The organism is Streptomyces sp. NPDC002994 (genome assembly GCF_040611155.1).
Taxonomy (GTDB): Bacteria; Actinomycetota; Actinomycetes; order Streptomycetales; family Streptomycetaceae; genus Streptomyces.
Genome location: NZ_JBEXNQ010000025.1, coordinates 1 through 56,018, shown reverse-complemented (window position 1 = coordinate 56,018; position 56,018 = coordinate 1). Strand labels below are relative to the sequence as shown.

At 71.3% G+C, this 56,018-nt stretch carries 53 protein-coding genes (1 of these 53 running past the window's edge); 25 read left to right on the top strand and 28 right to left on the bottom strand.

From position 1 onward, the window contains the following. The 4 genes from ABZX79_RS28605 to ABZX79_RS28590 form a co-directional block, all read left to right on the top strand. Positions 1-283: the final stretch of a (Fe-S)-binding protein gene (locus ABZX79_RS28605; protein WP_355263762.1), read on the top strand. Its footprint begins 500 nt before the window's first position; 283 of the gene's 783 nt are visible here — the last part of the coding sequence; the start codon falls outside the window, past its left edge; it ends in the stop codon at positions 281-283. Then, positions 280-1,743: a LutB/LldF family L-lactate oxidation iron-sulfur protein gene (locus ABZX79_RS28600; protein ID WP_355263759.1), complete on the top strand. Its 1,464-nt coding sequence runs from the start codon at positions 280-282 to the stop codon at positions 1,741-1,743. Before ABZX79_RS28605 ends, ABZX79_RS28600 begins: the two co-directional genes overlap by 4 nt. Then, a complete protein-coding gene (locus tag ABZX79_RS28595; RefSeq protein WP_355263756.1) occupies positions 1,740-2,402 on the top strand; it encodes an LUD domain-containing protein in 663 nt (220 codons plus the stop codon). The genes ABZX79_RS28600 and ABZX79_RS28595 overlap by 4 nt, the downstream gene beginning before the upstream one ends. Positions 2,403-2,472: 70 nt before the next feature. Continuing rightward, on the top strand, positions 2,473-3,369 hold the full coding sequence (locus ABZX79_RS28590) for an amidohydrolase family protein (protein WP_355263753.1): 897 nt from the start codon (positions 2,473-2,475) through the stop codon (positions 3,367-3,369). Here ABZX79_RS28590 and ABZX79_RS28585 read toward each other — a convergent pair. The 4 genes from ABZX79_RS28585 to ABZX79_RS28570 form a co-directional block, all read right to left on the bottom strand. Next, positions 3,344-4,768, bottom strand: coding sequence for an acyl-CoA synthetase (locus ABZX79_RS28585; protein ID WP_355263750.1), 1,425 nt, complete (start codon positions 4,766-4,768; stop codon positions 3,344-3,346). The two genes, ABZX79_RS28590 and ABZX79_RS28585, sit on opposite strands and share 26 nt — an antisense overlap. A 56-nt stretch (positions 4,769-4,824) precedes the next feature. Continuing rightward, complete coding sequence (locus ABZX79_RS28580; protein ID WP_355263747.1) at positions 4,825-6,366, bottom strand: GAF domain-containing protein; 1,542 nt, start codon at positions 6,364-6,366, stop codon at positions 4,825-4,827. Positions 6,367-6,393: 27 nt separating this feature from the next. After that, positions 6,394-7,431 (bottom strand): rod shape-determining protein, encoded by a 1,038-nt coding sequence (locus ABZX79_RS28575; protein ID WP_355263744.1) that lies wholly within the window; start codon positions 7,429-7,431, stop codon positions 6,394-6,396. A gap of 194 nt (positions 7,432-7,625) precedes the next feature. Next, positions 7,626-8,213 (bottom strand): hypothetical protein, encoded by a 588-nt coding sequence (locus ABZX79_RS28570; RefSeq protein WP_355263741.1) that lies wholly within the window; start codon positions 8,211-8,213, stop codon positions 7,626-7,628. Between the two features lie 112 nt (positions 8,214-8,325). On the opposite strand from ABZX79_RS28570, the gene ABZX79_RS28565 reads away from it, so the two are divergent. Next, positions 8,326-9,282 (top strand): hypothetical protein, encoded by a 957-nt coding sequence (locus ABZX79_RS28565; RefSeq protein ID WP_355263738.1) that lies wholly within the window; start codon positions 8,326-8,328, stop codon positions 9,280-9,282. Positions 9,283-9,375: 93 nt separating this feature from the next. Here the strand turns inward: ABZX79_RS28565 and ABZX79_RS28560 are convergent, their stop codons facing one another. After that, the gene (locus tag ABZX79_RS28560) at positions 9,376-9,798 is read right to left on the bottom strand and encodes a MarR family transcriptional regulator (protein WP_355263735.1); all 423 of its coding nucleotides are present in this window, start codon (positions 9,796-9,798) and stop codon (positions 9,376-9,378) included. A gap of 93 nt (positions 9,799-9,891) precedes the next feature. Here ABZX79_RS28560 and ABZX79_RS28555 point away from each other — a divergent pair, with 93 nt between their 5' ends. Both ABZX79_RS28555 and ABZX79_RS28550 read left to right on the top strand, forming a co-directional pair. Next, on the top strand, positions 9,892-10,911 hold the full coding sequence (locus tag ABZX79_RS28555) for an NADP-dependent oxidoreductase (protein ID WP_355263732.1): 1,020 nt from the start codon (positions 9,892-9,894) through the stop codon (positions 10,909-10,911). 67 nt (positions 10,912-10,978) lie between these two features. Next, positions 10,979-11,407 carry an organic hydroperoxide resistance protein gene (locus ABZX79_RS28550; RefSeq protein WP_355263729.1) on the top strand — a complete coding sequence of 143 codons (429 nt, stop codon included), beginning with the start codon at positions 10,979-10,981 and terminating at the stop codon, positions 11,405-11,407. Between the two features lie 382 nt (positions 11,408-11,789). Here ABZX79_RS28550 and ABZX79_RS28545 read toward each other — a convergent pair whose 3' ends face one another. Both ABZX79_RS28545 and ABZX79_RS28540 read right to left on the bottom strand, forming a co-directional pair. Continuing rightward, on the bottom strand, positions 11,790-12,968 hold the full coding sequence (locus ABZX79_RS28545) for a serine hydrolase domain-containing protein (protein WP_355263726.1): 1,179 nt from the start codon (positions 12,966-12,968) through the stop codon (positions 11,790-11,792). Between the two features lie 75 nt (positions 12,969-13,043). Next, positions 13,044-15,629, bottom strand: a complete 2,586-nt coding sequence (locus tag ABZX79_RS28540) for a M14 family zinc carboxypeptidase (RefSeq protein WP_355263723.1) — start codon at positions 15,627-15,629, stop codon at positions 13,044-13,046. A 220-nt stretch (positions 15,630-15,849) separates the two neighbouring features. Between ABZX79_RS28540 and ABZX79_RS28535 the strand changes: the two genes are divergently transcribed. Further along, positions 15,850-16,092, top strand: a complete 243-nt coding sequence (locus tag ABZX79_RS28535; protein ID WP_355263721.1) for a hypothetical protein — start codon at positions 15,850-15,852, stop codon at positions 16,090-16,092. Between the two features lie 92 nt (positions 16,093-16,184). Continuing rightward, positions 16,185-16,538, top strand: a complete 354-nt coding sequence (locus ABZX79_RS28530; protein ID WP_355263718.1) for a DNA-binding protein — start codon at positions 16,185-16,187, stop codon at positions 16,536-16,538. A 10-nt stretch (positions 16,539-16,548) separates the two neighbouring features. Here the strand turns inward: ABZX79_RS28530 and ABZX79_RS28525 are convergent, their stop codons facing one another. Beyond that, on the bottom strand, positions 16,549-17,322 hold the full coding sequence (locus ABZX79_RS28525) for an alpha/beta hydrolase (protein ID WP_355263918.1): 774 nt from the start codon (positions 17,320-17,322) through the stop codon (positions 16,549-16,551). 104 nt (positions 17,323-17,426) lie between these two features. Here ABZX79_RS28525 and ABZX79_RS28520 point away from each other — a divergent pair, with 104 nt between their 5' ends. After that, a complete protein-coding gene (locus ABZX79_RS28520; protein ID WP_355263715.1) occupies positions 17,427-17,918 on the top strand; it encodes a GNAT family N-acetyltransferase in 492 nt (163 codons plus the stop codon). 13 nt (positions 17,919-17,931) lie between these two features. Continuing rightward, complete coding sequence (locus ABZX79_RS28515) at positions 17,932-18,723, top strand: EI24 domain-containing protein (protein WP_355263712.1); 792 nt, start codon at positions 17,932-17,934, stop codon at positions 18,721-18,723. Here the strand turns inward: ABZX79_RS28515 and ABZX79_RS28510 are convergent. Then, the gene (locus ABZX79_RS28510; RefSeq protein ID WP_355263709.1) at positions 18,713-19,444 is read right to left on the bottom strand and encodes a carbon-nitrogen hydrolase family protein; all 732 of its coding nucleotides are present in this window, start codon (positions 19,442-19,444) and stop codon (positions 18,713-18,715) included. The two genes, ABZX79_RS28515 and ABZX79_RS28510, sit on opposite strands and share 11 nt — an antisense overlap. 58 nt (positions 19,445-19,502) lie before the next feature. Here ABZX79_RS28510 and ABZX79_RS28505 point away from each other — a divergent pair, with 58 nt between their 5' ends. Beyond that, on the top strand, positions 19,503-20,111 hold the full coding sequence (locus ABZX79_RS28505; protein WP_355263706.1) for a LysE family transporter: 609 nt from the start codon (positions 19,503-19,505) through the stop codon (positions 20,109-20,111). A gap of 46 nt (positions 20,112-20,157) precedes the next feature. On the opposite strand, the gene ABZX79_RS28500 is transcribed toward ABZX79_RS28505, so the two are convergent. Beyond that, positions 20,158-21,345: a pyroglutamyl peptidase gene (locus ABZX79_RS28500; protein WP_355263915.1), complete on the bottom strand. Its 1,188-nt coding sequence runs from the start codon at positions 21,343-21,345 to the stop codon at positions 20,158-20,160. A gap of 124 nt (positions 21,346-21,469) precedes the next feature. Next, positions 21,470-22,045: a TetR/AcrR family transcriptional regulator gene (locus tag ABZX79_RS28495; protein WP_355263703.1), complete on the bottom strand. Its 576-nt coding sequence runs from the start codon at positions 22,043-22,045 to the stop codon at positions 21,470-21,472. A gap of 189 nt (positions 22,046-22,234) precedes the next feature. Between ABZX79_RS28495 and ABZX79_RS28490 the strand changes: the two genes are divergently transcribed. Continuing rightward, complete coding sequence (locus tag ABZX79_RS28490; protein WP_355263913.1) at positions 22,235-24,673, top strand: glycoside hydrolase family 3 C-terminal domain-containing protein; 2,439 nt, start codon at positions 22,235-22,237, stop codon at positions 24,671-24,673. 130 nt (positions 24,674-24,803) lie between these two features. On the opposite strand, the gene ABZX79_RS28485 is transcribed toward ABZX79_RS28490, so the two are convergent. Together ABZX79_RS28485 and ABZX79_RS28480 are read right to left on the bottom strand one after the other, a co-directional pair. Beyond that, positions 24,804-25,754, bottom strand: coding sequence for an aldose epimerase family protein (locus ABZX79_RS28485; protein ID WP_355263700.1), 951 nt, complete (start codon positions 25,752-25,754; stop codon positions 24,804-24,806). A 19-nt stretch (positions 25,755-25,773) separates the two neighbouring features. After that, a complete protein-coding gene (locus ABZX79_RS28480; protein WP_355263697.1) occupies positions 25,774-26,700 on the bottom strand; it encodes an SGNH/GDSL hydrolase family protein in 927 nt (308 codons plus the stop codon). Between the two features lie 305 nt (positions 26,701-27,005). Between ABZX79_RS28480 and ABZX79_RS28475 the strand changes: the two genes are divergently transcribed. Continuing rightward, positions 27,006-27,500, top strand: a complete 495-nt coding sequence (locus ABZX79_RS28475; RefSeq protein ID WP_028811169.1) for a DUF3145 domain-containing protein — start codon at positions 27,006-27,008, stop codon at positions 27,498-27,500. Between the two features lie 97 nt (positions 27,501-27,597). Then, positions 27,598-29,082, top strand: coding sequence for a PQQ-binding-like beta-propeller repeat protein (locus tag ABZX79_RS28470; RefSeq protein WP_355263694.1), 1,485 nt, complete (start codon positions 27,598-27,600; stop codon positions 29,080-29,082). 222 nt (positions 29,083-29,304) lie between these two features. Here ABZX79_RS28470 and fabF read toward each other — a convergent pair whose 3' ends face one another. The 5 genes from fabF to ABZX79_RS28445 form a co-directional block, all read right to left on the bottom strand. Then, positions 29,305-30,567 (bottom strand): beta-ketoacyl-ACP synthase II, encoded by a 1,263-nt coding sequence (gene fabF / locus ABZX79_RS28465; RefSeq protein WP_355263691.1) that lies wholly within the window; start codon positions 30,565-30,567, stop codon positions 29,305-29,307. Positions 30,568-30,645: 78 nt separating this feature from the next. Further along, positions 30,646-30,894, bottom strand: a complete 249-nt coding sequence (locus tag ABZX79_RS28460; protein WP_138894777.1) for an acyl carrier protein — start codon at positions 30,892-30,894, stop codon at positions 30,646-30,648. Positions 30,895-30,964: 70 nt separating this feature from the next. After that, the gene (locus ABZX79_RS28455; RefSeq protein WP_355263687.1) at positions 30,965-31,969 is read right to left on the bottom strand and encodes a ketoacyl-ACP synthase III; all 1,005 of its coding nucleotides are present in this window, start codon (positions 31,967-31,969) and stop codon (positions 30,965-30,967) included. A 14-nt stretch (positions 31,970-31,983) separates the two neighbouring features. After that, positions 31,984-32,904 carry an ACP S-malonyltransferase gene (locus ABZX79_RS28450; RefSeq protein ID WP_355263684.1) on the bottom strand — a complete coding sequence of 307 codons (921 nt, stop codon included), beginning with the start codon at positions 32,902-32,904 and terminating at the stop codon, positions 31,984-31,986. An 89-nt stretch (positions 32,905-32,993) separates the two neighbouring features. Further along, positions 32,994-34,199 (bottom strand): helix-turn-helix domain-containing protein, encoded by a 1,206-nt coding sequence (locus tag ABZX79_RS28445; protein ID WP_355263681.1) that lies wholly within the window; start codon positions 34,197-34,199, stop codon positions 32,994-32,996. A 117-nt stretch (positions 34,200-34,316) separates the two neighbouring features. Here ABZX79_RS28445 and ABZX79_RS28440 point away from each other — a divergent pair, with 117 nt between their 5' ends. Then, entirely contained in the window at positions 34,317-34,976 is a 660-nt protein-coding gene (locus tag ABZX79_RS28440) for a pirin family protein (protein WP_355263678.1), read from the top strand. A gap of 4 nt (positions 34,977-34,980) precedes the next feature. On the opposite strand, the gene ABZX79_RS28435 is transcribed toward ABZX79_RS28440, so the two are convergent. Then, entirely contained in the window at positions 34,981-36,177 is a 1,197-nt protein-coding gene (locus ABZX79_RS28435; RefSeq protein WP_355263675.1) for an Ig-like domain-containing protein, read from the bottom strand. 197 nt (positions 36,178-36,374) lie between these two features. Between ABZX79_RS28435 and ABZX79_RS28430 the strand changes: the two genes are divergently transcribed. The 5 genes from ABZX79_RS28430 (at position 36,375) to ABZX79_RS28410 (ending at position 41,922) form a co-directional block, all read left to right on the top strand. Further along, positions 36,375-37,580, top strand: coding sequence for a peptidoglycan bridge formation glycyltransferase FemA/FemB family protein (locus ABZX79_RS28430; protein WP_355263672.1), 1,206 nt, complete (start codon positions 36,375-36,377; stop codon positions 37,578-37,580). Beyond that, complete coding sequence (gene murJ, locus ABZX79_RS28425) at positions 37,577-39,208, top strand: murein biosynthesis integral membrane protein MurJ (protein ID WP_355263669.1); 1,632 nt, start codon at positions 37,577-37,579, stop codon at positions 39,206-39,208. Before ABZX79_RS28430 ends, murJ begins: the two co-directional genes overlap by 4 nt. A gap of 61 nt (positions 39,209-39,269) precedes the next feature. Continuing rightward, a complete protein-coding gene (locus ABZX79_RS28420; protein WP_214976323.1) occupies positions 39,270-39,956 on the top strand; it encodes a response regulator transcription factor in 687 nt (228 codons plus the stop codon). Continuing rightward, complete coding sequence (locus ABZX79_RS28415; RefSeq protein ID WP_355263664.1) at positions 39,950-41,413, top strand: HAMP domain-containing sensor histidine kinase; 1,464 nt, start codon at positions 39,950-39,952, stop codon at positions 41,411-41,413. The genes ABZX79_RS28420 and ABZX79_RS28415 overlap by 7 nt, the downstream gene beginning before the upstream one ends. Then, entirely contained in the window at positions 41,410-41,922 is a 513-nt protein-coding gene (locus tag ABZX79_RS28410) for a hypothetical protein (protein WP_355263661.1), read from the top strand. Before ABZX79_RS28415 ends, ABZX79_RS28410 begins: the two co-directional genes overlap by 4 nt. Here ABZX79_RS28410 and ABZX79_RS28405 read toward each other — a convergent pair. After that, positions 41,919-42,764, bottom strand: coding sequence for a serine hydrolase domain-containing protein (locus ABZX79_RS28405; protein ID WP_355263658.1), 846 nt, complete (start codon positions 42,762-42,764; stop codon positions 41,919-41,921). The genes ABZX79_RS28410 and ABZX79_RS28405 overlap by 4 nt on opposite strands. A gap of 19 nt (positions 42,765-42,783) precedes the next feature. Next, positions 42,784-43,254 (bottom strand): GNAT family N-acetyltransferase, encoded by a 471-nt coding sequence (locus ABZX79_RS28400; RefSeq protein ID WP_355263655.1) that lies wholly within the window; start codon positions 43,252-43,254, stop codon positions 42,784-42,786. A gap of 86 nt (positions 43,255-43,340) precedes the next feature. Here ABZX79_RS28400 and ABZX79_RS28395 point away from each other — a divergent pair, with 86 nt between their 5' ends. Continuing rightward, positions 43,341-43,808, top strand: coding sequence for a MerR family transcriptional regulator (locus ABZX79_RS28395; RefSeq protein WP_355263652.1), 468 nt, complete (start codon positions 43,341-43,343; stop codon positions 43,806-43,808). Positions 43,809-43,821: 13 nt separating this feature from the next. Further along, positions 43,822-44,844, top strand: coding sequence for an aldo/keto reductase (locus ABZX79_RS28390; protein ID WP_355263649.1), 1,023 nt, complete (start codon positions 43,822-43,824; stop codon positions 44,842-44,844). A gap of 542 nt (positions 44,845-45,386) precedes the next feature. Here the strand turns inward: ABZX79_RS28390 and ABZX79_RS28385 are convergent. The 7 genes from ABZX79_RS28385 to ABZX79_RS28355 form a co-directional block, all read right to left on the bottom strand. Further along, positions 45,387-46,595 (bottom strand): acyltransferase, encoded by a 1,209-nt coding sequence (locus ABZX79_RS28385; RefSeq protein WP_355263646.1) that lies wholly within the window; start codon positions 46,593-46,595, stop codon positions 45,387-45,389. Then, the gene (locus tag ABZX79_RS28380) at positions 46,595-47,614 is read right to left on the bottom strand and encodes an alpha/beta hydrolase (protein WP_355263643.1); all 1,020 of its coding nucleotides are present in this window, start codon (positions 47,612-47,614) and stop codon (positions 46,595-46,597) included. The genes ABZX79_RS28385 and ABZX79_RS28380 overlap by 1 nt, the downstream gene beginning before the upstream one ends. A gap of 306 nt (positions 47,615-47,920) precedes the next feature. Continuing rightward, positions 47,921-48,595, bottom strand: coding sequence for a response regulator transcription factor (locus ABZX79_RS28375; RefSeq protein ID WP_214979938.1), 675 nt, complete (start codon positions 48,593-48,595; stop codon positions 47,921-47,923). Then, complete coding sequence (locus ABZX79_RS28370; RefSeq protein WP_355263639.1) at positions 48,592-49,932, bottom strand: sensor histidine kinase; 1,341 nt, start codon at positions 49,930-49,932, stop codon at positions 48,592-48,594. The genes ABZX79_RS28375 and ABZX79_RS28370 overlap by 4 nt, the downstream gene beginning before the upstream one ends. A gap of 652 nt (positions 49,933-50,584) precedes the next feature. Beyond that, complete coding sequence (locus tag ABZX79_RS28365) at positions 50,585-51,517, bottom strand: DUF4429 domain-containing protein (RefSeq protein ID WP_355263636.1); 933 nt, start codon at positions 51,515-51,517, stop codon at positions 50,585-50,587. Positions 51,518-51,659: 142 nt separating this feature from the next. Beyond that, positions 51,660-52,871 (bottom strand): alpha/beta hydrolase, encoded by a 1,212-nt coding sequence (locus ABZX79_RS28360; protein ID WP_355263633.1) that lies wholly within the window; start codon positions 52,869-52,871, stop codon positions 51,660-51,662. A gap of 60 nt (positions 52,872-52,931) precedes the next feature. After that, the gene (locus ABZX79_RS28355; protein ID WP_355263630.1) at positions 52,932-53,639 is read right to left on the bottom strand and encodes a TetR family transcriptional regulator; all 708 of its coding nucleotides are present in this window, start codon (positions 53,637-53,639) and stop codon (positions 52,932-52,934) included. A gap of 118 nt (positions 53,640-53,757) precedes the next feature. On the opposite strand from ABZX79_RS28355, the gene ABZX79_RS28350 reads away from it, so the two are divergent. Beyond that, on the top strand, positions 53,758-55,359 hold the full coding sequence (locus ABZX79_RS28350) for an MFS transporter (protein WP_355263627.1): 1,602 nt from the start codon (positions 53,758-53,760) through the stop codon (positions 55,357-55,359). A gap of 153 nt (positions 55,360-55,512) precedes the next feature. Beyond that, on the top strand, positions 55,513-55,875 hold the full coding sequence (locus tag ABZX79_RS28345; RefSeq protein ID WP_355263910.1) for a peptidase inhibitor family I36 protein: 363 nt from the start codon (positions 55,513-55,515) through the stop codon (positions 55,873-55,875). Positions 55,876-56,018: the final 143 nt, after the last annotated feature.

Sequence of the window (56,018 nt, the reverse complement as noted above, 5' to 3'; positions counted from 1 at the left end):
GGAGCTGCCGGCGGCCGACAGCTGCTGCGGCTTCGGCGGTACGTTCGCCCTCAAGAACCCCGACACCTCGAACGCGATGCTCGCCGACAAGATGCGCGCCGTCCTCGACACCCGCGCCGACGTCCTGACCGCCGGCGACAACTCCTGCCTCATGCACATCGGAGGCGGCTTGAACCGGCTGCGCACCGGCGTCGGTACCCGCCACCTCGCCGAAATCCTCGCCTCGACGGAAGACCCGACGGAAGACCCGACGGAAGACCCGACGGAAGTGACTGGACGATGAACGCCAACAACAACGTCGTCTGGCTCGGCGCGCCCTCCTTCCCGGAAGCCGCCCGCAAAGCCGTCGCCGACACGCAGCTGCGCACCAACCTGCGCAAGGCGACCGGCACCATCCGCGACAAGCGCCTCGCCGTCACCGCGGAACTCGACGACTGGGAGGAGCTGCGCACCGCCGGTGAGGCCCTGAAACGACGCACCCTCCGCCACCTCGACACGCATCTCGTACGGCTCGAACAGTCGGTGACCAAGGCCGGTGGCACGGTCCACTGGGCGGCCGACGCCGCCGAAGCGAACCGCATCGTCATCGACCTCGTGAAGGCGACGGGCGAGCCGGAAGTCGTCAAGGTCAAGTCCATGGCCACCCAGGAGATCGCCCTCAACGAAGCCCTCGCCGAGCAGGGCATCCGCGCGTACGAGACCGATCTCGCCGAGCTCATCGTGCAGCTGGGCGACGACCGCCCCTCCCACATCCTCGTCCCCGCCATCCACCGCAACCGGGCCGAGATCCGCGAGATCTTCCGGCGCGAGATGGGGAAATGGGGCCGCCCCGCCCCCGAAGGCCTCACCGACCGCCCGAGCGACCTCGCCGACGCCGCGCGCCTGCATCTGCGCGAGAAGTTCCTGCGCGCCAAGGTCGCCGTCTCCGGCGCCAACTTCGCCGCTGCCGACACCGGGACGGTCGGCGTCGTCGAGTCCGAGGGAAACGGCAGGATGTGCCTCACCCTCCCCGAGACCCTGATCACGGTGATGGGGATCGAGAAAGTGCTGCCGTCCTTCGAGGACCTGGAGGTCTTTCTCCAGTTGCTGCCGCGCTCCTCGACGGGCGAGCGCATGAATCCGTACACCAGCATGTGGACCGGCACGACCCAGGGCGACGGGCCGCAGGACTTCCACCTCGTCCTGCTCGACAACGGCCGGACGGCGACGCTGAAGGACACCGTCGGCCGCCAGGCGCTGGCCTGCATCCGCTGCTCGGCGTGCCTCAATGTCTGCCCGGTGTACGAGCGGACGGGCGGCCACGCGTACGGCTCGGTCTACCCGGGCCCGATCGGCGCCGTACTCACTCCGCAGCTCGTCGGGGTGGAGCACGCGGAGTCGCTGCCGTTCGCCTCGACGCTCTGCGGGGCCTGCTACGACGCCTGCCCGGTGAAGATCAACATTCCGGAGGTGCTGGTCCATCTGCGGGCCGAGGTCGTCGAGTCCAAGCGCGCCAAGAGCCGCGTACCGACGCCGGAGGCCCTGGTCATGAAGGCCGCCGCGGCCGTACTTTCGTCCCCCGGCAAACTGTCCGCCGTCCAGCGCCTCGCGCACCCCGCCGCCCGGCTCGTCTCCCGGCGCGGAAGCATCGGCAACCTGCCGGGACCGCTCGGCCGCTGGACCCGGACCCGCGACACGGCGGTGCCGCCGAAGGAATCCCTGCGGGCGTGGTGGCGCAGGACACGAGAGGGAGGCGTCAAGTGACGACGACACGTGACACTGTGCTGGGCCGGATCAGGGCGGCCCTCGCCGACGTACCGGCGACCGAGGGGCCGGACGATGTACCCGTCCCGCGCGACTACCGCCGTTCGCACGCCGAGCCCGACGCGACCGCGCAGTTCGCCGAGCGCGTCGCCGACTACCGGGCCACGGTCACCCGTACGACGCCGGACCGCGCCCGCGATGCCGTCGCGGCGCGCCTCGCCGCGCGGGGGTTGCGCACGCTTGTCGTGCCGGGCGGCTTCCCGGCCGAACTGCTCCCAGGGGACGGCCAGTGGACCGTCCTGCGCGACGAGCCGCCGTTGTCCGTCACCGACCTGGACGCCGCCGACGGTGTGCTGACGACCGCGGCCCTCGGCATCGCGGTCACCGGCACGATCGTGCTCGACGCGGGCCCCGGCCAGGGCCGCAGGGCGCTCACGCTCCTCCCCGACTACCACCTGTGCGTCGTACGGGAGGACCAGATCGCCGGCGACATCCCCGAGGCGCTGACCCGCCTCGACGCGACCGCGCCCCTGACGTGGATCTCGGGGCCCTCCGCCACCAGCGACATCGAACTCGACCGGGTGGAGGGCGTGCACGGCCCGCGCACGCTGGACGTCATCGTCGTCGCCACCACCGAATCCGGGGAGCAGCCGTCGTGAGAGTCGCCCGGTTCGCGCACGACTACGCGGCGGAGGGCGCGGGGGCGGGCCTTCCTGCCGTGTGGGACCTGTGACCGCCGTGCGCCGCCTCGTGGACGCCCACCACCACGTCTGGGACCTGTCCGTACGCGACCAGGACTGGATCGCCGGGCCGGAACTCGCCCCCATTCGCCGGAACTTCCTCCTCGACGACCTGCTCCCGGAGGCCGCCGCCTCGGGCGTCGAAGCGACCGTGCTCGTCCAGACGATCACCATGCCCGAGGAAACCCCGGAGCTCCTGGCCCTCGCCGCCACGAGCGACCTGATCGCGGGCGTCGTCGGCTGGACCGACCTCACCGCGCCGGGCGTCGCCGACACGATCGCGGAACTCCGCGAACTCCCCGGCGGCGACCGCCTGGTCGGCATCCGCCACCAGGTGCAGGGCGAGCCGGATCCGGAGTGGCTGCTGCGGCCCGACGTGCACCGCGGCCTCGCGGCGGTGGCCGACGCGGGGCTCGTGTACGACCTGGTGGTCCTGCCGGGGCAGCTGGGCGCCGCCGCGAAGGCCGCGGCGGCGCACCCGGGCCTCGGCTTCGTCCTGGACCACCTGGGCAAGCCGCCGGTCGCGTCCGGCGAGCTGGAGCCGTGGGCTTGCGACGTACGCCGTCTCGCCTCGCTGCCCAACACCGTGTGCAAGCTGTCGGGACTGGTCACCGAGGCGGACCGGGCGACGTGGACGGTGGCGGACCTGCGCCCGTACAGCGACACGGCACTCGACGCGTTCGGACCGTCCCGGCTGATGTTCGGCTCGGACTGGCCGGTGTGCGGGCTGGCGTCGTCGTACGCCGGAGTGCTCGCGGCGGCGCGGGAGTTGACGGCGGGCCTCGGCGAGGGCGAGCGGGCCGATGTCTTCGCGGGGACGGCCGACCGGACGTACGGCCTGGACCTTTCGGGTCCGGAAGTCAGGCCCGCAGGGCTCCCTTCATGATCTTGCCCATGTCGTTGCGGGGCAGCGAGTCCAGCAGCCGGACGGCACGCGGACGCTTGTGCGGAGCCAGCAGGCCCGCCACGTGGTCGGCAAGCTCCGCCTCCGACGGCGGCGACAGCGGGTCCGCCGGCACGATCCACGCCACGATCCGCTCGCCCAGATCTTCGTCGGGCTCGCCCGTGACCGCGGCCTCCTCTACCCGGGGATGCTCCAGCAGCGCGTTCTCGATCTCGCCCGCGCCGATCTTGTAGCCGCCACTCTTGATGAGGTCGGTGGTCTTGCGGCCGACGATCCGTACGTAGCCGTCGGCGTCCAGCGTCGCCATGTCGCCCGTACGGAACCAGGGCCCGTCGAACGCGGCGGCGGTCGCTTCCGGCCGGTTCAAGTACTCCGTGAAGAGGTTCGGCCCGCGCACCTGGAGCTCGCCGATGCCGTCCGCCTCGTCCACCAGCCGCAGTTCCACACCGGGCAGCGGCAGCCCGACCGTGCCGGGGCGGGCCTCGCCGTCGGCCCGTACCGACGTGTTCATCAGCGTCTCGGTCATGCCGTACCGCTCGATCACCGCACGCCCCGTCGCCGCGGTGATCCGCCGGTGGTCGCGCACCGGCAGGGCCGCCGACCCCGACACCAGCAGCCGCGCCCCCGCCAGGGCCTTGGCCAGCTCCTGGTCGGTCTCGAGCGCTTCGGCCAGCCGGTGGTACATCGTCGGTACGCCGAAGAGCATCGTCGCGCCCGCCGACAGCTCCCGCGTGACGCCCCGTACGTCGAACCTGCCCAGGTGCCGCACCTCGCCCCCGCGCCGCAATGGGCCGAGGATGCCGAGGATCAGCCCGTGCACGTGGAAGAGCGGCAGCGCGTGCACCAGCACGTCGTCGGCCGTCCACTCCCATGCCTCCTCCAGCGCGTCCAGCGTCGCGGCGATCGCGCGGCGGGGGAGGACCGCGCCCTTGGGCGGTCCGGTCGTACCCGAGGTGTAGACGATCAGCGCGGGGGAGCCGGGCGACGGCTCGGCGGGCAGAGCGGACGCCGGTCCCTCGCCCGTAACCATGACATCGATACGTTCCAACTCGCCCAGTGCCGAGGGCAGTTCCTCGCCCGCTGCCGCCAGCACCAACGTCGGCCCGCTGTCCGCCACGATGTGCCCCAGCTCCCGCTCCCCGGTCTTCGGGTTGAGCGGCACAGCGGGCACCCCCGCCAGCAGCGCCGCGACCACCCCGACCGCCGTCTCCGGACTCGGAGTGGCCCAGACGGCCACCCGCCCGGCGCCCGCGATCCTGGCGGCCAGTCCACCGGCGGCGGAGGCGAGAGCGGCGTACGTCAGGGTCCGGTCGCCGAACCGCAGTGCGGGCCGGTCGGAGTGTAGGTGGAGTGAGGGAAAGAGCGCGGAGGAGGCAGCCATGGGGCCGACCCTACGACTCCCTGTTCTGTGACCGCATCCCCGTTCGAGGGCCCGCGTCAGATCGGCGCCTGCCGGCTCACCGTCGTTCCGCCCCCGCCCCCGCTGCCGTCCTCGGCCGCCCCGTCGTCCGTCACCGTCAGCCGTACGCCGTCCCGCCCGTCCGGCAGCTTCGCCTTCGCGTCGATCTCCACCCTGACCGCCGTGATCCCCGACCGCCGGTGCGCCGCCGCCAGCGCGCCGCGCAGCTCGGCCAGCAGCTGCCGGCCCACCGGTTCCGGCACCAGGGCATCCACCGGGCCCGTGAAGTGCACCGACGGCTGGAAGCCCAGCAGCGAGGCCGCGCCGGCGGTCTCGCGCAGGACCCGGCCCCGGAAGGTGGCGGGCGCGTCCGCCGGGGGCTGTTGCAGCGCGAAGATCGTCGTCCGTACCTCCTGGATGGTGGAGTCGAGCTCATCGACGGCCGCGCCGAGCAGCTCGTCGAGGTCCAGGTCCGCAGCAGCAGCAGCCCGCCGCCGGGTGGACTCCAGCATCATCTCGGTGGCGAACAGCCGCTGTACGACCAGATCGTGCAGGTCACGCGCGATCCGGTCGCGGTCCTCGAACACCGCCAGCCGCTCCCGGTCCTGCCTGCTGTCCGCCAGGACGAGCGCCAGCGCCGCCTGCGATGCGAACTGCGAGGCGAGCAGCCGGTCGACCGCCGTGTAAGGCGGACCGCCGCGCCGCCTCGGCAGGGCGAGTGTGCCGATCAGCTTGCCGCCGCTCTGGAGCGGCAGCATCATGCTCGGCCCGAAACGGGCCCGTACGTGCGTGGTCATCCGCTCGTCGGTCGCCGAGTCCTCGACGAACACCGGCTCCCCGCCGAGCAGTTGCTCCAGGACCGAACTGCCGGCCTCGATGACCGTACCCATCAGATCGGCGGGGTCGTCGAGGGTCGAAGCGGCGACGATCTCCATGCCGCCCCCGGCGGTGGGCTGGAGGACCACGCCCGCCGAGGCGTCGGCGAGGATACGGGCCTGCTCGGCCACGGTCATCAGCGCGTCCTCGCCGCTCTCGCCGCTCTCGCCGGTCAGGAGGGCGGTGGTACACGCGGCGGCGCCCTGGATCCAGCGCTCCCGTCGGCGGGCCGTCTCGTACAGCCGCGCATTGCCGATCGCGATGCCCGCCTGCGAAGCGAGCACCCGCAGCAGCGCCAGGTCGTCCGCGGTGAAACGGGACGTCGCCGCCCCTTCCGGGCTCCGCTTCTCGGTCAGGCAGAGCGTGCCGAAGGCCTCGGCGTGGACCCGGATCGGGACGCCGGCGAAGGACAGCGGGCGCGGCTCCTGGAGGAGGTGGCCGATCAGGCCCGTGCGGCCGTCGGGCAGCCGGCCGATGCGCTCCCGGGTCTCGTCGTCGATCCCCGAGGTGAACAGCTCGGTGATGGTGCCGCGCTCGGGATCGACGACCCCGAGCGCGCCGTACCTGGCGTCGGCCAGTTCGGTGGCGGTGTCCACGATGTGCTGGAGGGTGGCGTGCAGTTCGAGTTCGGAGCCGACGTTCAGCACGGCCTCCAGCAGCATCGGAAGCCGGGGCGCCACGCTTGCCCCGCTCTCCGGGTTCATGCGGTCGCTCCGTGCGCGCCGTGGTGCTCAGTGGTTGATCGGCTCGAGGACCATCGGAGCGATCTTGCCCTCCAGCATCGCTCCGAGCCCGAGTACGGAGCAGACGTCGGGGCGCTCCGCGATGTGTACCGGCATGCCCGTCGCGTCGCGCAGCATCTGGTCGAGGCCCGGCAGCAGCGCGCTGCCGCCGACCATCATGATCCCGCGGTCCGCGAGGTCGGCGACCAGGTCGGGCGGGCAGTCGCGCAACACCTTCCCGATGCCGTCGAGCACGGCGGTGAGTGGCGTGTGGATGGCCTGGCGCACGGCGGCGGTGTCGACGTGGACGGAGCGGGCGAGGCCGGTGGCCACGTCCCGGCCGTGGATCTCGGTGGAGGCCGGGCCCTCTGCGGTCAGGCCGTTGCCCCTGAGTGCCAGCTGGAGGGGGCGTACGGACTGGCTCGGCAGCATCAGCTCGTGCTGGTGGCGCAAGTACTGGATCACGGCGTGGTCGATGGCGTTGCCGCCGACCGGGATGCGCTGGGCGGTGACGATCGAGCCGAGCGAGAGCACCGCCACCTGGGTGGTGGCCGCCCCGCACACCATGATCATGGTGGCCGACGGCTGTTCCACCGGCAGCCCGCAGCCGACGGCCGCGGCGATGAGGGTGTCGACGAGTTCGACGCGGCGCGCGCCGAGTCCGATGAGCGTTTCGACGGCCGCGCGCTGGGCGAGCGGGTCGCTGTCGTGGGGCGTGCAGGCGGCGGCGCGCAGCCGTGGCTTGCGGCGGAGCTGGCGCCGGAGCTTCTCCCCGATGAGGTGGCGCAGCATGCGCTGGGCCATTTCGATGTCTACGACGGTGCCGCCGGAGACGGGGCGTACGACACGGATGTAGTCGGGCGTACGGCCGGTCATCTGTTCGGCGAAGGCACCGACGGCGATGAGCGCGCCGGTGCGGGTATTGACGGCGGCCACACTCGGCTCGTCGACGACGAGCCCCACACCCTTCACGAAAACCCGGGTCCTGGCGGCCCCGAGATCGACGGCGATATGGCAACGGCGCAACTGCTCAAGACTGACGGTCACGGCAGGTTCTCCCGAGAGCGCTGACGGACCGGCGGGTGCCGGTCCTGCTTCGCATCGTGCGGGGGCCGGTGGCCGGGCGCGCGCTGAGTGAGCCGGTCGGGCGTACGAGCTGACACCGCGCCAGGAGCGGGTGGCGCCTGTCGGAGGCTTGTCGGAGGCCTGTCTGAGGCCTGTCCGTGCCGGTCCGGCCGAGGTTATGGGCCGTCAGGAAAGCCCACGCGTTGCAGCAGACCCCAGGTGAACTCCGCGACGCACGGTTTACCGTCGGGCAGCGTCAGCCCGAGCCGCCACCGGGTCGGCGCCGTTCCCTCCATCGGGCGCGCGGGCGGGAAGGCGCGGGCCACCTCGTCGACGGTGCACGACCACGGGCGGAGGTCACCGGCCGTACGCAGCTCGGGGGCCGGGGTGCCGGGGGCACGGACCAGCCATTCGTTCCATACGGCGCCACCCGGCGCGGTGAGCACCTCGAAGCGCAGGCCGGGCCAGAGCGGCACCGGCCACGCCAGGGCGTCGCACTCCAGGTCGCCGATCCGGCGGCGTACGGAAGTCTCGGGCGGCCCGAGCACCGAGCGGTAGCGCGCCACCGAGCCGCGCGCCCGCGGCGAACGCACCATGGCCTGCCAGCGGCGATTGGCCTCGCGCAGGTCCGCCGGCGTCACGCCGAGCTCGCGGCGGGCGTCCTCGACCAGGTCGGGCTGGTGGTCGGCCATCCGGCGCAACAGCACCAGCTGGAAGTCGAGAGGCCCGAAGGGATGTGTGCCCGGATGCGTGCCCGTATGCATACGTCCATCCTGCCCTGCCCTGCTGACACGCCGTGGAATACACGCTTCCACACAAGATCCTCACAGGACCGGTTCCCGATGTTGACCGTGGGACGCATAACCTGCGGGCGCCATGGACTACTGCTACTCCTGCCGCAGGCACCTCAACGGCGCTCTGGCCTGCGCCGGATGCGGAGCCCCCGTCGGTGACCTCGGCCACGCCGCCCCCGAGGTGCCCTCGGGACACGACGCCCGTCACGGTGACGACGTACACGGGTCGCACAGTGGTGGCTACGACCGTGACGAGGGTTATGGCAACGGTCATGGTTACGGCGACGGCCATGCGTACGACCACGACGCCGGTTATGGCCACGACGACCGTTACGACAGCGGTGACCACTACGACGGTGACGATGGTGACTACGGTCACGAAGAAGCTGCCGCCGCGCCCGCTGATTCCGACCCGGCCGCCGCCCCCGTCGGTCCCGGCCGCGCCGCCCGGCGTACGAAACGTGCCCGCAGGGCGCACCGCCGCCGGGGCCGCAAGATGGTCCTCGTCTGCATGGGCCTGGTGCTGGCCGGCGGCGCGCTGAGCCTGGCCGAGCTCGCCACGGAGTCCGGGGGCGAGGGGTGGGTGTCCGGCGCCATGGACGGTGAGGACGAAGCCGAAGGCGAAGGCGAGGGTGCCGAGAGCCGGCCGACCGCGACCGGTGCCGGGGGGACCGCCGGCGTCGGCGGGGCCGGGAACGCGGAGGTGGATCCGTCGGCGTCGGCGCGTTCCGCCTCGGCCTCGGCCTCGGCCTCCGCCTCCGCGTCGGACAGCAGCTCGCCGTCCGCCAAGGCTTCGAAGTCCGCGTCGGCGAAGGCCGCGGACGCCACCACCGCCGCCGCCACCGCGTCGGATCCGCAGTCGGCGCCCGGTGGCGCGCCGCCGGAGCCCGGGGGCGGCGCGTCGTCCGAGCCCGAGCCCGCGCCGCCGCCCCCACCGCCGCCGGCGTCGTCCGAGGACCCGGGGCCCGCACCTGATCCGACACCGCCGCAGCCCGCGCCGACGGAGACCTGCGACCGGTTCCTGTGGTGGTGCACCTGAGCGGGAACCGGTCCGGCTGACCCGGGGGATCCGGCCGACCCGGGGCCCTGACCCGGGGGTCCGACTGACCCGGGGGTCCGACTGACCCGGGGGTCAGTGCCCGAGCATCCGTTTCAGCAGGTCACGCAGGGCGGTGCGCTCGTCGTCCGACAGCTCGCCCAGTGGTTCTCGCGCGAAGTTCAGCGATTCGCGCAGCCTGGCCGCCGTCCGCCGCCCGTCCTCGGTGGCGGCGGCGAGTTTGACGCGCCGGTCGGCCGGGTCCGGCTGCCGCTCGACCAGCCCGCGCGCTTCGAGCCGGTCGACGATGCCGGTGACGTTCGACGGCTCGCACTTCAATTTCCTGGCTATGCGCCGCATGGGCATCGCCTCGATGGAGAGCAGACCCAGCACGCGCGCCTGGGCGCCGGTGAGTGCGTGCTCGGCCGCGGCCTCGTCGTACTCCTCGTGGTAGCGGGACACGACCTCGCCGATGAGCTCGACGACTTCGAGGGTCAGAGGGTCTGTACGAGGGGCCATGCGCCCCATCCTACCCATTTACTTGACAATCTTAAATATCCAGGAGCATGGTTGTTTCAGTACCTGAAGCTTTTCCAAGGAGGTCGCACGCCCATGACCGCACTGCCCACGACCGGCCGCTCCTGGCACCTCGTCGCCCGCCCGCACGGCTGGCCCAAGCCCGAGGACTTCGCGCTGCGGGAGACCCCCGTGACGGAGCCGGCCGAGGGCCGCATCCTGGTCCGCAACCTCCACTTCTCGGTCGACCCCTATATGCGCGGCCGTATGAACGACGTGAAGTCGTACGTCCCGCCCTTCAAGCTGGACCAGCCGATGGACGGCGGCGCGGTCGGCGAGGTCATAGCCTCCGCCGACGAGCGTTTCGCCGTCGGTGACCACGTCCTGCACGGTCTCGGGTGGCGGGAGTACGCCGACGTACCCGCCAAGCACGCGACCAAGGTCGACGCCGCGCTCGCGCCGCTCTCGGCCTACCTGGGCGTCCTGGGCATGACGGGCCTCACCGCCTACGCGGGCCTCTTCGAGGTCGCCTCCTTCAAGGAGGGGGACGCCGTCTTCGTCTCCGGCGCCGCCGGTGCCGTAGGCAGCCAGGTCGGCCAGATGGCGAAGCTGCGGGGCGCCTCGCGCGTCATCGGCTCGGCGGGCTCCGACGAGAAGGTCAAGCACCTCGTCGAGGACCTCGGCTTCGACGCCGCCTTCAACTACAAGAACGGGCCGGTCGCGGAGCAACTGCGTGAGGCCGCGCCGGACGGCATCGACGTCTACTTCGACAACGTCGGCGGCGACCACCTCGAAGCGGCCATCGGCTCGCTGAACGTGCACGGCCGCGCCACCATCTGCGGCATGATCGCGCAGTACAACAACACGGAGTCCACGCCGGGTCCGCGCAACATGGCGCTGATCATCGGCAAGCGGCTGCGGCTCCAGGGCGTTCTGGTCGGCGACCACACCGCGCTCCAGCCGCAGTTCGTCGAGGATGTCTCCGGCTGGATCCGCTCCGGTGAGCTCAAGTACAGCGAGACGGTCGTCGAGGGCATCGGGAACGGCTACGACGCGTTCGTCGGTCTGCTCCGTGGCGACAACACCGGCAAGATGATCGTTTCGCTCACCCGATAAGCTCACCACCAGCCGTCGCGGTCGTGGGCGCGAGTCGCGGCGTACAAAGCAGGAGGAATGCCTCAGCATGACCATTCTCGACATAGACGTGAAGTACACCGCTGTCGCCACCGCCGAGAACGGCCGTGACGGCCGCGTCGCGACGGACGACGGCAAGCTGGACGTTGTCGTCAACCCGCCGAAGGAGATGGGCGGCAGTGGCGCCGGCACGAACCCGGAGCAGCTTTTCGCCGCCGGTTACAGCGCCTGCTTCCAGGGTGCGCTGGGTGTTGTCGCGCGCAAGGAGAAGGCGGACATCTCGGGCTCGACCGTGACCGCGAAGGTCGGGATCGGCTCGAACACGAACGGTGGCTTCGGCCTTGAGGTCGCGATCACCGCGACCATTCCGAACGTGGACGAGGCGACCGCGCGGGATCTGCTGGAGAAGGCGCACCAGGTGTGCCCGTACTCGAGCGCGACCCGCGGGAACATCAAGGTCGAGCTGGCCCTCGCCTGACGTCCGGGCGCATCGCGTCGCGTGACCTGAAAGGCCGCACCCCCGTACACGGGAGTGCGGCCTTTCGCCGTGCCCTGCGGGGCTTTTCTCGTACCCGCCCCTTCTCGTTGTGACATTTGCGGCTCCGCAGCGTGGGGGGCAAGCCCCAGCCCCCAGACCGCACAGACGCCCTACGGGCGTGTCCTCAAACGCCGGACGGGCTGGATTTGCCGGCGCGAGTCGGATTTGCCGCTCAGCGGCACATCCCCGCTCAGCGGCGCTATCCAGCCCCTCCGGCGTTTGAGGAGCGGGGTCTGGGGCGGAGCCCCTCACGCGGCGGAGCCGCAAAGTGTCACAGCGGGAAGGGGCGGGGTGGGGAAAAGTCCCGCAGGGGCAGCAACGCCTAGCCCGCGCTGCCTGCGGCGGCAGCCGCCGTCGCCGCCCGCAGGACCGCCGCCCCCAGCCGCACATTCTCCGGCGCCGGCCCGCCCGGGAACGCGAACCTGCGGCGCGCGTAGCCGTACGCCACACCGCTGCGCGGATCGGCGAACGCCTCGGACCCCGCCGCCCCCGCGTGCCCGAACGCCCCCGCGCCGAGGAAGGGATAGAGGTCGCCGTACGTCTCGAATCCGAGACCGAAGGGATGGCGCCGGCGCACCACCAGGTCGTAGCCGTCCGAATGGATCTGCCCGAACTCCGCGATCGTGTCCGGCTTCAGCAGCGCCGCCCGCCCGTCCACCTCACTGATGGCCGCCGCGTACATCTTCGCGAGCCCCGTCGCCGTAGCCACGCCGCCGAAAGAAGCCGGGCTCTTCGCGCGCGTCGGCCGACTGTTGACCAACGCCACCAGGTCGGTGGGCCGCTCCCCGCTGAGGTTGAACGCGATGCCGGTCACGCTCTGCGGCGACACCGCACCGGCGACCAGCTCCGCCTGCTGCTCCGGCGTCGGATCCATCGGCAGGATGTCCAGTACCCGCGGCTCCAGCTCCTCGGGCAGGCCGAGGTAGAAGTCCAGGTCGTACGGGGCGCGTACGCGCTCCTCGAAGACCTCCTGGATCGTCCGCCCGGTTGCCCGCCGCACCACCTCACCGGTCAGCGCGCCAATGCTCAGCGCGTGATAGCCGAAGGCCGTCCCCGGCCGCCAGTACGGCTTCTGCGCCGCCAGCCGCTCCGCTATGACGCGGTCGTCGGTCAGCTCCTCGTCCGAGAAACCGGTGTCCGCGCCGACGACCCCCGCCCGGTGGGCCAGCAGATCCCGCAGCGTCAGCGCGCCCTTGCCCTCGGCCGCGAACTCCGGCCAGTAGTGCGCCACTTCCCTGTCCAGGTCCAGTACGCCCTCCTGCACCAGTAGCGCCACGACAAGGTGCGCCGCGCCCTTGGTGGAGGAGAAGACGCTGGTCAGCGTGGTGCCGGTGATCTCGTCGCCACCCCACAGGTCCACCACCTGCCGGCCGCCCGCGAAGACGGCCAGCTGGGCGTCGGCGTGGCCCGGCCGCTCCTCGGCGAGTACGGCGGCGAATTCCTCCCGTACGCCCTCGAACCCCTCGGCGACCGTGCCCTGCACAGCGTTCTTCGTCGACATCGAATGCTCCCCCTTCACGTATGTGACAGAGGATCAAGCAACCGTTGCCGAGGGGTTATTCCGGGGACTCCGGGATCAGCGCGCCGAGTTGATCAAAGCCCGCCCGACCTGCGCGAAAGCGCCCTTCGGGTGCGCCCGGAACAGCGGCTCCGTACCGAACAGCACGACACCCGCGCCGCCCTTCGCCGACGTGCCGCTGACGACAGCCGCCTTGCCGGCCGCGTCCGCCGGGCCGCCGCTGCCGTCCGCCGCGGCCCTCCAGTGGCCGGACACCAGGGGATTGCCCGCGCCGTACGACTGGTCGACGCGCACGCCCGGACCCAGGTCGGTGAACCACATCGGTGAGTAGACGAAGGTGTGTTCCGGCGCGCCGCCCGTCACCGGACCGCCCGCGTTGACGACCCGGACGACGCCGTTCGCGTCCCCGTTGCCCTCGACCGGCTTTGCCGCCAGCAGCCCGGCTTCGGCGTTGAGCGCCGCCCCCGACGAGCCACGCCCGACCACGCCGCCACCCTCGGCGACGAACGCGTCGAACGCGCCGCGCGCGGCCGCGTCGAGCTTCCCGTACTCCAGCCCGGACGACACGAACAGCACGTCCGCCGCCGACCAGTCGAAGGAGCCCGCGTTGAGCGCGCCCGTCGAGACCGGCAGCACCTCGAAGCCCATCTCGCGCAGCGCGAACAGCTCGCCGGGTGTGACCGCCGCCGCGACCCGCGTGCGGTGCATCGGGGCCACGCCCTTGGCCTTGGTGGCGTGGAAAGCGACGCCGTACCGGCCGGCAAGAGCCGCCGCCTTCTTGCGGGCCGACGCGGGCACGAGCGCGCTGCCGTCGGCCGTACGCCGCACCTGGACACCGTTCCGCAGGAGGGAGTTGAGCGCTGCCAGCTCCTTGGGGTCGTCGAGCCGCAGCCGGAGGTCGCCGCGCGGAGCGACGTAACCGGTCGGCGACGCGGCATGGACCGTACGGCCGGGAACATCAACCCCACCCGCGGCCTTCTGCACCTTCTCGACGCTCGCGCCCCACAGCAGACCGAGGCTCCAGCCCGAGATGTCGTACATCGTCGAGACGTCCGCGCTGATGTCCCGGCCCTCGTACAGGATCACATTGGCCAGACCGCGCTTGGGCTGGCGCATGTCGACGACGTACGAACCGGCCTCGTACGACCGTCCGCCGAGCCGGAAGTCCCGGCGCGCGCGCTCGACGCGCACGTCATTGGCGACCAGGTGGTCGACGAGCCGGGCCGCTGCCGTCGCGGAGCGCTGGCCGCGCCCCGCCGGGACGACGTACGCCCGCGGGAAGTCCGTCGTGTAGACGTCCTCGGGGCCGATCCCGGGCACACCCGGAACCGTCTCCTGCGACACCGGCACCTGCGCGGCACCCACCGCCCCGCGCCGGAACGTCTCGATCTGGTCGGCCACGACCGAAGACCGCTTCTGGGCCGTGTAGTCGAGGGTCGCACGCATCGCGGCGCCCGCTATGTCCGTATTGATGGCGGCCCTGCGGCGCAGCTCAGCCACCGGCAGCGTGTCGTACGACCGGTTGTTGACCTGCATCGGGAACTCGATCGTGTGCGCCGCCACCGCGCCCTGGAACGGCATGTACTGCGGAGTGAAGATCGGCGGCCAGTCGTCCCAGCCCTCCTCCTGGTCGCGGAAGGGGATGACGGCGGGCTCGACGCCGTCCTTCGCCGCCGTATAGCCGAGGCCGTTGACGGCGGCCTCCATTCCCAGCGCGTTGGCATAGGAATTCTTGAGGAAGAGGTCGTACTCGTAATTCTCGCCGTGCGGCGGGGTCGTCGGCTCGATCAGCGTGCCGTTGACGTACCCGTGCAGGTCGATCATGACGGCCGGTTGTTTGTCGATGGCGATCTGCCGGATCGCGCGCGCCTCGGGCTGGGTGGCGGTGATGAAGTCGCGGTTGAGGTCGAAGCCGTTGGCGTTCGCGCGGGTGCCCGCGATCCGCCCGTCCGGATTGGCGGTCACATTGAGATAGATACGGGTCTTCGCCAGCAGATCGGCGGTCTTGTGGTCCTTCGCCTTCGCCAGATCCTCGATGAGTTCGAGGGCGGCGTCCGTGCCCTCCCACTCGTTGCCGTGGATGTTGTTGTTGATGAACACCGGTGCTTTGTATGAGGCCTTGATGCGCCGGTCCTTGGCGGCAGCGGCCGGCGAGTTCTCAATGAGCTCCCGCATCCGCTCCTGCTCACGGGCCTCGCGGTCGCTCTCCGGCGCGGTGAGCGTCACCAGATACAGCTGATGCCCGCCGGCGGACCGCCCGGCGACCTCGACGCTGACGCGATCGCTGCCGAGCTTCTGCAACTCGTTGAGCTTGGGGGCGATGGAGTGGTACGGCGTGAGGCCCAGCTTGAGGGACTTGTCGGCCGGATTCGGCGCGGGCGGGGTGAGGGTGGTGCGCCGCGGATACCCGCCGTCGTGGCGGAGTCCGGGCGTACGCGCGTCGAGCGCCTTGGCGGCGGCCCCCGCCGGGGTGCGCGCCGCCTGCCCCTGCCCGGCGGCGGCCCGCTCCCGGTGAACACCGTCCCCGTCACCGCCAGGAGGGCCGGGCTGGGCGGTGGCAGGGACGGGGAAGAGCAGGACTGCGGACGCCATGGCGGCGGTGGTGATGAGGAGAGGTCTCGGTATGCCTGTACCTGTGCCCATGCGTATCTCCGGTGCGGTGCGTCGGAAGCGATCAGAGATGATCGGTACGCAGGGTCTACCTGTTCAACTCGTGAACAACAAGGGGGTATTGAGGCAGGAGGGCCGGAGGGTCACGGATTTCGCTGGTGGTACGGCGATAGGCGGATCGCCGGGTCCTCAATGTCCGCTCGGGATGTGCCAGGACAGGAAATTTCCTACCGCCGGTGGTAGGTTTTAGAGCATGAGCAGTCACGTCACATCACGCGCGCCCGAGCGGGCAGCCAAGAGGTCCGTGTCGTTGGCGAACTCGCTGGTCAAGGAGGTAGAGGGGCGCATAGGGAAACGCGCATTCTCCTCCGTCGTCTCCGAGGCGCTGGAGCACTGGCTCGCCATGGACAAGCTCCGCGAGGTGGTCGCAGCTGATCGCCGCGAGTTTGGACAGGTCTCCGATGAGGCACGCCGTCAGGCGGAACAAGAGTGGTAAGTAAGCGCCTGAAGATCAAGGTCGGCGGCCACGGTGGCACGCTGTTTTTGGACGCTCAGGGCCTGTCTCCGCACGTTGACGGGGACGAGGGCATGCGTGCGCGGATCGAGGTCGCGGAGCAGAACGGCAGGCGGGTGGTCCTGTCGGCCGTGACTCCCCTCGAAGTCCGCCGGACAGGTAAGGTCGCTGACCGGCTGCAGTTTCTGCTCGCGCGGTTCGACGTGAAGCCGGTCGGCGATGACGTCGTAAAGGCCGCCGCGAAGCTCCTCGATGCCTCGGGGCTCGATGGTCACGAATGCCTTGTTGACGCGCTGGTCGTCGCGACAGCAGCCCTGTGCAGCCCGCCCGTCCTGCTCGTCACCTCAGACAGGTTTCACATCCCGGCCCTGTGCAAATCTGCCGAGCAGCTCCCCGGGGCCCCAGTGGTCAAGGTCATCACCGTCTGACTGCTATCCGCTATCCGTCCAGTGCGGTGGCGGTGGCGCGTACGAAAGCCTCCGGGTTGTCCAGCATGATGTTGTGCCCGCAGTCCGGGACCGCGACCACGGACACCCCGGCCTCCGCGAGCGCATCGGCGCCTGGAAGAGGGCCGTCCGCTTCGGGGAGCAGGTATGTGCGGGGAATCTTCAGGCCGAGCAGATGCTCACGCATGGTGGGGACAGAGCCGCGTACGAGATGAGTGGCACTGCGGTGCAGCGCTTCCCGCCCGGCCAGCCGCATGGTGGACCACCAGTGGTGCCCGGCCCGGTCGCGGAACTCTTCCCATCCGCCCGCCACGAATTCCTCCTCGGAGTACGAGGCGATTCCGCTGCTGCCACCGGAACTCGAACCCGGTGTCCGCGGTATCGGGTCGAGATTCGCGTCGATCAGAACGAGGCGGGAAACGAGATGCGGATGGCGCGCGGCCAGCACGATGGCCACCGAGCCGCCCATGCTGTGCGCGATCACCTCGGCGCCGCTCACACCGGCTGAGGCGAGGGCCGAGGCCAGTGCGTCGGCGTGCGCATCGAGGCTGTAGTCGAAGTCCGTCGGCCGGTCGCTGATGCCGTGCCCCAGCAGGTCGACCAGCAGAGACCGGTGACCGGCCAGCAGCGGGTGCACCGCGACCTCAGTGAAGTAGGCGGGCGAAGTGGCCCCCAGCCCATGCAGGTAGACGCGGGACGGCTCCCGGCCCGGCAGCTCGACCCAGCGGATCCGGTCACCATCGGCCGTCACGGTGGCGTTGCGCACGGCCAGCTCTCCTTCGTAAGTGCCTAAGTGCCTGCCGGTCTCGGCGAGAGTGACGAGCGTAGCCACGCCTTGTACCGTCCCCGTGCGCGCCCCAGACTCTGCCCATGAAGAACGTGAACCTGACACGGCTGCGGGACGATCACGCCGCCGCGCTTCTCACCTTCGAGCGGGAGAACCGCGCCTACTTCGCGCGGTCCGTGCCCGATCGCGGCGACGACTACTTCACCCACTTCGCGGCCCGGCACGCCGCCCTGCTCGCCGAGCAGGACACCGGCCTGTGTCATTTCCACCTGCTCCTGGACGAACAGGGCGCGGTCCTCGGCCGGGTCAACCTGGTCGACGTCATGGACGGGACCGCGGACCTCGGTTACCGCATCGCCGAACGCGCCACCGGCCGCGGCCTGGCCGTCGCCACCGTACGGGAAGTCCGAGCACGCGCCGCCACCGAATACGCCCTCACCGCCCTCACCGCCGCCACCACGACCGACAACCCCGCCTCCCACACGGTCCTGACCCGCAACGGCTTCGTCCCGGTCGGCGGCATCGACCTGGACGGCAGGCCGGGTACGCGGTATCAGCTCCGCCTCGGCCAGTAGATAGGCTGTTCGCATGCGTGATCTCGGGGTGGGCTTCGGCTATCTGATGAAGGGCCAGCGGTGGGTCGGCCGGCACGGCAAGTCCTACGGCTTCGGGCTGCTGCCCGGCCTGGTGACCTTCGTGCTGTACGTCGGTGCCCTCATCGGGCTCGTCTACGGCGCAGACGACTTCACCGCCTGGGCCACACCCTTCGCCGACGACTGGGGCTCGCCCTGGCTCGGCATCTTCCGGGGTGCGCTGACGGCCCTGCTCTTCGCCCTCGCACTGTTCCTCGCGGTGATCACCTTCACCGCCGTGACGCTGCTCGTCGGCCAGCCCTTCTACGAGGAGCTGTCCGAGCGCGTCGACCGCTCCGTCTCCCCTGACGGCACCGCCCCCGAGTCCGGCCTCCCGCTGATCCGGGAACTGTGGATCTCCGCCCGCGACAGCGTGCGCGTCCTCACCCGGGTGGTGCTGTACGGCGTTCTGCTCTTCGCCTGCGGTTTCATCCCCGTCGTCGGCCAGACCGTCGTCCCTGTGGTCGGCTTCTGCGTCTCCGGGTTCTTCCTCGCGGAGGAACTCACGGCGGTGGCCCTCCAGCGCCGCCGCGTCGAGCTGAAGCAGCGCCTCACCCTGCTGCGCGGGCGCCGCCTGCTCACCCTCGGGTTCGGCGTCCCGCTCACCCTCGCGTTCCTCGTGCCGCTGGTCGCCGTCTTCCTGATGCCGGGCGCGGTGGCCGGCGCGACGCTGATGACGCGTGACCTGCTGGAGGAGCCGTCGGCCGACGCGGACGACGTGGCAACGCTGCCGCCCCTTACGGCGTAGGTACGTCGGCCGGCACGAGGCCCGCCTCACCCGGCGCCGCCTCGGCCAGCGCCGTACCGTCAGGGCCCCACACCGCGCTCAGCCCGCAGCCGTCGTACGGTCCCGCCTCCCCCACGTGGTTGGCGAGGACGACGTACAGCCCGTGGTCCTTGGCCCGCACCGGGTAGGTGGCGAGGCGCTCCCGCTCACCGTTGCCCTTCCCGTACAGCGAACTCGCCAGGTATATACGGCATTTGTGGGCGGCCGCCCGTTCCGCGACTTCCGGGAAGTGGTTGTCGAAGCACGTCGCCAGCGCGAACCGCACACCGTCCAGCTCGAACCGCCCGTCGGTCGCGCCCGCGCTGAAGAGCTCGCGCTCGTTCTCGTACAAATGCTGCTTGTCGTAGCGGGTGAGCAGCGCGCCGTCCGGGCCGAAGACGAAGGACGCGATGGCGGGGCGGTCACCGCCGTCCGTGTCGGGCGCCGCACAGTTGACGACGGCCGCCGTGGCGGTCTCGCGGCAGGCGGCGCGGACCGGTGCGAGGCGCGGGTCGTCGGGTGTGACGAGCAGCGACGGGTCCTGGGTGAGCAGTTCGAGCTCGTACCCGGTCAGGGCTAGTTCAGCGAAGACGGTGACGCGGACTCCACGCCGCGCGGCCTCCCTCACATACGCCGCCATCCGGAGCGCGTTCGCTTCGACGGAACCGGGTTCGGACGTGAACTGTGCCGCTGCGACCAACATGCGGACCATTATCCAAATCGGGCTTGATCGGCCGACGCCGGGCGGCAAGCATCACCCCATGACAGAAGTGATAGCCGTAGCCGTCATCACCCTCCTCGCGGTCATCAGCCCGGGCGCCGACTTCGCGATGGTCGTCCGCAACAGCTGCCTCTACGGGCGTACGACCGGCCTGTTCGCGGCAGCCGGAGTCGCCGCCGGAGTCCTCGTCCACGTTACGTACACGATGCTCGGCGTCGGACTGCTGATCGCCTCGTCGACCGAGCTGTTCACCGCGATCAAGCTGGCGGGCGCGGCGTATCTCGTCTACATCGGCGTACGGACCTTCACCGCCCGCTCCGACCTCACCGTCGACCTGGACTCGAAGCCGGAACTCGGCCCGCTCGGCGCGCTGCGCTCCGGCTTCCTCACCAACGTCCTCAACCCGAAGACCACCCTCTTCGTCGTCTCCACCTTCACCCAGGTGGTCGGCCCCGAGACCCCGGTGTGGCAGCAGGCGGGCTATGGCCTGTTCATGTCGGCCGCGCACTTCGGGTGGTTCGGCGCGATCGCGCTCTTCTTCTCCGACTCCCGGCTGCGGACGGCCATGCTGCGCCGCCAGAAGGCCCTCAACCGTGCCATCGGCTCGGTACTGGTCGGCCTGGGAGTCACCCTCGGCTTCGCTCGCTGAGCCGACGCCGGAGGGGCTCCTATGGAGCCTCTCCGGCGCATGAGCTCTACCGTGCGCCCGCCGCCACTGCGACGATCGCCCGCACCTGCGCGACGATGTCCAGCCGGTTGCGTACGAAGTCGGGGTCCGTCACCTCGGTGGTGTTGCCCGCGCCGAACTGGAGCACCGGCGTGTGCACATGGCCGCCGGGGAGGTCGGCCGGCTCCAGGCGGTCGCGCAGCAGCGTCGCGCGGTACGCGATCTCGTTGGAGAGGTAGTCGCCGCCGCCGCCCGCGCGGGCGGTCGAGCCCGCGGTCGGGCCTTCCGGCCGGACCACGGGAGCCGTCGCGCCCGCCGGGATCTCGGTCACCGACGTGTTGTCGTACACCGGGAAGCGGCCGGTGTCCGCGGCCACGATCTCCTGGTACGGAAGCGTCGTCGCCGTCCACTGCGGCTGCGAGGCCGGGTCGCTCACCGGAACGGTTTCCTTGCGCGAGACGTTCTCATTGTCCGGGAAGCCCCCGCGCCACGCCCCGTTGAAGCGCTCGACGTCGATCCGCCCGACCCTGCCCTGGCTCACGGTGGTGAAGAGGTCGAGGTGCGGCAGGTGCGGGCGCAGGGTGCGCTCGACCGTGCCGTCGGCGAAGTCCTGCCACCGGACGGGGAAGACGGCCGTCTCGATCCGCGCGGGGCCGTCGGCCGTACGTACGACCGTGCCGTCCAGCGCGAGCGCCGTCGCGCCCGACGGGTTGCTGATCCGCACGTCCCGGTCCAGCGTGAACGGGTCGAAGCCGGTGACGAGCACCCGCTTCATCCCCTTGCCCGCAGGGAAGCGGATCGCGTCCTGGCCGCGCGACGACCGCTCCAGCCGGTCGAGCAGTTTCACCCGCGCCGCCTCGCCGATCCCGGACGGCCCCTGCCACTGCCGGAGTTCGAGCGTCATGCCCAACCGCGCCCAGTACAGCGGCCGGTCGTCGTCCCGGCTCAAGTCGCCGCCCGCCGGACCCCGGCCCTGCGCCCGGTCCACGGCCCGCTGCCACAGCCGCGATCCGTGCCGTACGACGACCCGCTCGGCAGCGGCGTACGTCCGCGCCTCGCCCAGGGTCCGGGCGAAATCCGCCGCCACGGTGTCGAATCCGCTGCGCCGCAGGATCTCCTGCGGGGCGGCCCGCTCCAGCCGCTGCTCCTCGACGGTCGCCGGAGCAACGGTCGCCGGAGCTGTCTCCTTCGGCTCCGCTGCCGCCGCTGCGGGCAGTACCCCGAGAAGCGGCGCGAGGGTGATGAGGGAGAGAGCAAGTGACGTGTGGCGGGGGCGTATCAGGGGCACGGTGATCCTTCCGTCGGGTGGCGGAAGTATCCCGGTACGCCCGTGACTTGCGCTACGGGGCGGGCGAGCGTTGCAGTAGGGAGAGGAAGTCACGGAAGGCGGCCGGCATGTCCACCGACGAGGGGTCGAGCAGCCACTGGTACTGGAGCCCGTCCATGACCGCCACCAGGAGCGGCGCCGCCTGCTCCGGCGTGAGTCCGCCGGGCAGCACATCGCCGTACTCGGCGCGCAGGGCGGCGGCCATGCCGCCGCGGACCTGGGTGTAGCGGTGGGTGAAGAACTCCCGCGCCGGATGGTCCTCGGTCACGCTCTCGCCGAGCAGCGCGGAGAAGGTCTGCACGATGCCGGGGCGCATCGCGTTGTACTCCACGAGCGAGTCGAGGAGATCCAGCCGCCACGCCCCGGCGCTGCGCCCCGAGCCGCCGGTGTCCCACTGGTCGCGCTCTTCGAGCACGGCGACGAGCAGGTCGTCTTTCGTGGGGAAGTAGTGGAGAAGCCCCTGCTGGGTCAGGCCGACGCGCTCGGCGACCGCGCTCAGCGACGCCCCCCGGTAGCCGCGTTCGGCGATCACTTCGAGGGCCGCGCGGAGAATCTCCGCCCGCCGCTCCTCGCTCCTGGCCCTGGCCATCGTCCTGGTCCCTTCCCCTGGTGCTTGCTGGCAGGACGGTACGCCATCCCGTCACATCACGAAAGAATAACAAACCCTACCGTTCTACAGGTGAACCGGTGACGATGGAGACAGCCAGACATCCCAGCAGGACTTCAACGAGGAGGTACGTCCGTGGCAGCCGAACCCACCACCCAGGACACCGACCGGATGCGCGAAGAGGCCGTCGAAGCGGCCCTCGGCAAACTCGATCTCGACGCCAAGGCGAAGCTGCTCGGCGGCCAGGACATGTGGTCGCTCCCCGCTCTCCCCGAGATCGGCCTGCGGTCCCTCGTCATGTCCGACGGCCCGGTCGGCGTGCGCGGCGTCCGCTGGACCGCCGACGACCCGTCGATCGCACTGCCGTCGCCGACCGCGCTCGCCGCGACCTGGGACCCGGAGCTCGCCCGCCGCGCCGGCCGCCTCCTCGCCCAGGAGGCCCGCCGCAAGGACGTGCACGTCCTCCTCGCCCCGACCGTGAACCTGCACCGCTCGCCGCTCGGCGGCCGGCACTTCGAGTGCTACTCCGAGGACCCGTACCTGACCGGCGAGATCGGCTCCGGTTACGTGAACGGCGTCCAGGACGGCGGCGTCGGCACCACCGTCAAGCACTTCGTCGCCAACGACGCCGAGACCGACCGCTTCACCGTCGACAACATCATCACCTCGCGCCCGCTGCGCGAGCTGTACCTGGCGCCCTTCGAAGCCATCGTCAAGAACGCCCACCCCTGGGGCATCATGGCCGCGTACAACCAGGTCAACGGCGTGACGATGACCGAGCACCGCTACCTCCAGAACGAGGTGCTGCGCGGCGAGTGGGGGTTCGACGGCTACATCGTCTCCGACTGGATGGCCGCCCGATCCACCACCGGTGACATCGAAGGCGGCCTCGACGTCGCCATGCCGGGCCCCACCACCGTCTACGGCGACGCGCTCGCCGGCGCGGTCCGCGCGGGCAAGGTCGACGAGGCCGTGGTCGACGACGCCGTACGCAACGTCCTGCGGCTCGCGGCCCGCGTCGGCATCCTGGAAGGCGCCCCGCCCGTCGTCACCGAACTGCCGGAGACGGTCGACGGCCAGGCGCTGGCGCGCGAGGTGGCCCGCCGCGCCTTCGTCCTCGTACGCAACGAAGTACGCAACGAGAACCGCGTCCTCCCCATCGACCCCGCGCAGACCCGCAAGCTCGCCCTCATCGGCGCGGCGGCCCGCGACGCGCGCGTACTCGGCGGCGGGTCCGCCACCGTCTTCCCCGAGCGCGTCGTCGCGCCTCTCGACGGCCTCGCCGCCGCACTGCCGGACGCCACGCTGACGTACGCTGTCGGGGCCTACCCCAGCGACGAACTGAGCCCCGCCGACAAGGGCTTCGCCCTCCACGCCGTCTGCCGCGACGCCGCCGGCGCCGTCATCGGCCGCCGCTCGCTCCCTGGCGGCCAGGTGCAGTGGATCGGCGACGACCTGCCCGACGGCGTCACCTACGGGAAGCTCCACAGCGTCGAGGTCAAGGGCACCTTCACCCCGCGCGAAAGCGGCGAGCACGCCTTCGGCACGCGCGGCCTGGGCGCCTTCACCCTGACCGTCGCCGGCGAAGTCCTCTACGAGGGCGTCCAGGCGATGTCCGACGCGTCCGACCCCTTCGAGGCGTTCTTCGGCGCCCCGGCCGAGCGCGGCCGCGTCCACCTCACCGCGGGCGAGCCGGTCGAGGTCTCCCTCGTCCACCCCGTCGGCGCGACGGACGACGCGCCGCTGCCGGCGGTCATGTTCTCGTTCCTGCACGGCGCACCGCAGCGCGACGCCGACGCACTGATCGCCGAGGCCGTCGAAGCGGCCCGGGACGCCGACACGGCGGTCGTCGTGGTCGCCACGACGGAAAGCGTCGAGTCCGAGGGCTTCGACCGTACGGACCTGAGCCTCCCGGGCCGCCAGGACGATCTGGTGCGCGCGGTGGCCGCCGCCAATCCGAACACCGTGGTGATCGTCAACTCCGGTTCACCGGTGGAGATGCCATGGCGGGAGGACGTGGCCGCGGTGCTGCTCAGCTGGTTCCCGGGGCAGGAGGGCGGCGCGGCGCTCGCCGACGTGCTGCTCGGCGTGGCCGAACCGGGCGGGCGGCTGCCGACGACCTGGCCGGTGGCCCTGGCTGACGTTCCGGTTTCGGAGGTCGTGCCGACGGACGGCGAACTGCACTACCGGGAAGGGCTGTTCGTCGGCTACCGCGCCTGGGACAAGGCGGGCGTCGCGCCGGCGTACGCGTTCGGTCACGGCCTCGGCTACACCACCTGGGAGTACGAGTCCCTGGAGGTGACCCCGGCGACGGCCAAGGTGCGCGTACGCAATACCGGTTCACGCGCCGGCCGCGAGGTGGTCCAGGTCTACCTGGCCCCGCTGGCGGACTGTGTGGAGCGGCCGGTGCGGTGGCTGGCGGGGTTCGCGTGCGTTGAGGCGGGGGCGGGGGAGTGGGCGGAGGCTGAGATCGCGCTGTCGGCCCGGGCGTTCGAGATCTGGGACGAGCGGTCCAACTCCTGGTCGTTCGTGCCGGGTGCGTACGAGGTCCGCACGGGCCGTTCGATCGCCGACACCCGCCTGACGGCGACCCTGGACCTCCAGGGCTGAGCCCCTGCCGGTACCCCGGGACACCCTTCGGGCGTGTCCTCAAACGCCGGACGGGCTGGATTTTCCAGCCCCTCCGGCGCTTGAGGAGCGGGGTCTGGGGCGGAGCCCCAGTTCGGGAGCCCCCCGCCCCCTACCCCCGCACCTCGAACCCGTACACCGTCGCCGAAGCGAACACCTCGCCCGGTCGCAGTACCACCCGGGGAAACTCCGGCCGGTTCGGGGAATCGGGGAAGTGCTGGGTCTCCAGCGCCACCCCGTCGAACCCGTCCGGCGTATACACCTGCACCCCCGGTTCCGTCGTAGCGACCGTCACCACCCGCCCCGACCCCGGGTCGTACAGCTCGCCCACCACCTCGGCCTCGCCCGTAACACCCTTGTCCAGCACAAAGTTGTGGTCGAGCCCGCCACCCAGCACCCGCGCCTCCCGGAAGTCGAACCGCGACCCCGCCACCGCCCGGATCTCCCCGGTCGGTATCCCGCCACCGTCCACCGGCGTCACCGCCCCCGCCGCGAGTCGCAGCTCGTACGGGCCGCCACCCCCGAGACTCCAGTACGTGTGATTCGTCAGATTCACCACGGTCGGAGCGTCCGTCACCGCCCGGTACGCGATCCGCAGCGCCCCGCCCTCCTCCAGCGTGTACGTCGCCGAGACCTCGACGCGCCCGGGAAAGCCCTCCTCGCCGTCGGGGCTGACCCGCGAGAGCCGCACCCCGTGCGAGGACACCGCCTCCGCGCCCCACACCCGCTTGTCGAAGCCGCGCTCGCCGCCGTGCAGGCTGTTCGGGCCACCGTTGCGCGCCAGGGCGTACGTCCGCCCGTCCAGCCTGAAGGCCCCGCCCGCGATCCGGTTCGCGTACCGCCCGACCAGCGCCCCGAAGTACGGCCCGGGACACTCCAGATAGCCCGCGAGCTGATCGAAGCCGACCGCGACCCCGCCCATACGCCCGTCCCGGTCCGGCACCTCCACCGACTGGACGATCCCGCCGTACGTCAGAACGCGCACCACCACCCCGTCCCGTTCCAGGACCCAGCGGTGGACGGGCGTGCCGTCGTCGAGTGTGCCGAAGAGTTCCGCAGTCATGATCGGAAAGCCTAAGCGACTACGCCGGAGGCTCCTTGGCCGTGATGTTGCGGTACGCGATCTCCGCCAGCCGCTGCTGCCCGTTCTTGCTCGGGTGGAACCAGTCCCAGTGGCTCAACTGGTCGCCGGAGAACCGGTATTCGAAGACCGCTCCGCCGTCGTACCGGCAGCGCGCGTCCCGCCCGCACACATCCCTCAGCACCTTGTTGTACGCGACGACCCGCTCCTGCACCGACTCGCGCCGCGTCACCGCCGCCGCGTCCATCGCGTCCGGGGAGCCCAGCATCGACTGGCAGATCCCCAGCTTCCAGATCTGCTTGCCCAGCGCGTTCCCGCGCCCCTCGGACCAGAGCCGTTTCAGATCCGGCACGCTCGACACGTACAGCTGCGACGTGGGCAGCTCGCTGCGCAGCTTCTTCACCGATGTCTCGAAATACGTCCGGAAATCAGCCACCGATGTCATGTGCGACACGTCGTCGCGGCAGGCGTCGTTCGCCCCCACCATGACCGTCACCAGCTCCGGCCTGTCCGCGACCGCCCGCGTCATCTGCTCCGGCAGCTCGGCGATCCGCGCCCCCGACTTGGCATGGTTCCAGGTACGCGCGGTCGCGCCCGCCTCGCCGAGCAGCCGCCACGCCACGCTGCGCACCGTGGCGTCCGTACCCGTCGCCCACGACACCTCGGGGCAGTCCGCGAGTGCCGTGCACGCGTCAAAACCGCGCGTGATGGAGTCGCCGACAGCCGCGATGGACGCCGGGCTGCGGTCCCAGATGAACGTGGGCTTCGGGGAGGGCCGGCGCGCCGCCGACGAGGCGCCCCCGTCCGCGTCGTCCGCCGAGTCGCACCCGGCGACCGCGCCCAGGAGGACGAACAGCGCCGCCGTCACGGTGGCGACGGCGGCGCGAGAGCGGCGCTCGCGGCGGCATGGTCGGCGGCGTACCCGCATCCGGTGGTCCCCTCCATCGCGTCGTACTGGCGTCCTGGCGAGTGAAAGCTTCGTGTTTCCGGCCCCCCGGACCGACAGTACGTCACCCGCCGGACGCCGCCGCACGGTAGTTTTTCCCCGTCGAACCAGCAGCCCTCACCCATCCGGGCATCCGGTAAATTACATCACGTCACATACTGTCCCTTTTCAGGAGATTAACTCCCGATGCTGTTTACTGTTGACAACCTCGGGAGCCGACCGGGAAGAGGCGGTACGGGCGCGAGGCCGCTGGGGAAGGCGAACCTCGTCCCACACTGGAGGTCCCGGTGACGACACGTGGAGTTCTGTACGTTCACTCCGCACCGCGCGCGCTGTGCCCGCACGTCGAATGGGCAGTAGCGGGCGTACTCGGTGTGCGGGTCAATCTCGACTGGATCAGACAGCCGGCCTCGCCCGGCACGTGGAGAGCCGAGTTCTCCTGGCAGGCCCAGCCGGGCACCGCCTCCAAACTCGCCTCCGCCCTGCGCGGCTGGCATCTGCTGCGCTTCGAAGTGACGGCCGAGCCCTGCCCCACGGCCGAGGGTGAGCGCTACAGCTCCACCCCCGGCCTCGGCATCTTCCACGCCGTCACCGGAATGCACGGCGACATCCTGATCCCCGAGGACCGGCTGCGCGCCGCTCTCGCGCGCTCGGTGGGCGGCGAGACCGACCTGGAGGCCGAGGTCGCCAAGCTCCTCGGCAAGCCGTGGGACGACGAGCTCGAACCCTTCAGGTACGCGGGCGAGGGCGCCCCGGTCCGCTGGCTCCACCAGGTCGTCTGACGCCTCCGGCCGCCCCCGCGCACCGCGCGGATCCGGCGCCGGATACATTCCGCCCCACAGTGCACAGACAGTGCACCACCACCTGTGGGGGTCGGTTGTGCGTATACGACCGGCGGCCGGAGTCGCCGCCGTCCTGTTGTCATCGGTCGTGGTCTGCTGGGCCGTTCTCTTCCATGGGCTGGGATGGACCGCCCTGTACCGGGAGAGCGGCGGTTCGTGCAGCGGGGACGACTGTCCGGACGGCCTGCCCACCGTGCTCCTCCTGGCGTTCGCGTTCTCCTTCGCCGGTGCCCTCCTTCTCGGCAAGGCGCTCGAGAAGGCGGCGCTGGGCCGCGGGGTCGCTGCCGCCGTCGTGGTGATTGGGGTGCTGGCCGGGCTGTTGCCCGGCTTGTTCGGCTATCAGTGGATACGTGGCGAACAGGTGAAAATCGACTCGCCGGTGAAGGCCGCCGAACCGCTGGAGATAGCCTGGCAGGCGCCGTCGGACCGCCCCGCCACCGTCAAGGGTTTGCGCGGCTGGTCCGTCGGCGACAGCGTCGTCAGGGTCCGTACCGACGGCCTCTCCGCCTACGCCGTGAAAGACGGCAAGGAGCGGTGGAACGTTGCCGCGCCGGTCCGCGAGTCCGTGTGCGCCCGCAGCGCCCACCCGTCCAAGGGCATCGGCCTGGTCGCCTACGGGCGCCACCTCAAGCCCTGCGCGACCCTCGCCGCGGTCCGGCTCGACGACGGCACCACGCTGTGGAAGCAGTCACTCAAGGGTGAAGGCATCGGCAAGGGCATCGCGCTCGGCGGCGGTACGGCCGTCGCCCTGGAGGACGGCGTGGTACGCGCACGATCGGTCGAGTCCGGCGCCGAACAGTGGAAGCGGCCGGTGCCGGAGCGCTGCCAGGCACTGGCGGTGGGCGCGACCGCGGCTCGTACCCTAGTCGTCGAAGAATGCATGCCTGCGAAGACCGATGGCGTCTTCACCTCACGGCTCCTCGCCCTCGACACCGCCGGCGGAAAAGAGCAGTGGGCCACGAAGCTGCCGGTGGAGAGCGCGGGCACGTCGTCCGTGTACTCCGTCGAACCGGCTGTGGTCGGCTTCCAGGAGACCGACGAACGCGGCACCCGCGCGGTGCTCACCTTCGACGAGCGGGGCACCGTACGCACGGCCCTGCCGTTCTCCGGCCGGCTGGGTGACCTCGACGTCAGGCGGTCCGACGCCGACCTGATGACCGAAGGCCCCTTCGTGGCGGGCGACACGCTGGTCGCCGCCGTGCAGAAGCCGGGCGACACTCTGCCCCAGTACGTCGCCGGTTACTCGATCACGGACGGCAGGGAGCTGTGGCGTACCGGCGAACTCGGCGTCATCGGCGCACTCACCCTCCGGCCCGACGGCCGGGTGGCGGTGCTGACCTCCGGATGGCCCCGCTCGGACATCGTCGTGCTCGACCCCGCGGCGAAGGGGGCCATGCGCAAGACGTCGCTGGGCAAGGAGGCGCCGGTCTCCATCGACGCCGAAATGCTCGCGGTGCGCGACGGCTATGTCGTCATCAACCGGTACACCGACGGCGAACCGCCCGTCTTCGCCCTGCGCTGACCCGGCGTGAGGAACGACGAAGGCCATGCCGGGAGAGCTTGGAGCTTCCCGGCATGGCCTTGTCGCTGTGTGCGGCCGCGGATCAGGTCGCGGATCAGACCGAACGGAAGGCGAGGACCAGGTTGTGGCCGCCGAAGCCGGACGAGTTGAGTCCTCTTTCGTGCGGCCCTCGCACTGCCCGGCCCTGGGGGGCCGGTCAGGCTTCGGGTCGCTGCGCCGGACTCAGACCGTGCGGAAGGCCAGGACCACGTTGTGGCCGCCGAAGCCGAACGAGTTGTTGATCGCGGCGATCGTGCCCTCGGGCAGTGCCCTCGGCTCGTCCCGCACGATGTCTGCGTCGACATCGGCGTCCAGGTCGTCGATGTTGATGGTCGGCGGAGCCGTCCGGTGGTACAGCGCCAGCACCGTCGCGACGGTCTCGATGCCGCCGGCGCCACCGAGCAGGTGACCGGTCATCGACTTCGTCGCGGAGACCGCCACGTGGTCGAGGTCGTCACCGAGGACCTTGCGCAGCGCCTTGATCTCGGCGATGTCGCCCTGCGGGGTCGAGGTGGCGTGCGCGTTGAGGTGCACGATCTCGGCCGGCTTGAGACCGGTGTCGTCGAGCAGGTTCTGCATGGCGACGGCGATGCCGCGACCGGTCGGCTCGGGCTGCGCGATGTGGTGGGCGTCCGCGGACAGACCCTGGCCCACGACCTCGCAGTACACCCGCGCACCGCGTGCGGCGGCGTGCTCGGCCGACTCCAGGATGACGACGCCCGCGCCCTCGCCGAGGACGAAGCCGTCGCGGCCCGTGTCGTACGGACGCGAGGCCTTCTCGGGCTCTTCGTTGCTCTTGGACATCGCCATCATGTTGGCGAACGCCGCGATCGGCAGCGGGTGGATCGCCGCTTCCGTGCCACCGGCGACGACCACGTCGGCGCGGCCGGTGAGGATCATCTGGACGGCGTAACCGATGGCTTCGGCGCCCGACGCGCACGCGGAGACCGGAGTGTGCACGCCCGCCTGGGCGTTGACCTCCAGGCCGACGTTGGCGGAGGGGCCGTTCGGCATGAGCATGGGCACGGTGTGCGGGGAGACGCGGCGTACGCCCTTCTCCTTCAGCACGTCGTACTGGTCGAGCAGAGTGGTCACGCCACCGATGCCAGAGGCGATGACCGCGCCGAGGCGGTTGGGCTGGATCTTCTCGTCCTCGCCCGCCTTGTCGGTGTAACCCGCGTCGGCCCACGCCTCACGGGCCGCGATCAGCGCGAACTGCGCCGAGCGGTCCAGCTTGCGGGCCAGCGGACGGGGCAGTACGTCGCCCGGGTCGACGGCCGCGAGGGCCGCGATACGGACAGGGAGTTCGGCGAAGCGCTCGCCCTCCAGGGGCTTGACGCCGGAACGTCCGGCCAGCAGGCCTTCCCAGGTCGATGCGGCGTCGCCACCCAGCGGTGTTGTTGCGCCGATACCGGTGACGACCACGGTGCGATTGGTCGGGCTCACAGGAATTCTTTCTCCACGTGTAGAGGGTGCTGAATTTTCACGGCGCCACCGCCGGGCGGCGACACAGGATCGGCCGGATCAGGCCTGGTGCTTGAGGATGTAGTCGGCAGCGTCGCCGACCGTCTTGAGGTTCTTGACGTCCTCGTCGGGGATCTTGACGTCGAAGCGCTCTTCGGCGGCGACGACGACCTCGACCATGGACAGCGAGTCGACGTCCAGGTCGTCGGTGAAGGACTTGTCCAGCTGGACGTCCTCGGTGGGGATGCCGGCGATCTCGTTGACGATGTCGGCGAGACCGGTGACGATCTCTTCCTGAGTGGCGGCCATTGTGGCGCTCCTTCGGTGTTGAGCAGAGGGAATTGGGTAAAGCGGCAGGCCCGGAATGGTCCGGACGTGCCTAGGGGAGGGTAACGACCGTCGCGGCGTAGACGAGACCCGCCCCGAAGCCGATGACCAGCGCGGTGTCACCGCTCTTCGCCTGCCCGGTCGCCAGGAGCCGCTCCATCGCGAGCGGAATCGAGGCGGCCGAGGTGTTACCGGTGGTTTCGATGTCACGGGCGACCGTGACATGTTCCGGCAGCTTCAGAGTCTTCACCATCGAGTCGATGATCCGCATGTTCGCCTGATGCGGAATGAAGACATCCAGATCGTCCGCGCTGATCCCGGCCGCGTCCAGCGCCTGCTGGGCGACCTTCGCCATCTCGAAGACGGCCCAGCGGAAGACCGCCTGGCCCTCCTGCGTGATGGCCGGGAACTTCGCGACCTCACCGGCGTTGCGGTAGTCCGACCACGGAACGGTCTGCTTGATGGTCTCGGACTTGTCGCCCTCGGAACCCCACACGGTCGGGCCGATGGCCGGTTCCTCTGCGGGGCCGACGACGACCGCGCCCGCACCGTCGCCGAACAGGAAGGCCGTCGCGCGGTCCTCCAGGTCGGTCAGGTCCGAGAGCCGCTCGACGCCGATGACGAGGACGTACGTCGAACTGCCTTCGACGACCATGCCCTTGGCGAGGGTCAGGGCGTATCCGAAACCGGCGCAGCCGGCCGAGATGTCGAAGGCGGCGGGCTTGTTGGCGCCGATCTTGTCCGCGATCTCGGTCGCGACGGCGGGGGTCTGCTTGAAGTGCGAGACGGTGGAGACGATGACGCCGTCGACCTGGTCGGCGGTGATCCCCGCGTCGGCCAGCGCCTTGCCGGCGGCCTCGACCGACATCGCGGCCACGGTCTCCTCGTCGGACGCCCAGTGGCGGGTCACGATGCCGGAGCGGGAGCGGATCCACTCGTCGGACGAGTCGATCGTCTCGAGGATCACCTCGTTGGGCACGACACGGGTCGGACGGTAGCCGCCGACACCCATGATGCGTGCGTACGGGGCGCCCTTGCTGGGCTTGATCTTCGACATGCTCTCTCGGGCTCCTATCGCGCCGCGTGCTCAGCGATGAGCGCGCGGGCCGCGTCGAGGTCGTCGGGGGTCTTGAGCGCGAGGGTCTTCACACCGGGCAGTGCGCGCTTGGCGATGCCGGTCAGCGTGCCGCCGGGGCAGACCTCGATGAGAGCGGTGACGCCCAGCTCCTTGAAGGTCTCCATGCACAGGTCCCAGCGGACCGGGTTGGAGACCTGGCTGACCAGGCGCGAGACGACCTCGGGGCCGGTGGAGACGGTCCGGCCGTCGGCGTTCGAGACGTAGGTGATGGCCGGATCGGAGACGACCAGATCCTGCGCCGCCTTGCCGAGCTCGGTGACCGCCGGAGACATGTGGTGCGTGTGGAACGCGCCGGCGACCTTGAGGGGAACGACGCGGCGTACGCCCTCGGGCTTGTCCTCGGCGAGCGCGGCGAGCTGCTCCGCCGTGCCGGCGGCCACGATCTGGCCCGCGCCGTTGACGTTCGCCGGGGTCAGGCCCAGCTTCTCCAGATGCGGGACGACGACGTCGATGTCACCGCCGAGGAGCGCCGACATGCCGGTCTCGGTGACGGCGGCGGCCTTGGCCATGCCGAGTCCACGAGTCCGTACGAAACCGAGCGCGGCCTCTTCGGTGAGCACACCGGCGTACGCGGCGGCCGTGATCTCACCGACGCTGTGACCGGCGACCGCGGAGACGTCCGTACGGGCGTCCAGGGCGGCGGCGGACAGCAGACCGGCCGCCACCAGCAGGGGTTGGGCGACCGCCGTGTCGCGGATCGTTTCCGCGTCGGCCTGCGTGCCGTAGTGGACAAGGTCGAGCCCGATGGCGTCGGACCAGCCGGCGAGCCGGTCGGCGGCGCCGGGGAGGTCGAGCCAGGGAGTCAGGAAGCCGGGCGTCTGGGCGCCTTGGCCGGGAGCGACGAGTACGAGCACCCTCACACTCTCTCTTGTGGACGGTGCTGCGGACCCGTGGGGACAGGGACCAAGAACCGTCGGGCTATTTGTTGGTGTTCGACAAAAGTCTAGGACTGCGGCTCCGCGTCGGCCAGACGCCCCAGGATGAGCGCGATCCGCAGTGTGAAGGCGGATCGAACATCGGAGGGTGACCAGCCGGTGACGTCCGTCACACGTCGGAGCCGGTATCGCACGGTGTTGGGGTGCACGAAGAGCATCCGCGCCGCGCCTTCGAGGCTGCTCGCCTGCTCCAGATACACACTCAGTGTCTCCAGGAGTGCCGAGCCCGCTTCTTCCAGCGGTCTGTAGATCTCCTCCACCAGCTGGTCCCGCGCGGCAGGATCCGAGGCGATCGCACGCTCCGGCAGCAGATCGTCCGCGAGGACCGGGCGCGGGGCGTCCTGCCAGGCCTGGCACGCCTTGAGCCCGGCGGCTGCGGCCTGCGCGGACCGGGTGGCGGCGAGGAGATCGGGGACGATGGGTCCGGCGACGACGGGCCCGGCGGCGTACGGGCCGATGAGCGCCTTCGCGACCTGCAGCGGGTTGTCGCTGCCGCCCGCGATGACGACCAGCCGGTTGCCGAGCACCCCGGTCAGGACCTGGAGCTTGGCGTGCCGGGCGGCCCGCCGGATCGCCTCGACGGTCAGCTCGGAGTCCCCGTCGGGTGCGGTGCCGAGGATGACGCACACATGCTCGGGGGAGTTCCAGCCGAGTGCGGCGGCGCGCGACACGGCCCCTTCGTCCGCCTCACCCGAGAGCACCGCGTTGACGACGAGCGATTCGAGCCGGGCGTCCCAGGCACCGCGGGCCTCGGCGGCCTGGGCGTACACCTGCGCGGTCGCGAAGGCGATCTCGCGGGCGTACACGAGCAGGGCCTCGCGCAGGATCGACTCGTCGCCGGGCGCCGCGACCTCCTCGATCGCGGTCTCCATGACCTCGATCGTCGTACGCACCATCTCGACGGTCTGGCGCAGGGTGATCGCCCTGGTCAGCTCGCGGGGCGCGGTGCCGAAGACGTCGGTGGAGATGGCCTGCGGGGTCTCGGGATGCCGGAACCACTCGGTGAACGCCGCGATGCCGGCCTGGGCGACCAGGCCGATCCACGACCGGTTCTCCGGTGGCATGGCCCGGTACCACGGCAGCGTCTCGTCCATGCGGGCGATCGCGTTCGCGGCGAGGCGGCCGGAGGACTTCTCCAGCCGGCGCAGGGTCGCGGAGTGCGGGTGGGCTGCTTTCGCGGCGGGCGGCTGCTGGTCAGGATCGGGTTGGGGCACGGGACAAGACTGCCTTATCGGAACGGGTGCGCGGGGGCCCGGGGGGCGCCCGGCTGTCTTTCAGCCCGTCCGACGTTTGAGGACCGGGGCCTCGCCCCGGGGGCTACCGTGGGGCGCGTGATTTTTGTACGGCGCTCCGCGGACCGCTTTCGCGGGGGCGACGCCTCCGCCGGTATCGAGTCCCTGCACGCCTTTTCCTTCGGGCACTTCTACGATCCCGACCACCTCCGCTTCGGCGCCGTGATCGCCTGCAACGAGGAGCGCCTGGCCCCCGGCGCCGGTTTCGACGAGCACCCGCACAGCCACACCGAGATCGTGACGTGGGTCGTCGAGGGCGAGCTCACTCACCACGACTCCGCCGGCCACACCACGGTCGTACGCCAGGGAGACGTGCAGCGGCTCAGCTCCGGCGCCGGCGTCCGGCACGTGGAGCGCAACGACGGCGACGTACCGCTGGTCTTCGTGCAGATGTGGCTGGCGCCTCGGGACCCCGGAGGGGAGCCGTCGTACGAGGTCGTGCGCGGTATCGCCGACGCCACCCCGTACGCCCTGCCGGCCGCCGGCGCGCTGCTGCACGTCCGGCGTCCCGCGGCCGGCGAGCGGACGGCGGTCCCGGACGCACCGCTGGTGTACGTCCATGTGGTGCGGGGCGGCTTCGGCCTCGGCGAGCACGCGCTGGGGCCCGGCGACGCTGCCCGGATCACCGGGGCGGACGGCCTTGAACTGGTGGCGGCCGCCGCCCCCGCCGAGGTGCTGCTGTGGGAGATGAGCGGCTGACGCCTCAGCCGGCCGACGCGCTCCTGGCCCGCCACTCCTGCCAGGACAGATTCCACGCGCCGTAGCCATTGCCCGCGGCGACGGTCCCCTTGGTGTCCGCGCCCTTGATCTCGAACGGGTCGCCCACGCGTACCTGCCCGTAGAAGTACGCCGCGTCCAAGTCGCTCATGCCGATGCAGCCCGAGCTCTTGTTGGACCGGCCGAAGTGGGCGGAGTTCCAGGGGGCGGCGTGTGCGTACATCCCGGACCAGGTGAGCCGCATCGAGTGGTCGACCATCTTGTCGTAGGCGTCGCGCAGTCCCACGGTCTCCGAGTTCATGTTGATGGTGCCCTCCTTCGCCATCAGCACGGCGGTGCCCCGCCAGGACCGCTTGTCGCCGCCGGGGGTGCCGCCGGAGACCGGTATGTCCCGTATCTTCTTCCCGTCCCGCTCCAGGGTGAGGCGCTTGCGGTCGAGGTCGACGCGTACGACCTGGCGGGCGCCGACGGTGAACCCGGTGAGGTAGTCGCGGACGAACCAGCCGCCCGCCCGTCCCGAGTCGGTGCCGTTGAACTGTGCGTCGAGGGTGACCTTCGTACCCGGCTTCCAGTACTCCTTGGGGCGCCAGTCGGCCCTGTCCTTGCCGGAGTAGTCCCGGACCCAGCCCCAGGAACCCTCGGTGTCGTTCGAGGTGCTGACCTTGAGCTGCTTCTCGACCTCGGCCTTGTTGGCGACCGGGTTGTCGAACACGACCGACAGCGGCTGGCCGACGCCGACGGTGGTGTTCTTCCCGGGCGCCAGGGACAGCTTGTTGACCTTGCCCGCGGCGGCGGTGGTGAACGACGTCCTGCTCGTGGCCTTCCCGCCGCTCCCGGTACGGGTCTTCGCCTCCACCTTGTACGTCATGCCGGGCACCGCCTTGCGGTGCGAAGTCCAGGACGCCTTGCCGGCAGCCGCCGCGCCGGTGAGCCGGTTGCCCTCGGAGTCGACGACCGTCACGGAGGTCAGCGTGCCGGCCTTCGCGGTGACCACGACCGGCTTCCCAGCGGCCACGCCCCTGCCATCCGGGGTCACGGTGACGGTCGCCGGGCGGTCCGGCGCGCCACCGGGCTTCCCGTCGGACGGGGGCGTGACGCTTCCCGTACCGGCCGAACAGGCGCAGAGCGCGGCGCTCAGTACGCCGGCCACGGCAGCGGAACGCGACGCACGTACATGACTCACGGAAGCCTCCAGAAAGGGGTGGGATGCCCGGACTCTAGGCCGCGAAAAGCGCCCGAAATCGGCTCGGCGCCCATGTGACAGCGGCTGCGGAGAAACCGTCGTCGTCCGGTCACATTTGTCGCGCGACACGGTCATGGACGGCTGTGAATCTCCTGCCTGCCCCCCGGACGAGGGGGCGGAAAACGGAGGCTCACGCTGTGTCAGCAGCTCTGCTCGTGACGGCGGCCGCCCGTAGCCGGGAGACGCGGCTTGGGCCCATCACCGCCGAGACGTACCGCGCGTTCGTCGCGTCCCGCGCGGCCGGGCCGTCGGGCCCCAGCTTTCTCCAGTGCCCCTCCTGGGCCGGTGTGAAGGAAGGGTGGCAGTCCCGGCTTGTCGGCTGGGGACCCGGAGAGGAGGGCGCGGGCCCGCCCGGCGCGCAGGGGCTGACCGGGGTGGCCCTGGTGCTGCTCCGTCAGTTCCCCGGCACCCGGAAGTACTTCGCGTACCTGCCCGAGGGGCCGTACGCCGACTGGGCCGACCCGGACATCGACGGCTGGCTCACTCCGCTGCTGCGCCATCTGCGGGAGACCGGTGTCTTCGCCGTACGCATCGGGCCAGGACCCGCCTTCCGCCGCTGGAACGCCGCCCGGCTCAAGCAGCTCACCGGCCGCGGCCGGCAGGTCAACGACGTCCTCGCCTGCGAGGTCGACCCGCTGGGCACCGCGGTGTCCGAGCGGCTGCGGGCGCGCGGCTGGCGGCGCTGCGGGGGCGACGGCCCGGCCGGCGACGGTGACGCGCAGCCCCGCCTCGTCTTCCAGGTCCCGCTCGCCGGGCGCACCACCGACGACCTGTGGAACGGGCTCAATCAGGAGTGGCGCCGCAATGTGCGCCGGGCCGAGAAGTCCGGCGTCGAGGTGTCGGTCGCTGACGCCGCCGATCTCCCCGATTTCTACCGGCTGCTGCGGATCACCGAGGAGCGCGACGGGTTCCGGCTCGGCCGCTCACTGGCGTACTACGAGCGGCAGTACGAGGTCCTCAACGCCGAGGAACCGGGCCGGATGAAGCTCTACCTCGCCCGCCACGACGGCGAGACGCTCGCCGCCCACACCATGATCACGGTGGGCCGCCGGGTCTGGTACCAGACCGGAGCCTCCGCCGACCACCGGCGCGAGGTCCGCCCCTCCAACGCCCTGCAGTGGCGCATGCTGCGGGACGCCCACGCACTCGGCGCGGACGTCTACGACATGCGCGGGGTACCCTCCACCCTCGATCCCGACGACCGCGGACACGGTCTGCTGCGCTGGAAACTCGGCACGGGCGGACAGGTCGTCGAAACGCTGGGGGAGTGGGAAACACCGATGGCAGGCACGACCAACCACGCGCTGTACCGCGCCTTCCAGGCGTATCTGGCCCGCCGATGAGCACCACGTCGCTCGCCGCGCCGAAACCGCCGTCCGTACTGCGCAGCGGCGCGCTGATGGCGGCCGGGTCCGTCGTCTCGCGCGCCACCGGTTTCGCACGGTCGGCCGTCGTCGCGGCGGCGCTCGGCATCGGCCTGACCGCCGACGGGTACGCGGTCGGCAACTCCGTGCCGACCATCGTCTACATGCTGCTGCTCGGCGGCGCCCTCAACGCCGTCTTCGTCCCCGAGCTGGTCAAGGCCGCCAAGGAGCACGAGGACGGCGGAGCCGCGTACACGGACCGGCTGCTCACCGTCTGCGTCGTGGCGCTGCTGGCGATCACCGGGGGCGCGGTCCTCGCGGCGCCGGCGATCGTCGGCGCGTACACCGATTACACCGGCGAGCAGGCCACCATGACGGTCGCCTTCGCCCGCTACTGCCTGCCGCAGATCTTCTTCCTCGGCCTGTTCACCCTGCTCGGCCAGGTCCTCAACGCGCGCGGCCGGTTCGGCGCGATGATGTGGACGCCCGTTCTCAACAACGTCGTCGTCATAGCGGTGTTCGGGCTCTACCTCGGGCTCGCGGCCACGTCCGAGGGAACCCTGTCACCGGCCCACACGGCCCTGCTCGGCTGGGGCACCACGGCCGGCATAGCCGCCCAGGCGCTCGCGCTTCTCCCCGTCCTGCGCGCGGCCCGATTCCGCTGGCGCCCCAGGTTCGACTGGCGGGGCAGCGGGCTGACCCGGCCGATGCGGGCGGCCGGCTGGCTGGTCCTGCTGGTCCTCACCAACCAGGCCGCGTACTGGGTCGTGACCCGGCTGGCCACGTCGGCCGGGCAGCGGGCGGCGGCCCTGGGCATCGACGGCGGCGTCGGCTTCAGCGCGTACAACAACGCCTACCTCCTGTGGGCCGTGCCGCACGGCATCGTGACGGTGTCGCTGGTCACCGCGCTGATGCCGCGCATGAGCGGGTCGGCGGCCGACGGAGACGAGTCCGCCGTACGCCGCGACGTTTCGTACGCACTGCGCACCAGCGCCGCCGCCGTCGTGCCGGCGGCCTGCGCGCTGCTCGCCTTGGCGCAGCCGCTGATGGCGCTCGTCTTCCAGTACGGCAGAACCGGCGCCGACGACATCGTGGCGATGTCGGGCATCCTGATGGCGTTCGCACCGGGCCTGATCGCCTTCTCCGGCCAGTACGTGCTCTCCCGCGCCTTCTACGCCCTGCGCGACACCCGCACCCCGTTCCTCCTCAACCTCCTGATCGCCGGACTCAACGCGGGCCTGTCCACGGCCGCGTATCTCCTGCTGCCCGCCCGCTGGGCGGTGACGGGCATGGCCGGCGCGTACTCGCTCGCCCTGTGCGCGGGCTGGGCGCTCACTGCGTACACCCTGCACAGGAGGCTGCCCCCGGACCGTAGGACGGGACGCTCCCCGTCCCTCGCCGCCCACGCCCGGCTCCTCGCCGCCGCCGTGCCCGCCGCGACGCTCGGCCACCTCGCCGCCGGATGGGCGGCGGGTGCGGGGGCCCTGGCGGCGACGGCGACGGGCGCGGCCGCGATCCTCGCGGTGTTCGCCGTACTGGCAAGGCCCTTGCGCCTGACGGAAGTCGACGCCCTGCTGACGGGCGCGGTACGGCGGGTGCGGCCATGAGGACGGTGACCGCGAGTGCAGCGACAAACACCCGGCCCTCACCCCTTGGGATACTCCACAGATGCCACGCGTGCTCCTGATAGAAGACGACCCGTCCGTACGGGAAGGGGTCGAGCTGGGGCTGCGCCGCCGAGGCCACGACGTGCGCACCGCCGCCACGGGGGAGGCCGGGCTCGCCGCCCTCGCCGAGTTCCGCCCCGACCTGCTGCTCCTGGACCTGATGCTGCCCGGCATGAACGGCGTCCAGGTCTGCCGCCGCGTGCGCGAGAGCAGCCAGCTGCCGATCATCATGCTCACGGCCCGCGGCGACGACTTCGACGTTGTCATCGGCCTGGAGGCGGGTGCCGACGACTACATCGTCAAGCCGGCCCGTACGGAGGTGATCGAGGCCCGCATCCGCGCCGTGCTGCGCCGCATCGAGGCACCGGGCGGCGGCAGGCCCGCCGTCGAGTTCCACGGCGAACTCGCCGTCGACCGGGCCGGGCTCACCGTCGCCAAGTCCGGCGAGCGCGTCGCCCTGGCCCCCTCGGAACTGAAGCTGCTGCTGCACCTGTGCGCGGCCCCGGAACAGGTCTTCAGCAGGCAGCAGTTGCTGGAACACGTCTGGGAGCACAGCTACCACGGCGACGCCCGGCTCGTCGACGCGTGCGTACGGCGGCTGCGCAACAAGATCGAGGACGTCCCGGGCAGCCCCCGCTACATCCAGACCCTGCGCGGTTTCGGCTACCGTTTCGGGCCGCTGTGCTGATCTCCGGACTCCGTACGCGGCTCGTTCTCGCGTTCCTGCTCGTCGCGGCGGTCGGCTGCGGCACCACCGCAGCCCTCACCTACCGGGAGGCGCGCAACGCCCTGCTCAAACAGGCGCAGGACTCGGCTGTCTCGTCCTTCCGCGAGCAGATCCAGGAGTTCCACCTCAATCTGCCGCCCAACACGGAACAGATGCAGGGGATGGTCCGCACGCTCGCCCGGCAGGGCAAGGGCCGCGACTGGTGGGTGTACGCGGAGTACGGATCGATGCGGCTCTCCTCCGGCACCAGACCCACCTCCACCGTCATCACACCGGAGCTGCGCCGCGAGGCCCGGGGCACGCCGCACGGCAGCTTCCAGCGGGTCGTCAAGGACGGCGAGCCCTACCTGACCATCGCCGTGCCCGTCGTCTTCCGGACCAGCCCGCCCGGAACGGGAGGCCGGACCCTGCGCCCCACGGGTCTCATCTTCTCCGCCGTCATGCCGCTGACCGACGAACAGACCAACATCGACGCCATGGTCGTCGCCGCACGGGACGGCGCCCTGCCGGCGCTCGCGATCGCCCTGGTGCCCGCCCTCCTGGCGGCCCGCGGTGTGCTGCGCCCGGTCCGCGACCTGCGGCAGGCGGCCCGCAGCCTCGGCCGGGGCCGGCTGGACACCCGTATCCCGGTCAAGGGCGGCGGGGAACTCTCCGAGCTCGCCCGTACGTTCAACGAGTCCACCGCCGCGCTCGAACGCTCCGTGGACGAACTCCAGCGCGCCGAGGCCCGCGCCCGCCGCTTCGCCTCCGACGTCTCCCACGAGCTGCGCACCCCGCTCGCAGGGATGCTCGCCGTCACCGAACTGCTCGACGAGGACGCGGCCGGCCTCGACCCGGACACGGCCGCGGCCGTCCGCCTGATCAGCAGCGAGACGGACAAGCTGGCCGTACTGGTCGAGGACCTGATGGAGATCTCCCGCTTCGACGCCCGCGCGGCCGAGCTGAACACCGACGAGGTCGACGCCGCCGAGACCATCCGCAGGACCCTGCAGAGCCGCCACTGGACGGACACCGCCGAGATCGCCCTCGATCTGCCCGACGGCATCCGCGCCCGGCTCGACCCCCGGCGCTTCGACGTCGTGATCGCCAACCTCGTCGGAAACGCCCTGCGGCACGGACGGCCGCCCGTCACGGTCGGGCTGCGCACCGAGACGCGCGGCGGGACCACGCAGTGGCTCGTCACCGAGGTGGCCGACCGGGGGCCCGGCATCCCCCTGGACGTGCTGCCGCACGTCTTCGACCGCTTCTACAAGGCCGATCAGGCCCGTACGCGCTCGGCGGGCAGCGGCCTGGGACTCGCCATCACCCTGGAGAACGTACGGCTGCACGGCGGTACGGTACGTGCCGCGAACGGCCCCGACGGCGGCGCCGTCTTCGTCGTGGAGATACCCCTCACCACCAGCGAGGTGACCGCGTGAAGTACGCGCGCTCCCTCGTTCTGGCGTCGGCGTCGCTGCTGCTCGCCGGGTGCGGTATCCGGGCCAGCGAAGTGGTCGAGGCGGGCGGCCCGGCCGTCGCGGACGTGGCCCAGGAGGGTGGGATGCTGCTCTTCTTCGTCGGACCGGACGGCTCGTCGATCCCTGTGGCCAGGTTCGTCGACGGGGTCACCCCCACGGCGACCGCCAAGAAGCTCGCCGCGCTGCTGGACGGCCCCACGCCCGAGGAGCACGCGGCCGGCATCACCACCCGGTTGCCCACCGGCAGCACGCCGGTCCAGGTGGAACCGGCGACGGACGAGGAGGGAAGCAGCCGGGCCGGCGCCCCGGAAAAGGTGCACGTCACGGTCGCGTTCCCGGTGCGCTCACTCGACGCGGCGGCCGTCCGGCAACTGGTCTGCACGACGGCCCATGCCGAGGACCCGGAGGGCCTGGTGAAGGTGACCCTCACCGGAAGCGACGGTTCCCTGCCGGTCACCGCTTGCGACTAGCGGGCGCCCGGGCCGAATGCCGCGAGCACCGCGTCCGTGAACGGCGGCCACACCTCGACGGCCCACGGCCCGAACGCCCGGTCCGTCAGCGCGACGCACGCGAGGCCCGCGTCGGGGTCCACCCACAGGAACGTACCGGACTGCCCGAAGTGTCCGAACGTACGCGGAGACGACGAACTACCCGTCCAGTGCGGGGACTTGGAGTCGCGGATCTCCAATCCGAGCCCCCAGTCGTTCGGGTTCTGGTGGCCGTATCCGGGCAGTACGCCCTTCAGCCCCGGATGCACGACGGCGGTGGCCTCGGCGACCGTGCGCGGGTCCAGCAGGCGCGGAGCCTGGAGCTCGGCGGCGAAACGCGCCAGGTCGTCGACGGTGGAGACGCCGTCCTTGGCGGGCGAGCCGTCCAGCGACGTAGCCGTCATGCCCAGCGGTTCGAGCACCGCCTGGCGCAGATAGTCGGCGAAGGGAATGTCCGTCGCCTTCGCGATGTGGTCGCCGAGGACCTCGAAGCCGGCGTTCGAGTAGAGCCTGCGCTCGCCGGGCGGCGCCATCACGCGGTGCTCGTCGAAGGCGAGACCGCTGGTGTGGGCGAGGAGGTGGCGGACCGTGGACCCGGCGGGGCCGACCGGTTCGTCGAGCTCGACGGCCCCCTCCTCGTACGCGACGAGCGCGGCGTACGCGGCGAGCGGCTTGGTCACCGACGCGAGCGGGAAGCGGTGCCCGGTCGGTCCGTGCGCGTCCGCGACGGTGCCGTCCGCCCGTACGACGGCGGCCGCCGCAGTGGGTACCGGCCAGTTCTCGATCAGCGACGCGGTGACTTGACTGCCCTGCCTGCTCTGCATGCGTACGAGCGTAAAGGCTTCACAGGGTCAGCCGCATGGAGGGGTCGGGCTTGCGTACGAACCCGAGCGAGGCGTAGAGCGGCTCCGCCTCGGCGGACGCGTTGAGGTCGACGCTCCCCACGCCGCGCTCGCGGAACCAGTCGAGCAGTGCGTCCATGCACGCGCGGGCGTGGCCGCGGCGGCGCTGGTCCGGGTCGGTGGCGACGCTGAAGACGTACCCGATGGCGCCGTGCGGATTGCCGGAGCGCCCGATGCGGTACTCGACCGTGCCGACGGCGAGTGCGGCGAGCGCGCCGGGCCGGTCGGGGTGGTCGACGACGAAGGCGGCGAAGTTGCCGTCCTGGTCGGCGAGCTTCTTTCGTACGGTCGGAAGGGACTCGGCGTGCCAGTCGGTCGAGGTATCGACAGCGAAGACGGAGTCGATCATCACTTGGCGCAGGCGGAGAACTTCCGCGGCATCGGCGGCGTGGGCGCGGCGTACAGATCTCATGAAGCCGGAGGCTAGCCAGCCCGCCCGGAAACTTCTTCCTGATTACGGTTGCTTGGAGTGCACTCCAAGGTCCTAGCGTGGAGGCCATGACCGTGACGGAAACCCCACCCGCACGCACCGATTCCTGCGCCGCCCGACCCCGACCCCGACCCCGGCCGCACCCGCGCCCGGAAGGCCGGGACCACTACACGATCAGCGAGGTCGCGGCGCACACCGGGCTCACGGCGTACACCCTGCGCTGGTACGAGCGGATCGGGCTGATGCCGCATGTCGACCGCTCGCACACCGGCCAGCGGCGCTTTCGCAACAGCGACCTGGACTGGCTGGCCTTCGTCGGCAAGCTGCGGCTGACCGGGATGCCGGTCGCGGACATGGTGAGGTACGCCGAACTGCTGCGGGAGGGCGAGCACACCTTCGAGGAGCGGCAGGAGCTGCTGGAGTCGACGCGCCGGGACGTGCGCGCACGCATCGCCGAACTCCAGGACACGCTCGCCGTGCTGGACCACAAGATCGACTTTTACGCGGACGCCCGGCGGGCGTCGGAGAGGGTCTGAAACCCATATGAGCATGAGCGACGAAATGAACAAGATCGAAGAAGTGCGGCTCGGGACCGACGGTCCGGAGGTCGGGGTACAGGGCCTCGGCTGCATGGGCATGAGCTTCGCGTACGGACCCACGGACGCCGACGAGGCGCGGGCGACGCTGGAGCGGGCGCTGGAACTGGGCATCACCCTGTACGACACGGCGGACGCGTATGCCGCCGGCGAGAACGAGAAGTTCCTGGCGCCGTTCTTCCAGGCACACCGGGACGAGGTCGTCATCGCGACGAAGTTCGCGCTGGCCGTGGACCCGCGCGACCCGACGAAGCGGATCATCAACAATGACCCCGCGTACATGCGCCAGTGCGTCGAGGGCAGCCTCCAGCGCCTGGGCGTCGACGAGATCGACCTCTACTACATGCACCGGCGTGATGTGAACGTCCCCATCGAGGAGACGGTCGGCGCGATGGCCGAGCTTGTGCGCGAGGGCAAGGTCAAGCACCTCGGGCTGAGCGAGGTGACCGGCGGCGAACTGCGGGCCGCGCAGGCTGTGCACCCGATCGCGGCCGTGCAGTCGGAGTGGTCACTGTTCAGCCGCGACATCGAGGCGGGCGTGGTACCGGCGGCCCGCGAACTCGGTGTCGCCCTGGTCCCGTACTCCCCGTTGGGCCGAGGTTTCCTCACCGGCTCCTTCGCGAGCGCCGAAAAGGACCTGACCGAGGACGACTTCCGCCGCAACCAGCCCCGCTTCAACGGCGACAACGCGGCTGTGAACGCGTCGCTGCTCGACCCGGTACGCAAACTCGCCGAGGGCCGGAACGCGACGCTCGGGCAGGTCGCGCTCGCGTGGGTGCAGCAGCAGGCGCAGGTGCACGGCCTGACCGTCGTACCCATCCCCGGAACCCGCAAGCGCACCCGCGTCGAGGAGAACGCGGCGGCGACCCGGCTCCTGCTCACCGACACCGAGATGGACCTGCTGGAACCGATCGCGAGCCAGGTCGCGGGCGGCCGGTACGCGGACATGACGTTTACTTCGGCGGGGCGCGAGTAGGGGGTACGGGGGATTCGCCGGCTGCACCGCGCTTCGGGGCGCTGCCCCGGGCCCCCGGTCCTCAAGCGCCGGACGGGCTGAGAAGCTGCCCGGGTGCCAGCGCCGTTGCGCGGGGCGAGGCTGCCCCCAGAGGGCAAGAGCCCCGTACGCGGCGGGGTTGGTGTGTGAGGCGGGTTCGCGGGCTGCGCCGGGCCCCGGTTCTCAGGCGCCGGACGGGTTCGTGGGTTGCCCGAGGTTGAGAGGGGGCCGTGGTGGCATGGCTGTTCCACGGGGTGACGCTGTCTCACGGGAGAAGTCGCCGTCCCCCGGGCGGGTTGGCGCGCGGCAGGGCCGGGCCGGGGGTTCGAGGACTGTGCCGCGCTTCGGGGCGCTGCCCTGCCCGGGTCCGGACCCTCAATCGTCCGACGGGGTTAAAGGGGTTCCCGGCCGCGGAAATTCAGCCCGTCCGGGGTCTGGGGCTTGCCCCCCACGCGGCGGAGCCGCAAATGTCGCAGCGGGAAGGGCGGGGTGGGGAAAAGGCTCCGCGCAGCGGGTCGGCCGGGTCACGCCAGGTCCAGAGCGAACGCCGTGAACCCCGCCGCGAGCACCCCCGCCACCGCCCGACGCGCCCTCGTCGTCGTCCCCCACGGCGTCTCGAACCCCCGCGCATAACGCCCGATCAGAATCAACAGCCCCGCGAACACCGGCAGCCACGCCACCCGCACCAGCACCCACCCCAGCGAATCCGGCGCCGCCGTCAGCCCCGGGACCGTACCCAGCAACGAACCGGGGACGGCCGCCGCGAGCATCGCCGTCTGGTGCCAGCACAGGATCGTCATCGCCGACAGGTTGATCACGACGACCGGCGCCCACAGCGCCGGCCGCCTCCGCAGCAGCCTCCCGATCCGCTCCCGAAGCATGATCGCCGCCCCGCTCTGGGCCGCGGCAAGAGCAAGGACCAGCAGCGAAGGCGGGTGGGAGTTGGTGCGGGCCTCTCCCGGCACGCCGACCATCGACGCGGGGTAGTGGAAGACCACCAGCAGCGCCGCGAACAGAACGGCGCCGCCGATCAGCAGCAGCGCCCCACCGCGTCCCCCAATACGCTTCTCGCCCCAGGAGACGCCGAGTTGGTACGCGAAGAGCCAGCCCGGCAGCAGGTTCAGCACGCTCAGCCAGGACGGCATGGCCTCGGCGTACGGCCCGTACCGCAGAAGGTCGACCACAGCCACCGAGCCGATGAGAGGCGCGGCGGCCCACGCGCCCATCTTCCGGCCGGCACGGACGCAGTACGGGGTCAGGGCCGTCACCGCCACGTACACCCCCACGAACCACAGCGGCTGGATCACCAGCGTCGACCCGGTCCGCAGCGTCGTCCCCGGCACCCCCACGGCGTACAGCACGGGAAGCATCACCGCCCACACAGCGGTCACGCCCAGCACGGGCCGGCCGAGCCGCGCGATCCGGCCGCGCAGCCACGCCCCGGCCGGGCCCTGGTGGCGGCGGTACGAGAGAACCGACGCGTAGCCGCCGACCAGGAAGAAGATGCCCAGCATCTGGAGCACCCAGGTCACCGGCGCGAAGAAGCCGAACGAGGCGAGCGGACTGGCATTGTGCAGGGCGCCGCCGCCGTCCAGCGTGAAACCCCCAAGCATCCAGTGGCCGGTGGGGACGGCGAGGAGGGCGAGCGCGCGCAGACCGTCGATGGCACGGTCGCGGTGGGCGGGGGTCTGCGCGTCGATCTTCGCTGCCAGAGCCCTCGTCACAGCCCTCATCACAGCTCTCCCACCGTGATCGAGGCAAAGGTACGGAGCGACTCCGTGCCCGGCGCGAAGTAACCGGTGTGGCCGTCCGCGTCACCCGCCGGCACGCGGCGCGCCCCGAAGGCGGGGTCCGTGGGGTCGGCGCCGTGGCCGAGCCCGGCGAACTCCACATTCGGGATGTTGTCGATCCAGTCGGCCGGGTTCTTGGCGGCCCACACGCGGGCGTCGGTGCGCAGGTCCGCGACGCTGTCCGCCCGCATCCCGGGGGAGCCGAGCGCGACGACGTCGGCGGCGTCCAGGCGCGGGGCGGCCAGGCCGCAGACCACGGAGCCGTAGCTGTGGCAGAAGAGGGCCGGATCCGGGGCGCCGGTGGCGTCGAGCCCGTCCGTCAGCCGGGCGAGGCGGTCTGCCCCCGCCTCGGCGAGTTCGCCGGTGGCGGCGTCCAGGCCCACGCCGACGGGGGTGGTGTAACCGGCCCAGGCGATCACGGCGGTGCGGTGGCCCTTCGTCGCGTCGCGCAGGGACTTGGCCATGCCGGCCGGAGTGCCGTAGGCGTCGTTCGTACGGTCGTAGGTGCCGGCGTCAATGTCCGAGCCGGGCACGACGACCGCCACGTGCTCCGCCTCCTCCAAATCTCCGTACACCTCGGCGACTTGACCGCGCCCGCGCGGGTCCAGGGCGAGGATCTGGCGGCCGGGCTCCGCGAGGCGGCCGAAGCCGTTGGCTTTGGCGGTAAGGGAGTTGGCGGCGTACCGCAGCTTGACGGGGGCGCCGTCGAGGTTGCCGACAACGGTGGGGTGGCGGCGGACGAGGTCCTGCTGCCGGTCTTCGGTGAGCGCTGCGAAGAAGTGGGCGACCTGGGCGGGGGTGGTCGCGGCGGGGTCGGGCAGCCCCTCGCGCTGCCAGGCGGCGGTGCCGGGGGGTGGGCCGGTGACGGGCTCCTGCGCGTTGCCGGAGGCCCAGCCGGCGGTGCCCGAAACAACGGTTGTCGCGAGAGCGACCGCGACCAGGGTCCTCTTGTAGCGGCGCATGAATCCCTCTTCTTTTTCCTCTTCCGGCGGCTGACGGAGAGGAAGGTAGGAAGACGACGCCGACGGGGGCGTCACACCGGGGAGCCAAGTCGGGGGTGCTACCGGGGTATGGGGGGGTGTGCCGGGGGCGTGCCGCTCCGGGGGCAGTGTTCGGGACTGCATGATTTAGGCGCGCAGCGGCATTCCTTGTACGACGCCGGGGGCCGGCCCACACATCACGCTTTACGTCCCGAACACCACCCCCTGCGCGACCCGCCCCCTCCCGGCGGTGAGCGTTCTACGGGCGGCCGAGGGCGCAAAGCCCCTTCACGCGCCCGGGGAGACCAGCCCCGACTCGTACGCGAAGATCACCGCCTGCGCGCGGTCGCGCAGGTCGAGTTTGGCCAGGACGCGGCCGATGTGCGTCTTCACCGTCTGCTCGGCCAGGACCAGCTGAGCCGCGATCTCCTGGTTCGAAAGCCCACGGGCGATGAGCTCCAGAACCTCCGTCTCGCGCGGCGTAAGCCCGTTGAGCCGCAGCGACGGGTCTTTCCGGGGCGCCGGTCGTTGCCGAGCGAAGTCCGCGATCAGACGCCGCGTCACGGACGGCGCCAGCAGCGCCTCCCCGGCGGCCACGACTCGCACCGCCGAGATCAGGTCCGCCGGCGGTGCGTCCTTCAGCAGGAACCCGGACGCCCCGGCGCGCAGCGCCTCGTACACGTAGTCGTCCACGTCGAAGGTAGTGAGCATGAGGACCTTCGGCCGGTGGACGACCCCGACCGGCGGGTCCAGCAGTTCGCGGGCGGCCGCGAGCCCGTCCATCTCGGGCATCCGTACGTCCATGAGTACGACGTCGGGATGCGTGACCCGGCTGACCTCGATCCCCTGCCGCCCGTCCGGCGCCTCGCCCACCACGTCGATGTCGCTCTGCGCCGACAGTAGTGCGGCGAACCCCGCGCGCACCATGGCCTGGTCGTCGACGATGATCACGCGGATGGTCATGGGGAGGTGGGGTCCTTCGCGCCGAGGGGAAGCCGGGCGGCGACCCGGAAGCCGCCGTCGGACAGCGGGCCGGTGTCGAGCGTGCCGCCGGTCAACCGTACGCGTTCGCGCATACCGACGAGGCCGTGTCCGCCGGCCCCGCTCGCCTCGACGGTCGAACGCGGTCCGGCGGGAGGCCCGTTGACGACGAGGACGGTCAGGTGCGTGCCGTCGGAGGAGACCGAGACGCGCGTGGGGGCGCCCGGGGCGTGCCGTACGACGTTCGCGAGGGCTTCCTGCACGATGCGGTACGCCGAAAGGTCGACGGCCTGCGGCAGTTGTCCGTGTACGGCGAGGCCCGCGGTGAGGGACAGCTCGGCCGGCACACCCGCCCGTACCGTCGCTTCGACGAGTTGCTGGAGCCGGTCGAGGCCCGGCTGCGGGGCCCGCTCGCCGGTCGCGTCCTCGCTGCGCAGGACGGACAGGAGCCGCCGCATCTCGGTCAGCGACTCGCGCGCGCTCGCGGCGATGGAGGCGAACTCCTCCCGCGCCTCCGGGCAGAGGCCGCCGACGCGGTACGGCGCGGAGTCCGCCTGGACGGTGATCACGGACATGTGGTGGGCGACGACGTCGTGCAGTTCACGGGCGATACGGGTGCGTTCCTCGAGCAGCGTGCGCCGGGACCGTTCCGCCTCGCTGATGGTCTCCTGCTCGACGAGCCGCCGCTGCGCTTCGCCCCGCTCGCGCAGCGCGCCGCCGATGATCAGGACCACGGCGCTGAGCACGATCAGCAGGACATTCGTACCGTCGCTCTTCTGGGGAAAGAGCTGGCCGAGAACGAGGCCGGTCGCGCCGGTGACGATCCAGACGCCGATCAGTGTCTGACGCGTCTCGCGCAGTGCCAGCGCGAGCATCAAGAACAGATACGCGACGATGGCGGGCGGAGTCCAGGGCCAGATGTCGTCCCGGCCCAGCCCGTTGAGCAGAAACAGCCCTCCGACAGCATCCGCGGGCAGGATGATCCACCAAGCCTGGAGCGGCCGGTGGGCGATCATCAGCAACGGAACGGTCTGCGCGGCGGCAAGGGCCCCGGCGAGCCCGCCGGCCATGCCGTAGTCGGTGGTGAGGACGGTGATCGTGACGGGGAGGAACGTGGCGACGAGAATCAGCACAGCGGCGTACGGAAGCACCCTCTGCCACCGCTTCGGGGCGTCGGCGAACAGGGGCGTCGGCGCGTGCGAGGGGTGCGTGACGGCATGGCTGAGGCCACGCAGATTGCGCCGCCCGGCGCTGATGAGTCCGTCGGTGGGGGGCGGCTGCGGCGGGGCGGGAGCCGGGGGAGCGGAAGGTTCGGTCATGTCCGGGCCAGCGTAGGCAGCAGCTCGACGTACGGGCGTCATACCCGGGTCGGGACACCGACCTCATACCGGGGTATGACACGCCGTGCACCCTCCGGGTCGGAGCTGGTTGGCTTGCACTGCTGAAGCCGACCGAGCGAGCCCGCGCGGGGTTACGCCGATCCGAGCGGACGCGGCTTACGCGGACCCGAGCCCGCGCGGCCGATCCGAGCCCAGAGCGCTCACGCCCGGCCCTGCGGCGCTCACGCCCGGACCCGTGCCGCTCACATCGACCTGAGCTCGCGCCGCTCACGCCGTCCCGAACCCGCGCCGCTCACGCAGACCAGACCCGCGCCGCTCACGCCGATCCAAGCCTGCACCAGCTGAAGCCGGCCCGAGCCCCGCCGCACAAGCGACCCGTGCCCGCGCCGCTCGCGCCGATCCGAGTCCGGGCTGGTCTCGACCTCGCCCCGTGTCGGCGGACGTCCCGCCGCCCCCGGCCAAATCCAGCCCGTCCGGCGTTTGAGGACCGGGGTCCGGGGCAGCGCCCCGGTTTCGGGAAGGGGCGGGTGGGGGACAGCCCCGCAGGGCCGCCAAGCCCCAGCCGCACGGCCGCGCCGGCGCCGGCGGGAGCCAGTGCCAGCCAGCGCCGGCACCCGCGGCCCGCGCCGCCCTACAGCTCCGCCAGCAGTTCCGCCTTCTTCGCGGTGAATTCCTCATCCGTGACGAGACCCGCCTCCCGCAGATCCCCGAGGTGCCGTATCCGCTCCGCGATGTCCGCGGGGTCACGCCGCCCCGCCACGGGCACCGCCACCGGCACCGGCGCCGCCTCAGCCGCCACCGCGTCGCCGGGGGCCGCACTGCCACTGCGTACCGCCCCCAGCACCGCCGCCGCGAACGGCAGCGACTCGTGCACCGGCCCGTACCCGAGGCCGAAGACGACGGCCGCCGGATCCTGATCGGCCTGGGCCGGCTGCGGCGGCCCGGGGTACGGGGCGAGGCCGCCCCCAGCCCCGCCCTCGCGCCGCAGCAGCCGCAGATACCCGTCGAAAACGTCGGGGGAGCGCCACTCCACACCGTTCAGCTCCTGGACGGGAAAGCTCTGATCACCCGCCTTCCACTTCGCGGACGACGCCCCCGTCCAGAACCAGCGGAAGGAGACCCGCGCCCCGTCGAAGGACGCCTTGCCGTCGTACGCCTTGAACTGCAGCGGGGCCGAAGGCGCAGCCACCAGAAACTTCTCCGAGGGCACCTTCGCCTCGGGGAGAAGCAGCGTGCGCAGCTCATCGGCGTAGTACTCGGCGAGCACCTCGCGCTCGGCCGGCAGCACGAGCCGGTACGGATCGGAGCCGTCCCGCAGCTGCCCCGCCGCGGCCTCCATCAGCGGATCCGCACCCGGTCTCGGGATCGCGTGCAGAACGACTGTGCCGCGCTTCCCCGGCGTCAGGGTCACCGACGCCAGCGCCTCGTGCGGGATGCGTCGCTCGCCGATCGCCTGGAACAGCTTCGGCGTGCGGATCCCCCGTTCGAAGCGGATGAGCACGGAGTCGCTTTCGAACTCCCAGGTGGCATGAATTCCGGCCAGCACATCACCCATGCGGCTCATCGTATGCGGCGTGCTCCCGCGCGTCGCCCCTCGAAGCCCCCTCGAAGCCCTCTGGGAGCCTCCTAGGAGCCCATCGGTGCCGGGCGCGATGTTCCGGGCTATGTTCCGGCCGGGCGCCGACCGCCACGAGGTTCTACGCGCGTCAGTTCGCTTCCGCGCCGGAAATTCCACTCCGGCAGTCCCCACCGTCGCCCGCGCAGCTCACCGAGTCGTACGAGCCGACGCCTATCCCGGCGAAGTTGCTGAGGCTTTCTGTCCCCGGCTCGAAATAGCCCGCGTGCCCGATCGCGCCCTTCGCCGAGAACACCCGCGCACCGAACTCCGGCGTCACCGGGTCCGCGCCGTGGCCGAGCCCGCCGACCTCGAGGTTCGGCACGTCCTGGATCCAGTCGTCGCCGTCCCTGGTGGCCCACACCCGCGCCCCGGTGCCGAGTTCCTTCGCGCTCTCGACCCGCATGCCGGGACTGCCGGCGACCGCGATGTCGGCGACCCGGGCAGGCAGCGCGCGGGCCGCGACGCCGCACACCACCGAGCCGTAGCTGTGGCAGAAGAGCGACACCTTGGAGTCGCCGGGCAGGCCCCGGACGAGCGAGTCGAGGCGCTGCGAGCCGGCCCTGGCGAGCTTGCCGATCGCCGCGTCCATGCCGACGCCCGACGGCGAGGTGTAGTCGGCCCAGGCGATGACGGCGGTACGGGTACGGGGCGACGCCGCGCGCTCGGCGGCGTACAGCGACTTCGCCATGCCGACCGGCGCGCTGTACTGGCGGCGCGTCCGCTCGAAATTCACCACATCGGTGTCGACACCGGGGACGACGACCGAGACCCGCTCGGCGCGCCCGAGGTCGCCGAAGACCTCGGCGACCCGCCCGGAGCCGGTGGGGTCGAAGGCGAGGATCTGCCGCCCGTCGCCCATCAGCGACTCGAAGCGCCGCATTCTGCGGTCCGCCGTCGTGCGGCCGGAGGCCGTCAGCCGTTCGTCGTGCGTACGCTCCAGCTCCACCGCCCGCGCCTGGGCGAGGGCCAGGTGGTTCGCCCGGTAGCGCAGCGTGAGCGGGACGCCGTTGAGGTTGCCGACGACCAGCGGGTAGCGGTCGACGAGCCGGGTGCGCTGGGAGGCGGTGAGGCCGGCGAAGAAGCGGGCGAGCCGGTCGGGCGTGGATCCTGCCTCCGGCAGCTCACGGCCGTCGATGCCACCCGTCGCCCAGGCGGCCAAGGACGACGCACGGATGTCGGAGCCGCCCTCGTGATGGCGTATCGCGGTCCATCCCGTGGTGGCCAGCAGGACAAACACCACGGCGAGAGCGAGCAGCGCGCGCCATGCGTTGAGGGTGGGGGAGGTGTCGAAGGAAGTCACTGCTGGCCACCCTAGGAGAAGCGTGAGGCTCCCCGCGAAATCCGTGACGCACCTCACGTTTCAGACAAGGGTTTCTGAGCCTCCGTCACTCGGTGTACGCGCCGGAGCGCGCCAGTCCGCCGCGAGCGCCGGTTCGAGGTGGTCCAGGTAGAGCGCGGTCAGCGTCCTGATCGACTCCATGCTGGTGTCGTCGCCCTGCCCCCACAGCCGCCCCGTTACGCGCATCACACCGGTGAACGCGGCGACGGCGATGCGCGGCCGCGGGTCGGCGTCCAGATCGAGCCCTTCGCGGTCCGCGATGATCCGCGCGGTCCGCTCCTCCAGCTCGGTGGAGCGGCGCAGGTGGGCGGCGAGCAGGGCGGGCGTCGACTCGATCATCAGGTAGGTGCGCATGTGCAGTTCGACCGGTACGACGGCTTCGATCGCCTCGCCGATGGTGTCCCAGGCGCACAGCACCGCGCTGCGCATGGCGGCGAACGGGCGCTCCTCGGGCGGGCGTACGGCCAGCTCCGCCAGGAAGTGCGACTCCACCATGTCCTGTACGGCGAAGGCGACTTCCTCCTTGCTGGCGAAGTAGCGGAAGAAGGTGCGCTGGGAGACCTCGACGGCGTCGGCGATCTCGTCGACGGTCGTCTGCTCGTACCCCTGGGTGGTGAAGAGCTCGAGCGCGACCCGCACCAGAGCGTCGCGGGTGCGCTGCTTCTTGCGCTCGCGCAGCCCCGTCGTCGCCTCGGTTGTGGCCTCGGTCGCCGCACGGTGCCCGGTCATGTGAGAGGTAGCCTCTTTCGCCTTTTTGTCCAGCTCAGGATACCTGTGAGCTTCGTGACAGTTACGTGCTTGTGAATTCGTTTGTCAACTGTCAGCGGCTGACATTAGCCTCGTGGGTATGACTAGTCAGACCACCATCGACAAGGCGCCGCCGCCGCAGGATCCCGCGCCCGCCAAGGGGCTCCGTGGCCACCCCTGGCTGACGCTCTTCTCCGTGGCGATCGGCGTGATGATGGTCGCGCTCGACGGCACGATCGTCGCGATCGCCAACCCGGCCATCCAGAAGGACCTCGGCGCTTCGCTCGCCGACGTCCAGTGGATCACCAACGGCTACCTCCTCGCCCTCGCCGTCGCCCTGATCACCGCGGGCAAGCTCGGCGACCGCTTCGGCCACCGCCAGACCTTCCTGATAGGCATCGCCGGCTTCGCTCTCGCCTCCGGGGCCATCGGACTGTCCAGCGAGATCTCCCTGGTCATCGCCTTCCGGGTACTTCAGGGACTGTTCGGCGCGCTCCTCATGCCGGCCGCGCTCGGCCTGCTCCGCGCCACCTTCCCGGCCGAGAAGCTGAACATGGCCATCGGCATCTGGGGCATGGTCATCGGCGCGTCCACCGCCGGCGGCCCGATCGTCGGCGGTCTGCTCGTCGAGCACGTCAACTGGCAGTCGGTCTTCTTCATCAACGTGCCCGTCGGGATCGTCGCGCTGGTCTTCGGCCTCGTGATCCTCAAGGACCACCGCGCGGCGAACGCCCCGCGCTCCTTCGACATCCCCGGCATCGTGCTGCTCTCCGGCGCGATGTTCGCCATGGTCTGGGGCATCATCAAGGCTGGCGAGTGGGGCTGGGACAGCCCCAGCACCTGGGCCTGGCTGGGCGCTTCGGTCGTCCTCTTCGTGGTCTTCGCCGTCTGGGAGACGAAGGTCAAGGAACCGCTCATTCCGCTCGCCATGTTCCGGTCCATTCCGCTTTCCGCGGGTGTCGTCCTCATGGTCCTCATGGCGATCGCCTTCATGGGCGGCCTGTTCTTCGTGACGTTCTTCCTCCAGGGCGTGCACGGCATGAGCCCGGTCGACAGCGGCCTGCACCTGCTGCCGCTGACCGGCATGATGATCGTCTCCTCGCCCCTGGCGGGCGTGCTCATCACCAAGTTCGGCCCGCGGGTCCCGCTGGTCGGCGGCATGGTCGCCACCGCGACCGCCATGTTCGGCATGACGACGCTCACGGCCGACACCAGTACGTTCATGATGTCGCTGTGGTTCGGCCTCCTGGGCCTCGGCCTCGCGCCGGTCATGGTCGGCGCCACCGAGGTCATCGTCGGCAACGCCCCGATGGAGCTCTCCGGGGTCGCCGGCGGTCTCCAGCAGGCCGCCATGCAGGTCGGCGGCGCGCTCGGCACCGCGGTCCTAGGCGCGATCATGTCCTCGAAGGTCAGCGCCGACTTCGCGGGCAACTGGAAGGAAGCGGGCATTCCGATTCCGGCCGACCCCAAGTTGGAGGAGGCGGCCGAGTTCGCCTCCGTGCCGGCGAAGGAGCTGGCCAAGGCGGGCCTGGAACCGCCCCTGATCGACAAGATCGGTGGCGTCATCCATGACACGTTCGTGTCGGGCATGCACCTGGCCTTCACCGTCGCGGGCGTCGTCGCGGTCGTGGCGGCGCTGGTCGCCACCTTGACGAAGCGCGGCGAGAACGCGGACGCGGGTGCGGGCGGCGCCCACATCTGACGTCAACCCGGTACGTACGACAGCCCCGCCGGACGGTTCCGGCGGGGCTGTCGCCTATCCGGGTGGAACGCCTCCGGGCCTCTTCCGCAGCCACGTTCCCGCAGCTCAGGCTGAGGCCAAGTGATCCACTGCAAACGGGGGTTGATTCCGATGATGCGTACGACCGTCCTCGCGGCCGGAGCCCTGGCCGTCACCGCACTGCTGCCGCAGCCGGCTTACGCGGGGCCGCCGCGTCTTGGGGCCTGCGCGACCGGGGAGCTCTGTCTCTGGGCCAAACCGGACTTCAGGGGCGGCCGCCAGACCCACGAACTGTCCGGCACGGACATCGAGAGCTGCGTCGCGCTTCCGCCCGGCACCGAGGCCCAGGCTCTCGCCAACCGCACCGGGCGGCCGGTGACGACGTACCAGTCCGCGGAGTGCGCGGAGACGGGTGAGTTCGAGACGTATCCGGGCGGCGGGACGTGGGTGCCGCAATCGCCTTACCGGGTGCGGGCGTTCAAGATCTGGCAGAGCTGAGAGCCGGAGCGCCTGCGGCGGGCCTGTTCCCCACCCCGCCCCTTCCCGAACTGGGGGGGGGCCCCCCCCCCCCCCCCCCCAAAGGCCGGCGGGGGGGGTATGGGGGGGGGGGGGGATTATAAGCGGGTGGGGGGAAAAAAACC

Bases quoted from the DNA above. Each gene is read 5' to 3' on its own strand.
- ABZX79_RS28565 (WP_355263738.1), top strand. From the start codon at position 8,326: ATGGACTACTGCTACTCCTGCCGCAGGCACCTCAACGGCGCTCTGGCC.
- ABZX79_RS28385 (WP_355263646.1), bottom strand. From the start codon at position 46,595: ATGAGGGCTGTGACGAGGGCTCTGGCAGCGAAGATCGACGCGCAGACC.
- ABZX79_RS28375 (WP_214979938.1), bottom strand. From the start codon at position 48,595: ATGACCATCCGCGTGATCATCGTCGACGACCAGGCCATGGTGCGCGCG.
- ABZX79_RS28405 (WP_355263658.1), bottom strand. From the start codon at position 42,764: ATGCAGAGCAGGCAGGGCAGTCAAGTCACCGCGTCGCTGATCGAGAAC.
- ABZX79_RS28510 (WP_355263709.1), bottom strand. From the start codon at position 19,444: ATGTTGGTCGCAGCGGCACAGTTCACGTCCGAACCCGGTTCCGTCGAA.
- ABZX79_RS28600 (WP_355263759.1), top strand. From the start codon at position 280: ATGAACGCCAACAACAACGTCGTCTGGCTCGGCGCGCCCTCCTTCCCG.
- ABZX79_RS28535 (WP_355263721.1), top strand. From the start codon at position 15,850: ATGAGCAGTCACGTCACATCACGCGCGCCCGAGCGGGCAGCCAAGAGG.
- ABZX79_RS28460 (WP_138894777.1), bottom strand. From the start codon at position 30,894: ATGGCCGCCACTCAGGAAGAGATCGTCACCGGTCTCGCCGACATCGTC.
- ABZX79_RS28520 (WP_355263715.1), top strand. From the start codon at position 17,427: ATGAAGAACGTGAACCTGACACGGCTGCGGGACGATCACGCCGCCGCG.
- ABZX79_RS28485 (WP_355263700.1), bottom strand. From the start codon at position 25,754: ATGACTGCGGAACTCTTCGGCACACTCGACGACGGCACGCCCGTCCAC.
- ABZX79_RS28570 (WP_355263741.1), bottom strand. From the start codon at position 8,213: ATGCATACGGGCACGCATCCGGGCACACATCCCTTCGGGCCTCTCGAC.
- ABZX79_RS28390 (WP_355263649.1), top strand. From the start codon at position 43,822: ATGAGCGACGAAATGAACAAGATCGAAGAAGTGCGGCTCGGGACCGAC.
- ABZX79_RS28540 (WP_355263723.1), bottom strand. From the start codon at position 15,629: ATGGGCACAGGTACAGGCATACCGAGACCTCTCCTCATCACCACCGCC.
- ABZX79_RS28365 (WP_355263636.1), bottom strand. From the start codon at position 51,517: ATGAGCCGCATGGGTGATGTGCTGGCCGGAATTCATGCCACCTGGGAG.
- ABZX79_RS28400 (WP_355263655.1), bottom strand. From the start codon at position 43,254: ATGAGATCTGTACGCCGCGCCCACGCCGCCGATGCCGCGGAAGTTCTC.
- ABZX79_RS28480 (WP_355263697.1), bottom strand. From the start codon at position 26,700: ATGCGGGTACGCCGCCGACCATGCCGCCGCGAGCGCCGCTCTCGCGCC.
- ABZX79_RS28555 (WP_355263732.1), top strand. From the start codon at position 9,892: ATGACCGCACTGCCCACGACCGGCCGCTCCTGGCACCTCGTCGCCCGC.
- ABZX79_RS28515 (WP_355263712.1), top strand. From the start codon at position 17,932: ATGCGTGATCTCGGGGTGGGCTTCGGCTATCTGATGAAGGGCCAGCGG.
- ABZX79_RS28455 (WP_355263687.1), bottom strand. From the start codon at position 31,969: ATGTCGAAGATCAAGCCCAGCAAGGGCGCCCCGTACGCACGCATCATG.
- ABZX79_RS28560 (WP_355263735.1), bottom strand. From the start codon at position 9,798: ATGGCCCCTCGTACAGACCCTCTGACCCTCGAAGTCGTCGAGCTCATC.
- ABZX79_RS28355 (WP_355263630.1), bottom strand. From the start codon at position 53,639: ATGACCGGGCACCGTGCGGCGACCGAGGCCACAACCGAGGCGACGACG.
- ABZX79_RS28505 (WP_355263706.1), top strand. From the start codon at position 19,503: ATGACAGAAGTGATAGCCGTAGCCGTCATCACCCTCCTCGCGGTCATC.
- ABZX79_RS28380 (WP_355263643.1), bottom strand. From the start codon at position 47,614: ATGCGCCGCTACAAGAGGACCCTGGTCGCGGTCGCTCTCGCGACAACC.
- ABZX79_RS28490 (WP_355263913.1), top strand. From the start codon at position 22,235: ATGCGCGAAGAGGCCGTCGAAGCGGCCCTCGGCAAACTCGATCTCGAC.
- ABZX79_RS28530 (WP_355263718.1), top strand. From the start codon at position 16,185: ATGCGTGCGCGGATCGAGGTCGCGGAGCAGAACGGCAGGCGGGTGGTC.
- ABZX79_RS28370 (WP_355263639.1), bottom strand. From the start codon at position 49,932: ATGACCGAACCTTCCGCTCCCCCGGCTCCCGCCCCGCCGCAGCCGCCC.
- ABZX79_RS28495 (WP_355263703.1), bottom strand. From the start codon at position 22,045: ATGGCCAGGGCCAGGAGCGAGGAGCGGCGGGCGGAGATTCTCCGCGCG.
- ABZX79_RS28395 (WP_355263652.1), top strand. From the start codon at position 43,341: ATGACCGTGACGGAAACCCCACCCGCACGCACCGATTCCTGCGCCGCC.
- ABZX79_RS28550 (WP_355263729.1), top strand. From the start codon at position 10,979: ATGACCATTCTCGACATAGACGTGAAGTACACCGCTGTCGCCACCGCC.
- ABZX79_RS28545 (WP_355263726.1), bottom strand. From the start codon at position 12,968: ATGTCGACGAAGAACGCTGTGCAGGGCACGGTCGCCGAGGGGTTCGAG.
- ABZX79_RS28585 (WP_355263750.1), bottom strand. From the start codon at position 4,768: ATGGCTGCCTCCTCCGCGCTCTTTCCCTCACTCCACCTACACTCCGAC.
- ABZX79_RS28420 (WP_214976323.1), top strand. From the start codon at position 39,270: ATGCCACGCGTGCTCCTGATAGAAGACGACCCGTCCGTACGGGAAGGG.
- murJ (WP_355263669.1), top strand. From the start codon at position 37,577: ATGAGCACCACGTCGCTCGCCGCGCCGAAACCGCCGTCCGTACTGCGC.
- ABZX79_RS28345 (WP_355263910.1), top strand. From the start codon at position 55,513: ATGCGTACGACCGTCCTCGCGGCCGGAGCCCTGGCCGTCACCGCACTG.
- ABZX79_RS28580 (WP_355263747.1), bottom strand. From the start codon at position 6,366: ATGAACCCGGAGAGCGGGGCAAGCGTGGCGCCCCGGCTTCCGATGCTG.
- ABZX79_RS28350 (WP_355263627.1), top strand. From the start codon at position 53,758: ATGACTAGTCAGACCACCATCGACAAGGCGCCGCCGCCGCAGGATCCC.